Below are 54,508 nucleotides of genomic sequence, written 5' to 3'. Positions count from 1 at the left end.
CGCTCGGAGCCGACCACGCTGTGCATTTCATGGGCTTGCAGCAGGCGGGTTTCGTGGCGGTAGCCGAGCTCGCGCAGTTCTTCGGCGTCCTCGGCGAAGCCCTCCAGGTCCTTGGGCTTGTTGGCCAGGTCGCAGTAGCCCCAGGTCAGGTCGCAGGCGATCTGGAACTGTTCGACCCGCTGGCGCACGATGTCCACCGCTTCCAGGCCCATCAGCTTCATCTGCCGCACGCCATCGTCGCCCAACACTTTACTGAACTGCTCCAGGCCATGGCCGACGCCGCGAATCAGCTGGCCGCCATTGCGCCCGCTGGCGCCCCAGCCGATCTTGCGCGCCTCCAGCAGCACCACGCTGAAGCCGCGCTGGGCCAGCTCCAATGCGGTGTTCAGCCCGGAGAAACCGCCGCCGACCACGCAGACATCGGCCTGCACCTCACCGGCCAGCGCCGGATGATCGGGCTGGGGCAGGCTGCTGGCGGCGTAATAGGAAGCGGCGTGACGGTCGCTCGGGGCAGGTTGCTGAACACCGGGGTTCATGGGCGTGAATCCTGATTGGGGTGTTTGGAAAATTTGACGGAGCATAAGCCTGACCTTTCGTCGGCGGCAACACTGGTCGGGGTGCGCTGTCTGTTGTGGGGCTTTTAGGGCAAAATCCCCGGCTGTATTTGCCCGGTAACCCTGCCAATGAGCTGCAACAGCCAGAAAGTCCGCCTGCTGCGTCAGCAGATTCCCTCATTTGAGTGCGTCCCCGGCTGCCATGACTGCTGTGGCCCGGTGACCACCTCCACCGAGGAAATGTCGCGCCTGCCACGCAAGACCGCGGCCGAGCAGGACGCTGCCATGGACGAGCTGAACTGCGTGCACCTGGGGCCCAACGGCTGCACCGTGTACGACGAGCGGCCGCTGATCTGCCGCCTGTTCGGCACCACCCCGAGCCTGCCGTGCCCCAATGGCCGGCGCCCGGTGGAGATGATCCACCCACGGGTCGAAAAGCAGATTCACGAGTACATGGCGAGCACCCGCCAGGTGCTGGTCTAGCGCTGTACCTGGGTCGCCCCTGGCACCGTCGAGTCGGCCTGCGCCGGACTTCAGTCCGGAATCGGCAGGCTCAGGCTCTCCTTCACCTCTTCCATCACGATATAGCTCTTGGATTCGCGCACGTGGGGCAGCTTGAGCAGGATGTCGCCCAGCAGCTTGCGGTAGGACGCCATTTCGGAAATTCGGGCTTTCACCAGGTAGTCGAAGTCGCCCGAGACCAGGTGGCACTCCAATACGTGGGGCAGCTTGAGCACGGCGCGGCGGAACTCTTCGAAGGTGTCGCCGGATTTGTAGTCGAGGCTGATTTCGACGAACACCAGCAGGCTGCCCTTGAGGTGCTGCGGGTTGAGGCGCGCGTTGTAGCCCATGATGATCCCTTCGCGCTCCAGGCGCCGGACCCGTTCGGTGCAGGGGGTGGTCGACAGGCCGACCTTCTCCCCCAGCTCGGTAAATGAGATACGCCCGTCGGCCTGGAGGATGCGCAGGATGTTGCGATCTATCTTATCCAGCTCGCGTTTTGTCTGGTGATTGGTGCGCATAGGGGATGCACCTCCGTCAAAAGGGTTTTTGCCGAGAATTGTCGCCAAATATAGGCAGTTATATAGTGAAATGCACTGCCCATTGCTTTTTATACTGCGCGCATCTTCGCTCTGAATAACAAACGTCAGCGGTTTAGCCGCGATGAGGGATATGAAAATGCGCGTTATGGTCTTGGGTAGCGGCGTAATCGGTACCACCAGTGCCTACTATCTGGCCCGAGCAGGTTTTGAAGTGGTGGTGGTCGACCGTCAGCCGGCCGCTGCCATGGAAACCAGTTTCGCCAACGCCGGCCAGGTGTCGCCGGGCTATGCCTCGCCATGGGCCGCACCGGGCGTACCGCTCAAGGCCATCAAGTGGCTGCTGCAGCGCCACGCGCCGTTGGCGATCAAGGCCACCGCCGATATCGACCAGTACCTGTGGATGGCGCAGATGCTGCGCAACTGCACCGCCAGCCGCTACGCCGTGAACAAGGAGCGCATGGTCCGCCTGTCCGAGTACAGCCGCGACTGCCTCGACGAACTGCGCGCCGAGACCGGCATTGCCTATGAAGGCCGCAGCCTGGGCACTACCCAGCTGTTCCGCACCCAGGCCCAGCTCGATGGCGCGGCGAAAGACATCGCCGTGCTCAAGGAGTCCGGCGTGCCTTTCGAATTGCTCGACCGTGAGGGCATTGCCCGCGTCGAGCCCGCCCTGGCCAACGTCACCGATATCCTCGCCGGCGCCCTGCGCCTGCCTAACGACCAGACCGGCGACTGCCAGATGTTCACCTCGCGCCTGGTGGAAATGGCCACCCAGCTGGGTGTGGAGTTCCGTTTTGGCCAGGACATCCAGCGCCTCGACTTCGCCGGCGACCGGATCAATGGCGTATGGATCGACGGCAAGCTGGAAACTGCCGATCGCTACGTGCTGGCCCTGGGCAGCTACTCGCCGCAATTGCTCAAGCCGTTGGGGATCAAGGCCCCGGTGTACCCGCTCAAGGGTTACTCCCTGACCGTGCCGATCACCAACCCGGCGATGGCCCCGACCTCGACCATTCTCGACGAGACCTACAAGGTCGCGATCACCCGCTTCGACAACCGTATCCGGGTCGGCGGCATGGCCGAGATCGCGGGCTTCGACCTGTCGCTGAACCCGCGTCGGCGCGAAACCCTGGAGATGATCGTCAACGACCTCTATCCTCAGGGCGGCGATCTGGCGCAAGCCAGCTTCTGGACCGGCCTGCGGCCAACCACCCCGGACGGCACGCCGATTGTGGGTGCCACACCGTTTCGCAACCTGTTCTTGAACACCGGCCACGGCACCCTGGGTTGGACCATGGCGTGCGGTTCCGGTCGCTTGCTGGCTGACCTGATGGCGAAGAAAACGCCGCAGATCAGCGCCGAAGGCCTCGATATTTCTCGTTACGGTAATTCTCAGGAGACAGCCAAGCATGTCAATCCAGCGCCAGCTCACCAATGAACGCATGAGCCAGATTGTCGTTCACAGCGGCACCGTCTATCTGGCGGGGCAGGTCGGCGACGACATGACCGCCGGAATTGAACAGCAGACCAGCGAGACCCTCGCCAACATCGAGCGTTTACTGGACCTGGCAGGCACCGACAAGAGCAAGTTGCTGTCAGTGACCATTTACCTGAAAGACATCGACGCCCACTTCGAGGGCATGAACGCTGTCTGGGACAAATGGCTGCCAAAAGGCGTTGCGCCTGCCCGTGCCACCGTCGAAGCCAAGCTGTGCGAGCCCGAGATCCTGATCGAGCTGTCCGTCGTCGCCGCTTTGCCTTAAACACCGATCCCTCTGCCGGTGCTGTCGGCGGTTCGCGCCGTCGGCCAGCACCGGTTTTTTCTTCCCTCATGACCGCCTAGAAGTCTGCCGCCATGCGTCCTGCCCGTGCCCTGATCGACCTTCAAGCCCTGCGTCACAACTACCAACTGGCCCGCGAGTTGTCGGGCGTCCGTGCCCTCGCCGTGATCAAGGCCGATGCCTATGGCCATGGTGCGGTGCGCTGTGCCCAGGCACTGGAAGCCGAGGCCGACGGTTTTGCCGTGGCCTGCATCGAAGAAGCCCTGGAGCTGCGCGCGGCGGGGATTCGTGCGCCGGTGCTGCTGCTCGAAGGCTTTTTCGAGGCCAATGAGTTGGCGCTGATCATCGAGCATGACTTCTGGTGTGTGGTGCATTCGCTGTGGCAGCTCGAGGCGATCGAGAAGGCAACCCTGGCCAAGCCGCTGACGGTCTGGCTCAAGCTCGACTCGGGCATGCACCGGGTTGGCCTGCATCCCAAGGATTATCAGACGGCCCATCAGCGGCTGCTGGCCAGTGGCAAAGTGGCGAAAGTGGTGTTGATGAGCCACTTCGCCCGGGCCGATGAGCTCGATTGCGTGCGCAGCGACGAGCAGGTGGCTGTGTTTCAGGCTGCCCGCGAGGGGCTGGCGGCGGAGGTCAGCCTGCGCAACTCGCCGGCGGTCCTGGGTTGGCCGAGTATCCCCAGTGACTGGGTGCGCCCCGGCATCATGCTGTATGGCGCCACCCCGTTCGAAGAAAACAACCCGGTGGCCGCGCGCCTGCAACCGGTTATGACCCTGGAATCGAAAGTGATCTGCGTGCGTGAGTTGCCGGCCGGCGAGCCGGTGGGCTACGGCGCCAAGTTCGTCACCACCCGGCCGATGCGCATTGGGGTGGTTGCCATGGGGTATGCCGACGGTTACCCGCGCCAGGCGCCGACCGGCACGCCGGTCCTGGTGGCTGGCCAGCGCAGCCAATTGCTGGGTCGGGTGTCCATGGACATGCTGTGCATCGACCTCACCGATGTGCCCCAGGCCGGCCTGGGTTCGACCGTGGAGTTGTGGGGCAAAAACATCCTCGCCAGCGACGTGGCGATGGCCGCGGACACTATTCCTTACCAGATTTTCTGCAATCTGCGCCGGGTGCCAAGGCTCTACTCCGAGGGTTGAAGGCCAGTGGTCGGAACCTGACAGGCCGCTCCTGGGTGGATTGGAGGGCAAGTGTTGTAAATACTGAACGCTATCGCCATGATAATGCGCAATTACAACAACGCCTGATTCCCCTAGGAGACTGCCGCATTGGACGTCGGTGAACGACTGCAATCCATCCGTAAACTGAAAGGTCTTTCCCAGCGTGAACTTGCCAAGCGCGCGGGCGTCACCAACAGCACCATTTCGATGATCGAGAAGAACAGTGTCAGCCCCTCGATCAGCTCGCTGAGGAAGGTTCTTGGCGGCATCCCCATGTCCATGGTCGAGTTCTTTTCCGAGGAAATCCTCCAGGAAACCCCGAGCCAGATCGTCTACAAAGCCCATGAACTGATCGATATTTCCGATGGCGCCGTGACCATGAAACTCGTGGGGCGCGCCCATCCCAGCCGTGCCATTGCCTTTCTCAACGAGATCTACCCGCCGGGCGCCGACACCGGTGAGGAAATGCTCACCCACGAAGGCGAAGAAACCGGAATTCTCGTCGAAGGTCGCCTTGAGCTGGTGGTCGGGCTTGAAACTTTTGTGCTCGAAGCGGGCGACAGCTACTACTTTGAAAGTACCAAGCCGCACCGTTTCCGAAATCCTTTCGATGTACCGGCGCGACTAATCAGCGCAGCCACGCCAGCGAATTTCTAATAGAAGAGGCGTCCTGCAAGGCTTGCGGCGACGCCCGAAGTGCCATTTCGCCACCTTTAAGACCCCATCGACTTTAGGGTTGTTTCAGTGTGGCGGGCTAACCGTTATACTTGCGCCCGCCTGCGAAACCGTGGCCGCGGGCGTGACTAGCCACCATTGAGGGTGTACGCGTGAACCTAATTATGAAAATGCTGGCCGCACCAGCAACCGTATTGGCCCTATGGGCAGTCAGCGCTCAAGCTGCGACTAATGATGATATTGCCCAACGTCTTGCACCGGTCGGTCAGGTCTGTGTTCAGGGGCAGGAATGCAAGGGCATGGAAGTCGTCGCCTCTGTCGGTGGTGGAGGGGCGAAAACCCCTGATGAAGTGATTGCCAAGCATTGCAATGCTTGCCATGGCACCGGTCTGCTCGGCGCACCGAAAATCGGTGACACCGCAGCCTGGAAAGAGCGTGCCGACCACCAGGGCGGCCTCGACGGCATCCTGGCCAAGGCCATTACCGGGATCAACGCCATGCCGCCAAAAGGCACCTGTGCCGATTGCTCCGATGACGAGCTCAAAGGCGCCATCGAGAAGATGTCTGGCCTGAAATAAGGTCAATCTTCAGCGAAAAAGCCGCTTACGAGCGGCTTTTTTGTGCCCGCGATTCGGCCACCGCACTGGTCAATGCAGTAAAGACCCGGCAAGCTCGGTCCAACCCCAATTCATGGAACGTTCGGGAGAGTCGTATGGTGCAGTTGTGTTCAATCGAGCAGGCGGTCGATGACGTGCTGGCGCGCCTGCCGGCGCATATCCACATGGGCATGCCCCTGGGCCTGGGCAAGCCCAACCAGTTTGCCAATGCGCTGTACCGCCGCATCAAGCAACTGCCCGAACGGCAGCTGACTATCTACACCGCCTTGAGCCTGGGCCGTCCGACCTTGGGCGATGGCTTGCAGAAGCGCTTTCTCGAACCCTTTGTCGAACGCATATTCGGCGACTACCCCGAGCTGGATTTCCTCGCGGACCTGCAACACGACAGCCTGCCCCGCAACATCCATGTCGAGCAGTTCTTCATGCAGCCCGGGAGCCTGCTCAACAGTGCCCCGGCGCAGCAGTACTACGTCAGCAGCAACTACAGCCACGCCGCCCGCGACATCAACGCCAGTGGCCTGAACCTGGTGGCGCAGCTGGTGGCCAGCCACCCTGATCATCCGGATCGACTGAGCCTGAGCTGCAACCCGGACATCACCCTCGACCTGCTGCCGATGATTGCCAAGCGCCGCGCCGCCGGCGAGACCATCCTCATGGTCGGCCAGGTTCACGACGAGCTGCCGTACATGCCGGGTGACGCCGAGCTCGACATGGACGGCTTCGATCTGTTGATCGATGAAAAGGACCGCACCACGCTGTTTTCCACGCCGAACATGCCGGTGGGGTTCCAGGACCATTTCATCGGTTTGCACGCCAGTACCTTGGTGCGCGACGGCGGCACCTTGCAGATCGGCATCGGCTCCATGGGCGACGCCCTGACCGCCGCGTTGCTGGCCCGGCAGGCGGACAACGATGCCTATCGCTCACTGCTGACCGACATCGATGCCTATTACTGGGCGCCGCTGATTGGCCGCGAAGGCGGAGTCGAGCCTTTCGCCAAGGGCCTCTACGGTTGCAGCGAAATGTTCGTCAACGGCCTGCTGGTGCTGGCGGACGCCGGGATCGTGCGGCGCAAGGTCTACCCGGATATCAAGACCCAGCAGCAGGCCAATGACGGCACCCTGGATGAAGCGGCGCAAACCGACGGCATCTCGATACATGGCGGGTTCTTCCTCGGGCCGCGCAGTTTTTATCAGCGCCTGCGGGAGCTGCCGCAAAGCAAGCGCCTTGAATTCAACATGACGCGCATCAGCTACATCAACGAGCTGTATGGCCAGGAAGAGCTCAAGCGCCTGCAACGTCGGGATGCGCGGTTTATCAACAGTTCGATCATGGTCACCTTGCTCGGCGCCGGTATCGCCGATCAGTTGGAAGACGGCCGGGTGCTGAGTGGGGTCGGCGGCCAGTACAACTTCGTCGCCCAGGGCCATGCGCTGGAAGGCGCGCGTTCGGTGCTGATCCTGCGCAGCTGGCGTGAATCGGGCGGCGAGGTCAGTTCGAACGTGGTCTGGGAATACGGGCACTGCACCATCCCGCGCCATCTGCGCGATATCGTGGTCACCGAGTACGGCATTGCCGACCTGCGGGGCAAGACCGACGCCAAGGTGATCGAGGCCCTGCTCAATATCAGTGATTCACGCTTTCAGCCCGGGTTGATCGAGCAGGCGCAGAAAGTCGGCAAGCTGCCCAAGGACTTTCAGCTGGAGCCGCGGTTTACCGACAACAGCCCACAGCGTTTGCAGGCAATTCGCGCAAGGCACTCGCACTTGTTCCCGGAGTATCCGTTGGGCAGTGATTTCAGTGCGCAAGAGCGGGATCTGCTGCGGGCCCTCAACTGGCTCAAGAGCAAGTTCAAGCTCACCGAGATTCTGGAGCTGGGCAAGGCTGCGCTGGACGCGCCGGAGGCCGAGGCGTTTCCCCTGCATCTGGCGCGCATGCAGCTGGAGAAACCCGAAGGCTTGCGTGAGGATCTGTATCAGCGGCTGCTGCTGGCAGCCTTGCAGGAAACCCGCCTGTAACGGCGGGTCACCCGTGGCGCCGGCACGCCGCCGGCGCCGTCGCGCACTTTACTCGATGAAGCTGACCACGCCGCCGGCCAGGGATTGCACGCGGGCCAGGGATTCCACGCGGTAGCCCTGGGCATCCAGTTCGGCACGCCCGCCCTGGAACGACTTTTCGATGACGATACCCAGGCCGGCAACGGTGGCGCCGGCCTGCTTGATGATCGAAATCAGCGCCTGGGAGGCCTTACCGTTGGCCAGGAAGTCATCGATGATCAGCACCCGGTCGCTGCTGGTCAGGTGCCGTGGCGAGATGGCCACGGTGCTTTCCGTCTGCTTGGTGAAGGAGTAGACGGTGGCCGACAACAGGTTTTCGGTCAGGGTCAGGGACTGGTGCTTGCGGGCGAAGATCACCGGCACACCGAGGTTCAGGCCGGTCATGATCGCCGGGGCAATACCCGAGGCTTCGATGGTGACGATCTTGGTAATGCCCGAATCCTTGAACAGCGTGGCGAATTCGTCGCCGATCAGCTTCATCAATTGCGGGTCGATCTGATGGTTGAGAAAGGCGTCGACTTTCAGGACCTGATCGGAAAGCACGATGCCTTCTTCGCGAATTTTCTTGTGCAGTGCTTCCATGAAGCTTTCCTCTTTGGGCGCCTTGTGCGCCTAAGCGCTGATAAATAGTGTGCGGTAAAAAGTCGGCAATTCTAGCGCTTTAACATCGCGCGTATATCCGCCAGTGCGGTGTTTCCGCGAACGGCTTTGACTTCGGTCGGCGTGTCGTCATTGCCTTCCCAGGCCAGGTCGTCCGGTGGCAGCTCATCGAGGAAGCGGCTGGGCGCGCAATCGATGATCTCGCCGTACTGCTTGCGCTTGGCGGCGAAGGTAAAGGCCAGGGTCTGGCGTGCGCGGGTAATGCCCACGTAGGCCAGGCGCCGCTCTTCCTCGATGGTGTCGGCTTCGATACTGGAGCGGTGCGGGAGGATTTCCTCTTCCATGCCCATGATGAACACGTAGGGGAATTCCAGGCCCTTGGAGGCATGCAAGGTCATCATCTGCACGCCTTCGGCGCCGTCTTCCTCTTCCTGCTGACGTTCCAGCATGTCGCGCAGGACCAGCTTGCCGATGGCGTCTTCGACGGTCATGTCGCCGTCTTCGTCTTTTTCCAGGGTGTTTTTCAGGGCTTCGATCAGGAACCACACGTTGCCCATGCGGTAGTCGGCGGCCTTGTCGCTGGAGCTGTTGGTGCGCAGCCAGTTCTCGTAGTCGATGTCCATGACCATGCTGCGCAGGGCAGAGATCGGGTCCTCGCCGGCGCATTGCTCGCGCACCCGGTCCATAAAGCGCTTGAAGCGCGCCAGGCGGTCGGTGAAGCGGCTGTCCAGGTGCTCGCCAAGACCGATCTCATCGGTGGCGGCGTACATCGAAATCTTGCGCTCGGTGGCGTAGTTGCCGAGTTTTTCCAGGGTCGTCGAGCCGATTTCCCGGCGCGGCACGTTGATCACCCGCAGGAAGGCGTTGTCGTCATCCGGGTTCACGATCAGGCGGAAGTAAGCCATCAGGTCTTTCACTTCCTGGCGTCCGAAAAAGCTGTTGCCGCCGGAAAGTCGGTAAGGAATCTGATGATGCTGCAGCTTCAGCTCGATCAGCTTGGCCTGATAGTTACCGCGATACAGGATCGCGAAATCGCTGTACGGGCGATCCGTGCGCAGGTGCAGGGTGAGAATCTCCACCGCCACCCGCTCGGCCTCGGCGTCTTCGTTGCGGCAGCGGATCACGCGGATCTCGTCGCCGTGGCCCATCTCGCTCCACAGCTGTTTTTCAAACTCGTGGGGGTTGTTCGAGATCAGCACGTTGGCGCAGCGCAGGATACGGCTGGTGGAGCGGTAGTTCTGCTCCAGCATCACCACTTTCAGGGACGGATAGTCGTCCTTGAGCAGCATCAGGTTTTCCGGGCGGGCGCCGCGCCAGGCGTAGATCGACTGGTCGTCGTCGCCGACCACGGTGAACTGGTTGCGCGTGCCGATCAGCAGCTTCACCAGCAGGTACTGGCTGGCGTTGGTGTCCTGGTATTCGTCCACCAGCAGGTAGCGCACCTTGTTCTGCCACTTTTCCAGGATGTCGGTGTGTTCCTGGAACAGCTTCACCGGGAGCAGGATCAGGTCGTCGAAGTCCACCGCGTTGAACGCCTTGAGCGTGCGCTGGTAGTGGGTGTAGACGATGGCGGCGGTCTGTTCCTTGGGGTTGCGCGCGTTTTCCAGGGCTTCGGGCGGCAGGATCAGGTCGTTTTTCCAGGCGCCGATCATGTTCTTGATCTCGTCGACGCCGTCGTCGCCCGAGTATTCCTTCTGCATGATGTCGGTCATCAGGGCCTTGACGTCGGTCTCGTCAAAGATCGAGAAGCCCGGTTTGTAGCCCAGCCGCACATGTTCCTTGCGGATGATGTTCAGGCCCAGGTTGTGGAAGGTGCACACGGTCAGCCCACGGCCCTCGCCGCCCTTGAGCAGGGTGCCGACCCGCTCCTTCATCTCCCGCGCGGCCTTGTTGGTAAAGGTCATGGCCACGATGTACTGGGCGCGGATGCCGCAGTTCTGGATCAAGTGCGCGATTTTGCGGGTGATCACGCTGGTCTTGCCGGAGCCAGCACCGGCGAGCACCAAAAGAGGGCCGCCGACGTAGTTCACGGCTTCTTGCTGCCGGGGATTGAGTCGGGACATGACGGAAAAGGGAGTCTGTTGCGAAATGGGCGGGCATTTTAACAGGCTGGACAGATTCTGCTGCCTCTCTCCGACTTGTGACGCAACACGCGATCTAAATTTGCCGGTTTTGATACTTTCCCGCAGGATGCGCGCTGCATATGCGTCTAATGTTCGAGTTAGAGCGGTACAAGAAATTGCGTTTGATAATCAATATCATTTGTCATTGTTTATTCGCGCGTCATAATGCCCACCGCCAACTTCTTTTGCAGAGTCTAGGGAGCTAGCTTGTCTAAGCCTGTCGAACCCTTGCGTTTGCTGCTACTGGCCGAAGAGCCGGCATGGGCAGCGTTGTTGCGCGAGTGTCTCGCTCCGTTGGGAGACTCGGTTGTGCTGATCAGTGCCCCGACCTGGGATTCTGTCAGCCGTCTGTTCAATGACGATCGCAGCGCGGTCTTGTTGACCATTGCCTCCCTGCAACCGGCCCCCGGTCGCTGCAGTTTGCCCACCGTCCTGCTGCTGGACCACGAACCCTCGGTGACCCCGGTGGGTGTCAGTGACTGGCTGGTTCGCAGCGCCCTGAACCCCGATATCCTGCGGCGCTGCCTGCGCCATGTGCGTGAGCGCGGGGTGCTGGAAACCACCCTGCAACGCCTGGCCGAACAGGACCCGCTGACCGGTATCGCCAACCGCCAGGGGTTCCAGACCCTGCTTGCCGCGCGCCTGGTTGAAAACGAAGGACGCGGGCTGGCACTGGGGCACCTGGACCTCGACAACTTCCGCCATGCCAACGACGCCCTCGGCCACCAGGCCGGCGACCGTTTGATCCTGCAGGTGGTCTCGCGGCTCAAGAGCCAGCTTGAGGCGGGTGATCAACTGGCGCGCCTGGGCAGCGACGAGTTTGCCTTGCTGATCGATACACGCCGTGCGCCGCAGCGGGCCGAATGGATGGCCGAGCGCATTACCGAGGCCATGGCCGAACCCTACTGGATCGACGGCGAAAGCCTGCTGATCGGCTGCAGCCTGGGCGTGGCCCATGCCCGGGCCAATGCCGGGGCGGACCCGCTGATGTGGCACGCGCACATCGCCATGCAGCAGGCCAAGAGCACCCAGGGCTGCACCTTTCATATCTTCAACGAACGCATCAATCGCAATGCCCGCAGCCTCGCCGACCTGGAAAGCGAACTGCGCCGAGCCCTGCGCCGCGACGAGCTGGAGTTGCATTACCAGCCGCGCCTGAACCTGCATGACGGACAAATCGTCGGCCTCGAGGCCCTGGTGCGCTGGCGCCACGGTGAACGGGGCCTGCTGCCGCCCAGCGAGTTCGTGCCCCTGGCCGAGCAGAGCGGGCTGATCGTGCCCCTGGGCTACTGGGTGATTTCCCGTGCCCTGCGGGACATGCAGGCCCTGCGTGAGCGAGGCCTGCCGCCGCTGCACATGGCGGTCAACCTGTCGTTCCGGCAGTTCCAGGACAGCCAGCTGCTGTCGACCCTGAGCCGGCTGATTGCCGAGCGCGGCGTCGAAGCGCAGTGGCTGGAGTTCGAACTGACTGAAACCGCAGTGATGCGCCGCAGTGACCTGGTCAAGCAGACCATGGACGCCCTGGGGCGCCTGGGCGTGCGGTTTTCCCTGGACGACTTCGGCACCGGCTTCTCGTCCTTCGTGCACCTCAACAGCCTGCCGATCGCCCTGCTCAAGATCGACAAGAGTTTTGTCGGCGGCATGGAGCTGCGCGAGGAGAACCGCAAGCTGGTTCACGCCATGATCAACCTGGCGCACAACCTCAACCTGGAAGTGGTGGCCGAAGGGGTCGAAACCCCGGAGCAACTGGCTCTGCTGCGCGGCTTCGGCTGCGACCAGGCGCAGGGCTACCTGATCAGCAAACCGCTGCCCCTGGCGGAGTTGGTGGAGTACCTGACCTTTGGCAGCAGCCAGCGATCCATGGCGGATGTGCTGAGCTAACCAGCCTGGCGAGGGGGCAATCCCGCTCGCCGGTTCAACCGACCTTTACGAATCCACCTGGGCCGAGGCATAGGCCGATGGCTGCACCTGGGGCTCCAGGCGCAGCATGCGTTTCATCCGCCATTCGAAGGCCAGGGTCAGGCTGATGGCGGCGCAGGCCAGGCCCAGGGCCAGCCCCCACCACACGCCGGTCGGCCCCCAGCCCAGGGTGAAGGCCATCAACCAGGCCGCCGGGGCCCCGATCAACCAGTAGCAGCCAAGGCCGACGAGGAAGGTGGTCTTGGCGTCCTTGAGCCCGCGAATTGCGCCCATGGCGATGGTTTGCGTGCCGTCGAACAGTTCGAACCAGGCCGCCACCGCCAACAGGCTCACGGCCAGGTTGATCACTTCGCGGAAGGCCGGGTCATTGTGGTCCAGGAACAGCCCGATCAACTGATTCGGCAGCAGCCAGAACACCATGGCAAAACACAGCATCGCCACCGCACCGAAGGCGATCCCCACCCGTCCCGCCAGGCGCGCGTCGAGCAGTTGCCCGGCGCCGTAGTGCTGGCCGATGCGCATGGTGATCGCATAGGAAATCCCCGCCGGCACCATGAACGCCACCGAAACGATCTGCAGCGCGATCTGGTGCGCCGCCAATTGGGTGCTGCCCATGGTGCCCATGCACAGCGCGGCGAAGGCAAACAATCCGACCTCGACCGCATAGGTGCCGCCGATGGGCAGGCCCAGGCGCCACAGCTCCCGCAGGTAGTGCCGGTTGGGCCGCGACAAGCCCTGGCGCAACGGATAAGGGGCGTACGCCGGATGCCGCCGGATATGCCAGGCCAGGGCCAGGGCCATGCAGTTGGCGACGATGGCGGTCACCAGGCCGATGCCCATCAGGCCCAGTTTCGGCAGGCCGAACATGCCGGTAATCAGTGCGTAGTTGAGCAGGAAGTTGGCCACGGTGCCGCCCAGGCTGATGACCATCACCGGCGTGGCGCGGCCGATGGCGCTGGTAAAGCCGCGCAAGGCCATGAAGCTCAGGTAGCCGGGCAGGGCGAAGGGCAGAATCAGCAGGAACTGCGCGGCGGAGTCGACGTTGGTTTCGGTCTGGCCGAACAGCAGCAGTACCGGCTTCAGGTTCCACAGCAGCAGGCCTGCCACCAGCGCCATCAGCCAGGCCAGCCACAGCCCGGCCTGGGTCAGGCGCGTGGCGCCTTCGATGTCGCCGGCACCCTGACGAATCGCCACCAGGGTGCCGACCGCGGCAATCACCCCGATGCAGAAAATCGACACGAACGAATAGCTGGCCGCGCCCAGCCCGCCACCGGCCAGGGCCTCGGGGCTGAGCCGGGCCATCATCAGGGTGTCGGTGAGGACCATCAACATGTGCGCCAACTGCGAGGCGATCAGCGGCCCCGCCAGCCGCAGGATGGCCCGGAGTTCGGTACGTGCTGGATGCTGCATGGTCATCAGGCTCGGCAATGGTCAATGGGTCAAGAGCGCTGATTCTCGGCGCTTGTGGCGCATTGCACAAAAGGATAAAAACGATTGCTGGCATGATTAAAACTCATGCGAACCGGTTTCTGGTAGCGTGGCCGCACTGCCCACGGAGAGCGTTATATGTCGCGTCGTCTTCCAGCCCTGTATGCCTTGCGCGCCTTTGAGGCGGCGGCCCGGCACAGTTCGTTCACCCGCGCGGCCGAAGAGTTGTCGATTACCCAGAGCGCGGTCAGCCGGCATATCCGCACCCTGGAGGAGCACTTCGCCTGCCGGCTGTTCAAGCGCAGCGGGCGCAACCTGCAACTCACGGAAGCGGCGCGCCTGCTGCTGCCGGGCGTTCGCGAAGGCTTCAGCGCCCTGGAGCGGGCCTGCAATACCTTGCGCGCCGAGGATGACATTCTGCGGATGAAGGCGCCGTCGACCCTGACCATGCGTTGGCTGCTGGCGCGGCTCAGCCGTTTTCGCCACCTGCAGCCGGGCAACGAGGTGCAACTGACCAGCGCCTGGATGGACGTCGATTCGGTGGACTTCAACCAGGAACCCTTCGACTGCGCGGTGCTGCTGAGCAACGGCCACTTTCCGGCGGACTGGGAGGCCAGCTACCTGTTTCCCGAGCTGTTGATCCCGGTGGGGGCGCCGAACCTGCTCAATGACCAGCCCTGGGATGTGGCCCGCCTGGCCGTCACCGAATTGCTGCACCCGACCCCGGACCGTCGCGACTGGCGCAGCTGGCTGGAGCGCATGGGCTTGTCCGATCAGGTCTCGCTCAAGGGCGGGCAGGTCTTCGACACCCTGGAACTGGGGATGATTGCCGCGGCCCGGGGCTACGGCGTGTCCATGGGCGATTTGCTGATGGTCGCCGAGGATGTGGCCCAGGGCCGGCTGAGCCTGCCGTGGCCGACTGCGGTGGCCAGTGGCGAGAACTATTACCTGGTCTGGCCGAAAACCCGGCCCGGAGGTGAACGTTTGCGCCGCCTCAGCGATTTTCTCCAGGGCGAGGTCCAGGCCATGCAATTGCCTGAGGTAGAGCGCCTCGGCTGAATCGATGAAGCGCCCGCGGGAGCGGCCTTGAGCGATAACCGTGCGAATTGCTCAAGTATTCATCGTTGCCGCCGAATCCTAGAAAGTGGAACTTGCGTCCCGCAGCGTTCCCGCCGTCCCCCCTTACTGGAAAATTTTGCCGAGCACGCGACCTGATCAGGATGATCCGGGCCCTCGGTCAGGAGCCGTCATGCCTCAACCCCGTGCCCGGATTGCCTCACAGCTGGGCCTTGCCCTGGCTGTGATCTTGGCGATCGTGATCAGCGGCAGTGCCGTTTTTGCCCTGCGTTCGCTGGATTCCGCCAACCTCGACACGCGGGAAGAGCACCTGGCCAGCGAAGCGCGGCTGCTGGCCGATCAGCTCAATACGTTCCACAGCACCCTGCGCGAAAGCACCCAGCGCCTGAGCGGGCTGTTCGAAAAACGCTTCAGCGGCGGCCTCAGCCTGCACCCCGAGCAGCCGGTGACAGTGGCCGGCACCTCCACGCCGGGCCTGCACCTGGGCAGCCAGGTGTTGAACAACAACTTCGAGGAAGTCGACGAGTTCAAGCAGATGACGGCCGGCGTGGCGACCGTGTTTGTCCGCAGCGGCGATGATTTTGTCCGCGTCAGCACCTCGCTGAGCAAACAGGACGGCAGCCGCGCCATCGGCACCTTGCTCGACCATGCCCACCCGGCCTACCAGAAGCTGATGGCGGGGCAGGGCTACGTCGGCCGCGCGCTGCTGTTCGACCGGTCCTACATGACCCAATACACCCCGGTGCGCGACAGCAGCGGCAAGGTGATTGCGGTGTTGTTCGTCGGTTTCGACTACACCGATGCGCAGAACGCCCAGTTCGACAACCTCAGGCGCTTCCGCATCGGCCAGACCGGTTCCCTGGCCTTGCTGGATGAGCAAAACAAATGGCTGGTGCCGCCTGCCGGCGTGCAGGCGCTGGATCAGGCGCTGCCGACCATGGCCGAGCTGATTCGCCAGCCGGGCAAGGGCCGCTTCTGGAGCGACAAGGCCGAAGACTTCTACAGCCTGGCGGTGCCGTTCGAGGGTGGCCCCTGGGCGGTGGTGGCGAGCATGCCGAAAGCGGAAATCCGCGCGGTGACCTGGAGTGTCGGCCTGCGCCTGGTCATCGGCAGCCTGCTGGCGATGCTGCTGGCGGTAGGCGCGGCGGTCTGGCTGCTGCGCAGCAAGCTGGCGCCCCTTGCAGACCTGGTGCGCCAGGCCGAGGCCCTGGGTGCCGGCGACCTGAGTGTCCGGCTGAATGTGTCCAGCCAGGATGAGATCGGCCAGTTGGCGCGCAGTTTCAACCAGATGGGCGAAGCCCTGTCGACCATGGTCGAGCACATCCGCCGGGCGGCCCAGGAGGTCAACGGCAGGGCCCAGGCGCTGGCCGGATTGTCCGGTGGTGCCTACGAGGGCATGGAGCAGCAGTCCGGCGAGATCACCAGCATGGCTGGCGCTGTGGAAGAGTTCAGCGCCACCTCGCTGAACATCGCCGACAACATGGGCAACACCGAGCGGCTGGCCCAGGAAAACGCCCAGCAGACGCGCATCGGCCGTACCTCGATGGAAGAGGCGTCATCCTCCCTGGAGCAGATCGCCGGCGCCCTGAACAGCACTGCAACGGTGATCAACACCCTGGGCCAGCGTTCCCAGGAAATCGGCGGCATTGTCGGGGTGATCACCGCCATTGCCGACCAGACCAACCTGCTGGCGCTCAATGCGGCCATTGAAGCCGCCCGAGCCGGCGAGCAGGGGCGCGGGTTTGCGGTGGTGGCCGATGAGGTGCGCAACCTGGCCTCGCGTACCCGTGAGGCCACCGATGAAATCTCGGTGATGATCGGCAGCATCCAGCAGGAAACTGGCAACGCCATCAGCACCATGGAGCAGGGCAACCGGTTGATGCAGGAAGGCCTGTCGCGCAACGCCAATGTGGCTTCGGCCCTGGCGCGGATCGATGAACAGAGCCGCAGTGCCGGCCAGCAGTTCGCCGCCATCACCACCGCGACCCAGGAGCAGAGCAGCACCGCGACCCTGCTCAGCAGCAACCTGCAAAGCATCGCCCAGGCCAACAGCGAGCAGCGTGAAGTGGTGTCCAACCTGGCGATCACCGCCAAGGAACTGGAAGCCCTCGCCGCCGACCTGCGCCACGAAGTCGATCGCTTCCGCTAAGGCGCATCGGACACCTGTAGCCGCTGCCGAGCCTGCGAGGCTGCGCTGGCCTGATCGAACACCGGGCAGTGGCAGCACCATGAACGGCGCTCGGCAGCCGCTACAGGCCGGGGTCTACCCGCTTGCCGATATCCCGCAGGCGGGCCAGTTGGTCGACCATGGTCGGCGCCTTGTCCAGGCTGCTGACAAAGGTCCACAGGTAGGTCATCACCGCATACACGTGGCCGGCCTTGACCTCTGGCGACCGGGCCAGTTGGCTGATGGCGACCACAAACAGCGCCGCCGCCACCGTGCCGATAAACAGGTAGGCCACCACCTCGCGGTCCGAGAGCCAGATTCGCAGGCGCGACAGCACCCGGTAATGGCGCTGCAATGACGCCGCACCGACCCGGGCGACCATGCCGATCTCTTTTTCCAGCCGGTCATTGAGCCGCTCGTGCAGCGACTGGTTGCGCCGGGCAAAGCGTGGCAACAGGGTGCTGCACAGAACCAGTGCCAGCAGGCACGCCAGGCCGATCCAGGGCTCGATCAGCGCCAGCATCACCGCGGCGCCGACGATCGATACCAGGGCGGTGGCGATGGTCGGAATGTGTTTCTCGAAGAAGTCGACGAACTCCCGCGCCAGCACCACCCGTGCCGCAGCGGTGGATGTGTCTTGATTTTGCAGGCGCTGGTTGAGGATCACCGGCACCGCGAGGTCGGTGTAGATGCGGGTGAAAGTCCGGGTGTCCACGGCGCGTCGTGCGGCACCGACCACCCAGAACGCCAGCACCACCACCGCGTACACCAGGGCGCTGCCGGTGTCGCCGCGAATGATCGAGTCCACCGCAAAGCCGGCGAACAGCGGGTAGGCCAGGAGTAGGGCGTTTTCCAGGGCCACCAGGCTCAGGGTGAAAAACAGTTTGCCGGGGTACGCCCGGGCGATGGCCTTGAGGGTTTGGCCAGCGGATTGCTGACCGATCTTTTTGCTTTCATCCACAAGAATTTGCGACGTAACGCCTGACATGGGTGCACCGAAGGGAAGATAAACGCTAATATTGAGCGACTGCTCAATTATCTTTGAGCGAACGCTCAAAAGGCAAGCGCCGTCCATCCAGCGGCGTCCGGAGGCAAGCCCCATGTCGCGTATCGACCGTAAAGACCAGATCATCGCCGCCGCCCTGGAGCTGTTTCGCAGCAAGGGTTTCGCTGATGTGTCCACCCGGGATCTGGCAGAGCACGCCGGTTTGTCCCGCAGCCACGTCTACCACTACTTCAGCGACTGGAATGAACTGCGCCGTGAGGCCTTCGTGCGCTTTGCCGACGAGCAGCTTGAAACGGCGCGCCAATCCCTGGCAGGCGCCGCGCCGCTGGACGCGCTGCAAGGCTTCCTGCGCGACTGCCTGCCCGACTCGGCGGACGCTGGTTGGGCGCTCTGGCTGGACGCCTGGGACGAGGCCATGCACGACGCGCCCATGGCCGAGGCGTACCTGAAGATCAACGGCCAATGGCAGGCGATGCTGGCGCACATCATCGAGCAGGGAGTGGCCGATCAAGTGTTTCGCTGCCAGAACGCCGAACGCGCGGCGCGCCAACTGTTCGCCCAGACCATGGGCTATGCCGATGACCTGTTGTTGCAGCCCTCGCACGCGGCGGCGGCAGCGGCTTTGGACGAAGTCATGGAGGTGGCGCGTCTGCTGCTGGAGATTCGAGTAGCCAGCTAATACTGGGGCTTGCCTGATCTTGTCTGCCTGATGCGGTTTTTTATGCTTGCTGAAACGTTTCTTCAGCGCTATAAAAATTGCACAACTCCAAGAAAGGCAACCTCCATGACTCCGCTTAAACTGTTTGTCACCCTCGGCGCGCTGACAGCCGCCTCCCACGCCATGGCCTGGGACTATGTCCTGCTCGACACCGACAAGGCCGCACAAAACCTGCACATCACCAGCCAACAGCTGGGGCTCAAGATCGACAAACCCTTCTCTGTGACCCTGCGCACCCTGCACGGCGGGCGCCAGGAAGGGGTGAGCATTGTCGACATCGATAACGGTGCGATGAAACTCTCGGTGGTCCCCACCCGTGGCATGAACGTCCTCCAGGCTTCCGTAGGCTCGGTGCGCCTGGGGTGGGATTCACCGGTCAAGGAAGTGGTCAACCCGGCCTTTATCGAGCTCAACGGTCGCGGTGGCCTGGGTTGGCTGGAAGGCTTCAACGAGCTGGTCACCCGCTGCGGCTACGAATGGGTCGGCCACCCGGGGATGGACAACGGCGAGCTGCTGACCCTGCACGGCCGGGCGGCAAATATTCCGGCGAACAAAGTCACCCTGCACATCGACGAAAAGCCGCCCTATGCCATCAGCCTGCGCGGCGAGCTCAAGGAGCAGGCGTTCAAGAAGGTCGACTTCACGGTGGTCACCGAACTGCTGACCGAGCCCGGCAGCGTGAGTTTTGCCCTCAACGACACCCTGACCAACAACGGCGATTACCCGAAGGAATACCAGGCGCTGTACCACAGCAACTTCAGCACGCCGTTCCTTGAAGAGGGCGCGCGCTTTGCCGCACCGGTGAAGCAGGTCTCGCCGTTCAATGACAAGGCCAAGGCAGACCTGGGGCAGTGGCAGACTTATCGCGGCCCGACCCGCGACTACGACGAAACCGTCTACAACGTGGTGCCTTATGCCGATGCCAAGGGCGAGACTTTGGCCGTGCTGCACAACAAGGCCGGCAACCTTGGCGTCTCCCTGGGCTTCAACACGCAACAGTTGCCGGTGTTCTCGCTGTGGAAGAATACCGACACCCAGGGCCAGGGTTACGTCACCGGCCTGGAGCCTGGCACCAGCTTCTCCTACAACCGTCGCTACCAGCGGCCGCTGAACCTGGTGCCGACCATCGGTGCCAAGGAGCAGCGGCAGTTCCAGATTCGCTACAGCCTGCTGGCGGACAAATCGGCTGTGGATAAGTCCCTGGCCCGGGTCAGCCAGATTCAGGACGGACGCCAGACTGAAGTGCGGCCAACGCCCCTGGTCGACCTGTCCAAGGAGTGATCACACGCTGCTGGCGCTGGGGCGGTATTGCAGCGCTTCCGCCAGGTGCTCGCGGCTGATCTGTTCGCGTTGCTCGAGGTCGGCCAGGGTCCGGGCGACCTTGAGCAGGCGGTGCGCGGCGCGCAGCGACAGGGTCAAGCGTTCGCAGGCGTTCTCCAGCCAATGCTCGTCGGCTGTGGATAACGTGCAGTGCGCGCGCAGCCCCGGCAAATCGAGAAAGGCGTTGGCGCAACCCTGGCGTTGCTGCTGGCATGCCCGGGCCTGGGCCACGAGGGCGGCGGCGTGGGCCGTGTCTGACCCGGGCTGCGGGGTGGGGTTCAAGGCGGTGGTTTCCCGGGCGACGGTCAGGTGCAGGTCAATTCGGTCGAGCAGCGGGCCCGAGAGCTTGTTGCGATAACGCTGGATCTGCTCCGGGGTACAGCGACAGCGGCCGCTGGGTTCGCCCAGGTAGCCGCAGGGGCAGGGGTTCATCGCCGCCACCAGCTGAAAGCGCGCCGGAAAATGCACCCGATCCCGGGCGCGAGCGATCACGATCTCGCCCGATTCCAGCGGTTCTCGCAGCACCTCCAACACTTTGCGGTCGAATTCCGGCAGTTCATCGAGAAACAGCACGCCGTGATGGGCCAGGGTGATTTCTCCGGGTTGCGGTTTCGAGCCGCCACCCACCAGGGCCGGGCCGGAGGCGGAGTGGTGCGGTTGGCGAAACGGTCGTTGTGGCCAGTGGCACAAGGGGATGTGGCTGGCGACCGACTGAATCGCCGCCACTTCCAGGGCCTCCTGTTCCTGCAGCGGTGGCAGCAGGCCGGGCAGGCGGCTGGCAAGCAGGGTCTTGCCGGTGCCTGGCGGGCCGCTGAACAGCAGGTTATGGGCGCCTGCCGCCGCCACCAGCAGCGCCCGTTTGGCCGCCAGCTGGCCCTGGACTTCATTCAGGTCGGGGTAGGGGCGGTCCGCTTGCAGCAAACCATTGGACACAAAGGGCTCGATCGGCGCATGGCCATTGAAATGCGCCACCGCCTCAAGCAAATGGTCGACCGCGATCACTTTCAGGCCCGATGCCAGGCAGGCTTCTTCGGCATTCGCCCGCGGCACCACCAGCGTGCGTCCGGCACTGCGCGCGGCCAGGGCTGCCGGAAGCACGCCGCGCACCGCACGCACGGCGCCGGATAACGCCAGCTCACCCAGGCATTCGACTTCATCCAGCGCCAGGCTGGGCACCTGCACGCTGGCGGCGAGAATGCCCAGGGCGATGGCCAAGTCGAAGCGTCCGCCGTCCTTGGGCAGGTCGGCCGGTGCCAGGTTGAGGGTGATGCGCCGTGCCGGAAAGTTGAAACCCGAGTTGATGATCGCGCTGCGCACCCGGTCTTTGCTTTCCTTGACCGCGGCTTCCGGCAGCCCCACCAGGGTCAGCGCGGGCAGGCCGTTGGCCAGGTGCACTTCGACGCTGACCGCCGGTGCCTGCACGCCGACCTGAGCGCGGCTGTGGATGATCGCCAGAGACATGGGCCCTTCCTTGGTGAAGCCCATGCCGCGTCCTGCGGCGGGCGTTACAAGGATAGTTGGCGTGGCACCGACGGCAGCCGGGCAATGGGCACAGGATGTGTCATTCCGGTGGCTAGTCGCCCCTGACCTGCACCTGGTCGGGTTCCTGGGTTCCCACGCAGCCGGTCATTCGCTCGGCGGGTTGAGCCGGGCTTCGAGTTCGCTGACTTTGGCTTCAAGGCTTTCGAGGCGGGCGCGGGTGCGGGCCAGCACCACCATCTGGCTGTCGAATTCTTCGCGACTGACCAGGTCCAGTTTGCTGAAGCCGCTTTGCAGCAGAGCCTTGAACTGGCTTTCGATTTCATTGCGAGGCAGCGGGGTGTCGCCGCTGAACAGGCGGGAAGCGTGGCCGCTCAGGGCGTCGAGAAGGTCTTTGGGCGCGAGCATGGGAAGGTCCTGAAAACTGATGGCGCGCAGTGTATCACGCAGCATTCGCGGGCACGGACGAGGGCAGGCACGCACGTTTTTCGCGCATGGCGCCGCGCGGCGACGCACCGTTTTTGTGCGTATCTGCGGCGGTGATGGCGAGCTGATACTGGCGATCGCCGGCAAGGGGTTGAAATCAGGGGTTTTTCAGGAGCTGGCAAGGTTTCTGCTTAGGAGCTGATGACCCATGCACTGATGCAGTCGCTGTGACGAATGCAGTGCGGCAGACGCAGCGGGAAGTGTTTCGTCAGGAGCAGTTAGCTGGTGTCGGTCTGGCAGCGCAAGGCCGACGATGCGTTACAAAGCCAGGCACTGCGCTTAGACTTGAGTCGGGTTTGTTTTCCTGGGGCAAGTCCACCAATTCGGGAGAGAGTTTTCATGAAGCTAGTCACTGCCATCATCAAGCCGTTCAAGTTGGACGACGTGCGCGAGTCGCTGTCCGAGATCGGCGTGCAGGGCATTACCGTTACTGAGGTCAAAGGCTTCGGTCGGCAGAAGGGCCACACCGAGCTGTATCGCGGCGCGGAATACGTGGTCGATTTCCTGCCCAAGGTGAAGATTGATGTCGCCATTGACGACAAGGATCTTGACCGGGTTATCGAGGCGATAACCAAGGCGGCCAACACCGGCAAGATCGGTGACGGCAAGATCTTCGTGGTCAATCTGGAACAGGCTATTCGCATCCGTACCGGCGAAACCGATACCGACGCAATCTAAGCCGCCAAACCCCAACGCCCCAGGAGAAAACAATATGACTCTGCGTAAATTCGCAGGGCTAGGAGCCCTGTTGTCCCTCGTAATGCCCAGCCTGGCCATGGCGGCAGACGAAGTGGCGGCTCCAGTCCTCAACTCCGGCGACACCGCCTGGATGCTCACCTCGACGGCCCTGGTGCTGTTCATGACCATTCCCGGCCTCGCGCTGTTCTACGGCGGCATGGTGCGTTCGAAAAACATTCTGTCGGTGCTGATGCAGTGCTTCGCCATTACCGGCCTGATCAGCATCCTGTGGGTCATCTACGGCTACAGCATTGCCTTCGATACCACGGGCATGGAACAAGGCGTCGTCAACTTCAACTCGTTCTTCGGCGGCATGGGCAAGGCGTTCCTCGCCGGTGTCACCCCGTCCAGCATCACCGGGCCTGCGGCGCTGTTCCCTGAAGCGGTGTTCATCACCTTCCAGATGACCTTCGCGATCATCACCCCGGCGCTGATCGTCGGTGCTTTCGCCGAGCGCATGAAGTTCTCCGCGATGCTGATCTTCATGGGCATCTGGTTCACCCTGGTTTATGCACCGATTGCACACATGGTCTGGTCCGGTAATGGCGGCCTGATGTGGGACTGGGGCGTACTCGACTTCGCTGGCGGCACCGTGGTGCACATCAACGCCGGTGTGGCCGGCCTGATCGCCTGCCTGGTGCTGGGCAAGCGCAAAGGCTTCCCGACCACGCCGATGGCGCCGCACAACCTGGGTTACACCCTGATGGGCGCGGCCATGCTGTGGGTCGGCTGGTTCGGCTTCAACGCCGGCTCCGCTGCCGCCGCCAACGGCACCGCCGGCATGGCGATGCTCGTGACTCAGATCGCAACCGCTGCCGCCGCCCTGGGCTGGATGTTCGCCGAGTGGCTGACCCACGGTAAGCCAAGCGCCCTGGGTATCGCTTCGGGTGTGGTTGCAGGCCTGGTGGCCATCACTCCAGCCGCTGGCACCGTGGGCCCGATGGGCGCCCTGGTGATCGGCCTGGCCGCTGGCGTGGTGTGCTTCTTCTGCGCCACCAGCCTGAAACGCAAACTGGGCTACGACGACTCCCTGGACGCCTTCGGCGTGCACGGTATCGGCGGTATCCTCGGCGCGATCCTCACCGGTGTCTTCGCTGCTCCGTCGCTGGGTGGCTTCGGCACCGTGACCGACATCGCCGCACAGGTCTGGATCCAGTGCAAAGGCGTGGGCTTCACGGTGATCTACACCGCGATCGTCACCTTCATCATTCTCAAGGTGCTGGATGCCGTCATGGGCCTGCGCGTGACCGAGGAAGAAGAAGCGGTCGGCCTCGACCTGGCGCAACACAACGAGCGCGGCTACAACTTGTAGGTTCGCGAAAAAAAATGCCCGGCTTGCCGGGCATTTTTTTGCCCGGCGTTTGTCACTAACGCGAGGCTGAAAGGTTTTTTCCCCGGCGAGTCCAGGGGTTTGCCGGCGCTATTTTTCCCTGGCCAATTGCTTACAGCGCAGGGCGAGTATTAGGCGCTTTGTTTTTTCCCAGAGCGCGCTAGAATGCGCGCCGAATGTGCGGAGAACTGTATGTGGCAACAGACTCTGATTACCCTGCGGGCAAGGCCCCGAGGCTTTCACCTGGTAACGGACGAATTGCTCGCCGGCTTGCCTGAGTTGAAGGCCTGTCGGGTCGGTCTGTTGCATCTGTGGCTGCAGCATACCTCGGCCTCGTTGACCATCAACGAGAACGCCGATCCGGCGGTTCGACGTGACTTCGAGCGTTTTTTCAACGGGCTGGTGCCGCAAGGTATGGCCGGGTATGAACATAACGACGAAGGCGCGGACGACCTCCCGGCGCACTTCAAGGCCAGCCTGCTGGGCTGCCAACTGAGCTTGCCGGTATCGGCAGGGCGCTTGGCGCTAGGCAGCTGGCAAGGTGTTTATCTGGGCGAGCATCGAGATCATGGCGGTGCCCGTAAAGTCCTTGCCACCTTGCACGGTGATAAGGCATAAGCCGCTGGATACCAGCGGATGTTGATTTTTTTCCAGCGACCTTCGACAGTCGGCTCAGCTGGGCTATAACTAATCTGCTTTTCGCAAGTCATGAGGTAGAACATGAGCGACGATGATCTGGAAAACGACGACCTCGAAGTAGGCGACGAAGACGAAACCGAAGAAGGTCTTGAAGCGGCCGCCGATGACGTGGTCGAAGACGATGGTGGCGATGCTCCCGCGCCGACCGCCAAAGGCAAGGCCAAGGCTGCCGTATCGGTAGACGAGCTGCCGAGCGTCGAGGCCAAGAACAAAGAGCGTGATGCACTGGCGCGTGCCATGGAAGAGTTCCTGGCCCGTGGCGGTAAAGTGCAGGAAGTCGAGGCCAATGTGGTCGCTGACCCGCCCAAGAAGCCTGACAACAAGTACGGCAGCCGCCCTATCTAAGGCGCCTGCCCCGAAAAAAGCCCGCCGTCGCTGCGGGTTTTTTTTGGTGCTCAAAAAGTTGGGAGAAGCAGAGGCAGGCAGCGGCAAGCCGCAAGCTTGGAGCTTACCGCTTGCAGCTCAGATCTATTTCCAGCGGCCGAGGAGGGCGGGGAGTTCGGTCAGGCTGCGGATCTCGGCGTCGGGTGCGCGCTCGGCCTCCCAGGTTTTGCCGCCGGGATTGAACCAGATGGCCCGCAAGCCGGCCTGTTGGGCGCCGGCGATGTCGTCGCCGGGGTGGTCGCCGATGTGCACGGCGCTGTCCGCTGTCGCACCGCCACGCTGCAGGGCCTCGTGGAACAGGCGCGCATCGGGCTTGGCGATGCCGATGTCTTCGGCGCACAAGGCGAAGGTGAAGTAGTCCGCCAGGCCCAGGCGGCGCACGTCGGCATTGCCGTTGGTGACCACGCCCAGGGCGAAATGGTTGGCCAGGGCTTCCAGGGTCGGCACGACTTCGGGAAAGATCTGCAGCTGGTGCCGGGCGTGCAGGAACACCTCAAAACTCTGATCGGCCAGTTGATTGGCCTGGGCCTGGTCGTACCCGGCTTCTTCCAGGGCATGAAACAGCACGCGCCGGCGCAGGGCGCTGATGCGGTGCTTGAGGCTCGGATCCTGGCCCAGCACCCGTTCGCGAATGGCCCACAGATGCTCCACCGGCACACCGCCCAGGTTGGGCGCGTGTTCGGTCAGCCACTGGCGCAGGGTGGCTTCGGCGCTGACGATCACTGGCGCGGTATCCCACAGGGTGTCGTCGAGGTCGAAGGTGATCAGCTTGATGGTCATTGCTCACCGCCTTTGGTGCGTTTGGCCCGAGGATGGGCGCTGTCGTAGACCGACGCCAGGTGCTGGAAGTCCAGGTGGGTGTAGATCTGCGTGGTCTTGATGTCCGAGTGGCCCAGCAGCTCCTGCACCGCGCGCAGGTCCTGGGAAGACTCCAGCATATGGCTGGCGAACGAGTGCCGCAGCATGTGCGGGTGCAGGTTCTGCCCCAGTTCGCGCTCGCCCGCGGCCTTGACCCGGAGCTGGATCGCCCGCGGGCCAAGGCGCCGGCCCTTCTGGCTGACGAACACCGCATCGTCCGCCGGATTGCTCAGGGCCCGCAGGGGCAACCACAACTGCAGCGCCTCGCGGGCCTTTTTGCCCACCGGCAGGACCCGGGTCTTGCTGCCCTTGCCGTGCACCTGGACCAGGCCATCCGCCAGGTCCAACTGCTCCAGGTTGAGCCCGGTCAGCTCCGACAGGCGCAGGCCCGAGGAATAGAACAGCTCCAGGATCGCCTGGTCGCGGTGTGCCAGGAAGTCGTCCTCCACGGCGCCGTCCAGCAGTTGCAGGGCACGGTCGGTGTCCAGGGTCTTGGGCAGGCGACGTTCACCCTTGGGCGGCGCCAGGCCGTTGGCCGGGTCGTGGTTGCACAGGCCTTCACGGTTCAGATAGTGGTAGAGGCCGCGCACCGCCGACAGCAGGCGCGCCAGGCTGCGGGATGATTGTCCCTGCTGATGCAGGCGCGCGACCATGCTGCGCAGGGCCTGGATATCGAGTGTCGCCCAACTGGCGACCTGCTGCTTGGCGCACAGGGCCAGCACTTTGTTCAGGTCACGGCGGTAGGCTTCCAGGGTATGGGGCGACACCTGGCGCTCACTGCGCAGGTGCTCGCAGTAGGCGTCCAGCTGCCGTTCCATGCTCAGCGTACCGAGCGCAGCGAGTGGGTGAAGCGTGGCAGGAGTCGGCCCAGGACTTCGGCGATATAACTCAGAAACAGTGTGCCCACCGAGCTCTTGTAGTGCTGCGGGTCACGGCTGGCGATGGCCAGTACGCCGTGCACGCCCTGATGGGCAATGGCGACCACGGCGGTGGAGCCGATCTGCTTGCGCTGTTCTTCGCCGAACAGGAAGTCCAGCTCATGCTCGCGCAGGCTGCCGCTGACGCTCTTGCCCTCGGTGAGCAGGCCGCCAATGGCGGTCTGGGCCTCGCCGGCACTGACCCAGCGCCCCACCGGCATGGCGTTGTCGCCAAACAGGATCAGGCTGACAAAGGGCACCTGGAAGTCCTGGCGCAGGCTGTCTTCGACACTCATCACCAGGTCTTCGAGGCTGGTGGCATCCATCAGCGCCAGAATCAGGCGGCGGGTCTTTTCGAACAGTCGGTCGTTGTCGCGCGCCACGTCCATCAACTGCGAGAGGCGGTGGCGCATCTCGATGTTGCGTTCGCGCAGGATCTTCATCTGCCGCTCCACCAGCGAGATGGTGTCGCCACGCTGGTGGGGAATACGCAGGGCCGGGAGCAGTTCTTCGTGTTCGACGAAGAAATCCGGATGAGCCTCAAGGTAGGCGGCAATGGCCGCTGCCTCCAGGCTTTCGGAAGGGGATTCGTCGGGCTTTTCGGCTGGAACCTGAGGCTGGTCGGTCATGGGGTTCGCTCACTCATAGACGCACTTGTCCTTCGTATACGCGTACTGCCGGGCCGGTCATCATCACCGGTTGGCCTGGGCCTGCCCATTCGATGGACAGGCGCCCGCCTGGCAGGTCGATCAATAGCGGCGAATCCATCCACCCCTGGCTGATCGCGGCCACTGCGGCTGCGCAAGCTCCGGTGCCGCAAGCCTGGGTTTCCCCGGCCCCACGTTCCCAGACCCGCAGCTGCGCGCGCTGGCGGTCGATGACCTGGAGAAAACCGACATTGACCCGGGCCGGAAAGCGCGGGTGATGTTCGATTTTCGGGCCCAGCTCGTGCACCGGCGCGTTGTTGATATTGTCGACTCGCAGCACCGCGTGGGGGTTGCCCATGGACACGGCGGCCAGCTCGATCTGTTGGCCATCGACGTCGAGCGGGTAGCTCAAGGTCTGGGCCGGCGCGTCAAAGGGGATCTCGGCCGGAACCAGGCGCGGGGCGCCCATGTTGACGCTGATCTGCCCGTCGTTGCGGATATCCAGCTCGATGATGCCGCTCTTGGTCTCGACCCGGATCTGGCGCTTGGTGGTCAGGCGCTTGTCCAGGACAAAGCGCGCGAAGCAGCGGGCACCGTTGCCGCACTGCTCCACTTCGGAGCCGTCGGAGTTGAAGATCCGGTAACGGAAGTCCACATCCGGGTTGCTCGGTGCTTCGACAATCAGCAACTGGTCAAAACCGACACCGGTGTGGCGGTCGCCCCATTGCTTGGCGTGTTTGGGCAGAATGTGCGCGTGCTGGCTGACCAGGTCGAGAACCATGAAGTCATTGCCCAGGCCGTGCATCTTGGTAAAACGCAGCAGCATGGCTTACTCCGGCAGCAGGCTTTCGCCAGCAAACAACTCGGCTACCGTCTCGCGGCGACGCACTTCAACAGCCTGCTCACCATCGACCAACACTTCGGCGGCGCGGCCGCGGGTGTTGTAGTTGGAGCTCATGACGAAACCGTAGGCCCCGGCGGAATGCACGGCCAGCAGGTCGCCTTCCTCCAGCGCCAACTGGCGTTCCTTGGCCAGGAAGTCCCCGGTCTCGCAGATCGGGCCGACGATGTCGTAGGTCCGCGGCTCGGCATCCCGAGGGCGCACGGCCGTGACGTCCATCCAGGCCTGGTACAGCGCCGGGCGGATCAGGTCGTTCATGGCGGCATCGACGATGGCGAAGTCTTTGTGTTCGGTGTGCTTGAGGTATTCGACCTGGGTCAGCAGGACCCCGGCGTTGGCGACAATGAAGCGTCCGGGTTCGAACACCAGGGCCAGGTCGCGGCCGTCGAGGCGCTCGCGCACGGCCTTGACGTAGTCGGCAGCCAGCGGTGGTTCTTCATCGCGATAACGCACGCCCAGGCCGCCACCGAGATCGATGTGGCGCAGGTAGATCCCGCAGTCGCCGAGGCGATCCACCAGGTCCAGCAGGCGGTCGAGGGCGTCGATGAAGGGCGCCAGGGTAGTCAGTTGCGAACCGATATGGCAGTCGACACCCACCACTTCCAGGTTCGGCAGTTGTGCGGCGCGGACATACACGTCTTCGGCGTCGGCGATGGCGATGCCGAACTTGTTTTCCTTGAGACCGGTGGAGATGTACGGGTGGGTGCCGGCATCCACATCCGGGTTGACCCGCAACGATACCGGGGCCCGCACACCCAGCTCGGCGGCCACGACCTGCAGGCGCTCCAGCTCGTCGGTGGACTCGACGTTGAAGCAGTGCACCCCGACTTCCAGGGCGCGGCGCATGTCTTCGCGGCTTTTGCCGACACCGGAGAAGACGATTTTGTCGGCGCTGCCGCCGGCGGCCAGAACCCGCTCCAGCTCGCCACGGGACACAATGTCGAAACCGGCGCCCAGGCGCGCCAGGACGTTCAGAACACCAAGGTTGGAGTTGGCTTTTACCGCAAAGCACACCAGGTGCGGCGTGCCGGCGAGGGCATCGGCGTACGCGAGGTATTGTGCTTCGATATGCGCTCGGGAATAGACATAGGTTGGCGTGCCAAAGCGTTGGGCAATGGCGGACAACGCTACACCTTCCGCGAACAGCTCACCGTCGCGGTAGTTAAAAGCGTCCATGTTTTGCCCTTAGTAGGAGTCGTGCTTGTGCGACTGCGATTGCGACTTCGCTTGTTCTTCAGGGGACTTGCTGTCATCGGGGAGATACAGCGGACCTTTTTGACCACAGGCAGTAACGAGGCAGGCAACCGCGACGAGCGCAGCAAGGGAAGAGATCAGGCGCTTCATGGCGAAATCCTTGAGAATGCGTTAATTGCGCCCGAGTATACCGGCCACCTTGCAGCTTGCCTATGCGGCGCGGCTCCCGTCTGGCGGGCCTTTGCCCGCGGCGCCCGGGTGTCGGCGGGCGGGCGCGGTAATAATTTGCATGGCCTTTGTGCCCTTGATCGGTATCCTTTGCATTCGCCTGGATGCCTCCGTATCTTGCGGCGCTTGAGCGTGAGTAGACACTTTTTGAGGTTGCCACAATGAGTTTGACTGAAGCCCGTTTCCACGATCTGGTCGATACGACCCAGCAGATGCTGGAGGATATTTTCGACGAGAGTGACCTGGACATCGACCTGGAGAGCTCGGCCGGTGTTCTCACCGTCAAGTTCGAAAACGGCAGCCAGGTGATCTTCAGTCGCCAGGAGCCTTTGCGGCAGCTGTGGCTGGCGGCGCGCTCCGGTGGTTTCCACTTCGACTACGACGAAGAAAGCGAGCGCTGGATGTGCGACAAGAGCGAAGAGCAGCTGGGCGAAATGCTCGAGCGGATCGTCGAAGAACAGGCAGATATCAAGCTTGAGTTCGAAGGGCTCTGAGACCGTGACCCAAACTGCGCCGGTGCGTGCCCCCAAGCCGCTGTACAGCAATATCAGTCCGGCGGTGGCCTCGCCGTGCATCAGCCTGTGCCGCCTGGACGAAGAGAAAGTCTGCCGCGGCTGCTTTCGCCATGTCGAAGACATCCGCGAATGGCGCTCGGCCGATGACCAGCGGCGGCGCGACATCTGCGCCCAGGCGCTGACACGCCGAAATACGGCAGCCGACCTCGGCTAGGGTCTGTGGCCGGCGGCTTGTTTATTTACTGTGCTGTGGTAGTGTCCGGTTACGCCTCGCCACATCGAGGTCTGTGAGAACCCCGTCTTATTTGGCGGGGTTTTGCTTTTTTTGTGCAGAAAAAAGGAGTCTGCCTGGATCATGAGCACCGCACCTACCATCATCCTCACCCGCCTTGACGTGCAACGTCTGGAGCGCCTGATCGACAGCCTGGACGACTCGCTGCCTGGCGTTATCGCGCTGCAAACCGAGCTGGATCGCGCCGAAACACTGGTTGGTCACGATGAAGTCCCAGCGGGTGTCGTGACGATGAACTCGCGCGTGCATTGCCGTGAAGAAGGCAGTGGCAAGGATTACCACCTGACCCTGGTGTACCCGCAGGACGCCAATGCCGACGAGGGCAAGATTTCAATCCTGGCCCCGGTCGGCAGTGCGCTGCTGGGTTTACAGGTGGGTCAGCACATCGACTGGCCGGCGCCGGGCGGCAAGACCCTGAAGCTGGCACTGCTGGAAGTCGAATACCAGCCTGAAGCGGCCGGCGACTTCCATCTCTGAAGCCCCCTAGACCTGCTCGAGCGCGTCGTTCAGTGCGCGCTCCAGGTCAGACTTGTAGCGCAGGTACAGATTGCTCGGGCTTTGTGCATCGCCCAGCAGGCCCGACAGATCCAGGTCGGTGATGTAGCAGCGATAACGCTGCGTCTCGTGCCGCTGCTCGACGATTTCCCGGGCGACCACGCTGAACAGCTGGTCGCCATGCTCCAGTTCGGAGAACTCCCGCTGATTGCAATACAGGGTGACCTGCACCTGGCCCGGTGCAGCCTTGCCGATGATTGCCTGCACGTCATAAAACGGCTTGTCCACCGGGGTCAGCGGCGCCGGGCGTGGTTCCACGCGTCGCGCCCGGCCGCTGCCCGATGGCAGGATCTGGTAGTACAAGGCTTCCAGTGGCGCGACCGGCTGGCTGGCATCCATCGGCAACAGCGCGTCCCGGCGATACAGAATCGACTGCAGGAAGCGTTGCACCGGCACCAGCAGGCTTTGCTCGTCGTGGTAAGGCAGGCGCTGCTGCCAGAGGGCATTGAATTCATCGAGCACATAGAGTTCGGCTTCGCTGTCGATGATCCGGTAGAACACCTGGATGCACTCGGGCTGGCCCATGGGCAGGACCAGCGCCAGGTCCTGCTCCTCCAGGGCCATCGGGTCCAGGTGCAGCGGGCTGTAGCTCAGTTGTTCTTCGCCGAGGTAGGCCAGCAGCGCCGGCAGGCTTGCCAGGGCCACATGATTGACCTGCCCCGGCACCAGCTCCAGCACGTGGTAATGCTGCTGCACCTGGATCAGGTAGCGATGGTTGAGCTGACTGAGCAACAGGTTCTGCGCCATGTCGAAGATTTCCTCGACGCGCTGGGCGATGAACTGGGCGCGGTTGTGGCAGAAACAACGCACCCGCAGCCGTGGCTGGGTGCCGCGCGGCAGGTTGTTGAGGTAGTCACGCAGGCAGTCGAGCAGGGCATGGGCGCCGTCGTAGCGGCTGACCATCACCTCGTTCCAGCTATTGAGCGTGACCTGGTCGAGGGTCAGCACCAGGTTCTCCCGGACCCCGGCATAACTCAGGGAGTCGGTACGCTCGGTGGTCATCAGGATATTCAAGTCGCGGTGATGCTTGAGCGGGTCGACGCCGATATTCACCAGCACCAGCACCTCGCTGGGCACACTGGCATGCAGCAGCTGCTCTTCGCTGACCGTGGTCAGGGGCAGGGCGATGGTCTGTTGCAGGCTGCCCAGCAGGTTGAACAGCTCGAATTCGCTGAGGTCGCTGGTGCCGGGGTGCAGGGCCAGGCGCGTGGTGCTGTCGATCACGCCGTTGCGATGGCACCAGGTCAGCAGTTCCAGCAGCTCGCGGCTGCGCTTGATCGGCGCGAAGTTTTCCCATTCCAGGGCGCTCAGGCTGCCGTTGTACAAACCCCAATGGGATTGCCCGGATTCCCTGCGGTTCGGCGACTGGACCAGGGTCAGGGTGTCTTCGGCCAGGTCCGGGGCGATCCCCGGGTTGATGAATTCGATCTTCCCGGCCTTGCGTTCGAAGGCCGCGTACAGCCTGCGCCCGAGCACATTCAGGTCGCGTTTGTTGATCAGGCTGACGGTCTGCTCGGTGCGGGCGAACTGGGTCAGGAAGCGGTAGCTGTAGTTCAGCTCGTTGACCAGCGCCCGGCGCTCGGCGCTGACCTGGCGCACCTTCCACTGGCTGCGGCTGTCGAGCATGGCCAACTGGCGCTGGTCCCAGCCCCATTCATTGGCCAGGCGTTCGAGCAGCAAGCGTTGCCAACTCGGGTTGCGCGCGCCGCTGCCGCTGCTGAGCTTGCGATTGACCTTGAGGTACAGGCTGCGTCGCACCAGCTCCAGGCGTTCGGGTTCGGCGCGGGCCTTGAGGTATTCCTCGATGCGCCGGTAGACCACGATGTAGGGGTCCAGCTCGTCGAGGTCCAGGCGGTTGGCGAACACCGCCTGCTTGAAGCGCAGGCTCAGGCACTCGACCTTGGGGTGCTCGCTGGCATAGACCTCGGTCAGCAGCAGCTTGAGGACCGACTTGTACGGTGACTCGATGCCCTTGAACAACTGCCACAGCCCGGCGCCAATGAACTCCCCAGGGGGGATGCGTGCCAGGTGGCCGAGGTCGAGGTTTTCCTCGGCCGGCACAAAGCGCTTGGACAGCAAGGTCTGGGTGTACTGGGCGTAGCGGGCTTCCTCATACACCGGCACTAGCCACCACAACGGGGTGCGCCCGGCCAGCCAGATCGCGGTGCGATAGAACTCGTCGAGCAGCAGGTAGTGTTGGGTGGTGCCGCAGTCGTCGGAACTCAGCTGGGTATCGCGCTCGCCGCGCACGAAGCGGCTTGGATCGATCAGGAAGAAGTGCGCCTCGGCGCCCTGGCTGTCGGCCCAGGCTTCCAGCAGTTGGCATTTCTTGCGTAGTTCGGCGAGCTCGCTGTCGCTCAGATCCGGGGCGTGGCAGACCCAGACGTCCATGTCGCTCTGGTCGGCCTGGGCCAGGGTGCCCAGGCTGCCCATCAGGAACAGGCCATGGATCGGTCGCGGTGGATTGCCGTGGCGCGCCTTGTAGGAAAATGAGCGGGTCAGGCGCTGGGCTTCGGCCAGGGCCTGGGCGTCGGGTTCGTAATTGGACAGCCCGGCCGGGGTGCTGCCGGAAACATAACCTGGCAGCAGCGGGTGATTGACGTGGAAGAACAGCGGCAGCAGGTTGAGCACGCCCTGCTGGCGTGGCGACAACCCCTCCATGGCCCGGGCCATGCGGCCTTCATTGAGCTTGAGAAAACGCGCGCGCAATTGGCTGAGAACCTTGCGGTCGATTCCCTCGTCCAGATCGGGGCGGATTTCATGGGTGCGGGTCATTGCTAACGGCTCGCGCAGCTCGAACGTGGGAGGTATCGGTCGCTCGGCAGTTTACAGCCAGACGGGGCAGGCCTTAAGTCGAATTTTGATTCTTGACGTCAGATTTCCACCGCCTGGATGGGGTGCGCCCGCGGAATCCGACAGACGGGGATCCCGGGGGCCGGACGCGAGCGTTTAAGCGGTTTCGTTGACCGCCAGAATGGTCAGCAGGCCTTGGGCGTGCTCGGCAGCATCCCGACCCAGGCTGGTCAGGTAGCCGCCATCGGGCTGGGTAATCAGGTCTTTGTCGAATAGGCGTTGTGCGGCAGCGATAGCTTTCGGGGCAGCGGTCTGATGAATTTTCAGGCCTTCCTGGGAACTGTCCAGGTTGAAGAGTGCAAGGATTTCCAGTTCGGCAACCAGCTCAGGGGTATACGACATAAGGACTCCAGACTTTCTAGGAATTAGACGACAGCGTTCCTAAGGTGAACGCAGTTGTGCGGCCTGTCCAGTATTCGCGGTGGGCTTTTTCAGTACGGGGCAGCGGTGTATGGCCGCAGGCGGGTTGTCGGTGCAGTGGCGGCGGCGTCGGCCGCGCCGGGCAAATGCCGGCACGCCATCGGCGCCAGGGGGCGGGCAGGGGGGAGCGCCGGTTGCTTGAGTGCAGGCAGGTCCGGCTTTCTGGGGGCGGTCCGGTTTACTTCTTCTCTGGCGGCAGCTCGGGCAGGGCGCGCAGTGCTGTTTCATACCATTGGGTATCGAACGCCCGGTCTTCTTCGAGGATGGCGTCGATCTCCACGGCCAGCACGTGGGCCATCAGGCTGAGGATTTCCTCGCGTTCGTAGCCGACCAGGGTCAGCTTGTTGAACGTGGCCTTGGCCGCTGGCGGGTTGTCGCTTTCGATCTGGTTTTCGATCGCTTCGATCAAGGTGTTTTCGGTGAATTCTTCTTCGTCGTGGTCGATGTCGGTCGGCTCGCTCATGGCAGGCTCCTCAAGGAAAGGTCGCCAGTTTACCTGCATTCAGAGCGCTGATGCTGCTGGCGAGAGTGGGCCCCAGGATCTATAAAGAGGCGCTGCCAACCCCCTGCACGGCCCGGAGGCTACGTGATGCTCAAGCTCTATGGATTCAGTGTCAGCAACTACTACAACATGGTGAAACTGGCGTTGCTGGAGAAGGGGCTGCCCTTCGAGGAAGTGCCGTTCTACGCCGGCCAAAGCCCGGAGGCGCTGGCCATCAGCCCACGAGGCAAGGTGCCGGTGCTGCGCGTGGAGCAGGGTTTTATCAACGAAACCAGCGTGATCCTCGAATACATCGAGCAGACCCAGGCTGGCCCGAAACTGCTGCCCACCGAGCCTTACCTGCGAGCGCAGGTGCTGGCCCTGGCCAAGGAGATCGAGCTGTACATCGAGTTACCGGCCCGCGCCTGCTACCCCGAGGCGTTCTTCGGCATGCCGTTGCCGGCCGCGATCAAGGAAAAATCCCATGCCGACCTGCTGCAGGGGTTCGCCGCCCTGGGCCGACACGCCAAGTTCGCGCCCTATGTGGCGGGCGACACTCTGAGCGTGGCGGATCTGTATTTCATGTACAGCGTGAGCCTGGCCTGCGCGGTGGGCCACAAGCTGTTCGGCGTGGATTATCTGGCGCAGATGCCTGCAGCCAAGGCGCTGCTCGAACAACTCGAGCAACGGCCCCATGCCCGGCGCGTGGCGGTGGACAAGGATGCGGCGATGCCGCAGTTCCTGGCGATGGTCGCCAGCAAGAAATAGGTCACAAGGGGGGGCACCAGCCGGCCCGCTCCAGCGCCAATGGGCTGGAGCGAGCTGGCCGGCGAGCGGTTTAGCGGCTGGCCAGCAGTGCCTGGCCGCGAACCACGGCCGCCTTGACCTGGGCCGGCGCGGTGCCGCCGATGTGGTCACGGGCATTCACCGAGCCTTCCAGGGTCAGCACGGCGAACACGTCCTGCTCGATCTGGTCGCTGAATTTACGCAGCTCTTCCAGGCTCATTTCCGCCAGGTCCTTGCCGCTTTCCACCCCGTACTTCACGGCGTGGCCGACGATTTCGTGGCAATCACGGAATGGCAGGCCGCGACGCACCAGGTAGTCGGCGAGGTCGGTGGCGGTGGAGAAGCCGCGCAGCGCTGCTTCGCGCATGATGGCGTGCTTGGGCTTGATGGCCGGGATCATGTCGGCGAAGGCCCGCAGCGAATCGCGCAGGGTGTCGGCGGCGTCGAACAGCGGTTCCTTGTCTTCCTGGTTGTCCTTGTTGTAGGCCAGGGGCTGGCCTTTCATCAGGGTCAGCAGGCCCATCAGGGCGCCGAATACCCGGCCGCTCTTGCCGCGAACCAGCTCCGGCACGTCGGGGTTTTTCTTTTGCGGCATGATCGAACTGCCGGTGCAGAAGCGGTCCGGGAGGTCGATGAACTGGAACTGCGCGCTGGTCCACAGCACCAACTCTTCGGAGAAACGCGACAGGTGCATCATCGCGATGCTCGCGGCAGCGCAGAACTCGATGGCGAAGTCGCGATCGGAAACGTTGTCCAGGGAGTTGCCGCCGACGGCGTCGAAACCCAGCAGCTGTGCGGTGTACTCACGATCGATGGGGTAGGTGGTGCCAGCCAGCGCGGCGCTGCCCAGGGGCATGCGATTGGTGCGTTTGCGGCAGTCGACCAGGCGTTCGTAGTCACGGCTGAGCATTTCGAACCAGGCCAGCATGTGGTGCCCGAAGGTCACCGGCTGCGCGGTTTGCAGGTGAGTGAAGCCGGGCATGATGCTGCCGGCCTCGCGCTCGGCCTGTTCCAGCAGGCCTTTTTGCAAGCGGGTGATCTCAGCCAGGATCAGGTCGATTTCGTCGCGCAGCCACAGGCGGATATCGGTGGCGACCTGGTCGTTACGGCTACGCCCGGTGTGCAGCTTCTTGCCGGTGATGCCGATGCGGTCGGTCAGGCGCGCCTCGATGTTCATGTGCACGTCTTCCAGGTCGATGCGCCAGTCGAAACTGCCCGCCTCGATTTCGCCCTGGATGGTGTTCAAGCCTTCGATGATGGTGTCGCGCTCGGCATCGGTCAGCACCCCGACCTTGGCCAGCATCGTGGCGTGGGCGATCGAGCCCATGATGTCGTGGCGATACAGGCGCTGGTCGAAAGTGACAGAGGCGGTGAAGCGGGCGACGAAGGCGTCGACGGGTTCACTGAAGCGGCCGCCCCAGGACTGATTGGTCTTGTCAGTGCTCATGAAATCGCTCGTGATCTGCTGAATGGAAATGGCGTGAAAAGTTGTCGCGGATAATAACAGGGTTGCCCGGACTGTCGTTGGCGCCGGTCGGCAGGATTTTTATTTGTCCCGGGGCCAGGTTGACGGCTTGTCGCCGGCCTCGGGCGCGCAGAGACTAGGGTCGTGCCCTGTGTCGCGCAAGGTGCGGCAAGCGCCAATGGCTGGACGTGGTAGCGATTATGTTGAAACGATATTTTTCGATTGAGCAATATCGTCTTGGCAACCGTCTACAGTTGGACAGTAGTAGCAGCGCACTGGCGTAGACCCTTGTGGTCTCGCGCCGGGCCTGGCAATCGAATGTGGCGCTCGCTCCCGGCCATGGAGCCCCCAGTACAGCGAGGGTGCACGGGCATAACCTGGGGCGGCGGTAGAAGAGGGGGCAGGTATGTCGGGTATCAGCAGACCCTGCGACGGCGTCGTGCTTCCAAGGTTGTGGAGCGGTATCGGGCAGGCCCGGACAAATATTGGTAACCGGCTTGCGGCACTTTTTGGCCTTCGCACTAGTCTTAGCGTGGATCGCCGTGACGGACGTCACTTCACCTGTCTACGCTATCCTTGTGCGAGACTCACGCAGGAATCCAGCGCTATATGAATGTCCTGATCGTTGATGACGAACCCCAAGCCCGCGAGCGTCTGAGCCGTATGGTCAGTGAACTCGAGGGATACAGTGTCCTGGAGCCCAGCGCCACCAATGGCGATGAGGCATTGACCCTGATCGACAGCCTGAAGCCGGATATCGTCTTGCTTGATATCCGCATGCCCGGCCTGGACGGTTTGCAGGTCGCCGCCCGGTTATGCGAACGGGAAACGCCACCTGCCGTGGTGTTTTGCGCGGCCCAGGATGAATTCGCGCTCGAAGCATTCGACGCCAGCGCCGTGGGCCATCTGGTCAAGCCGGTGCGCTCCGAATCCTTGCTCGAAGCCCTCAAGCACGCCGAACGACCCAATCGCGTGCAGCTGGCAGCCTTGACCCGCCCTGCCGCCGAAAGCGGCAATGGGCCGCGCAGTCATATCAGTGCACGTACCCGCAAGGGCATTGAGCTGATTCCCCTGGCCCAGGTGATCTATTTTATCGCCGATCACAAGTACGTGACCTTGCGCCACGAGGGCGGCGAAGTGCTGCTGGACGAGCCGCTCAAGGCGCTTGAAGACGAATTCGGTGATCGCTTTGTGCGCATCCACCGCAATGCCCTGGTGGCCCGCGAGCGCATCGAGCGTTTGCAGCGAACACCCCTGGGGCATTTCCAGTTGTTTCTCAAAGGCCTCAATGGCGACGCCCTGATCGTCAGCCGGCGGCATGTCGCGGGCGTGCGCAAAATGATGCAACAGCTTTAGGGCGGGCGTGGCACGTCGTCGAGCCGCGGCCCGGGGCCGGGCAGGCGGCGCTGTTTCTGATACAAGTCAAAGCGGATTTGGCTGAGCTGTTATTATCTGCCGTATCTATTCAGTACGGATTGATCCATGTCCTCTCGCGAGATCCGCATCGCTACCCGCAAAAGTGCCCTGGCCTTGTGGCAGGCCGAATACGTCAAAGCCCGTCTCGAAGAGGCCCACCCGGGTCTCGTGGTGACGCTGGTGCCCATGGTCAGTCGCGGCGACAAGCTGCTTGATTCGCCACTGTCGAAAATCGGTGGCAAGGGCCTGTTCGTCAAGGAACTGGAAACCGCGCTGCTGGAGAACCAGGCCGACATCGCCGTGCACTCGATGAAAGACGTGCCCATGGACTTCCCCGAAGGCCTGGGCCTGTTCTGCATCTGCGAACGCGAAGACCCGCGCGACGCCTTTGTTTCCAACACCTACGCCAGCCTTGAGCAATTGCCCGAGGGCAGCGTCGTCGGCACCTCCAGCCTGCGTCGTCAGGCGCAGTTGCTGACCCGCCGCCCTGACCTACAGATCCGCTTTCTGCGTGGCAACGTCAACACCCGGTTGGCCAAGCTGGATGCCGGCGAGTACGACGCGATCATCCTGGCTGCCGCCGGCCTGATCCGCCTGGGTTTTGAAGATCGCATCAGCTCCTCGATCAGTGTCGATGACAGCCTGCCGGCCGGTGGCCAGGGCGCGGTTGGCATCGAATGCCGCACCGCCGACAGCGAGATCCACCAGCTGCTCGCACCGCTGCACCACGCCGATACAGCGACCCGCGTGACCGCCGAGCGTGCCCTCAACAAACACTTGAATGGCGGCTGCCAGGTGCCGATTGCATGCTACGCCGTGCTTGAAGGCGAACAGATCTGGCTGCGTGGCCTGGTCGGCGAACCCAGTGGTGGCCTGCTGCTTAGCGCGCAAGCCCGTGGCCCGCGTGCTGCGGCGTCCGAGCTGGGGGTGCAGGTAGCGGAAGAGCTGCTGGCCCAGGGCGCCGACGACATCCTGCGTGCAGTCTATGGCGAGGCTGGCGAAGAGTGACCGGCTGGCGTCTGCTGCTGACCCGGCCGACGGAAGAGTCGGCGGCGTTGGCCGCGACTCTGGCAGATGCGGGGTGTTTCAGCAGCAGCCTGCCACTGTTGGAGATAGAGCCCCTGGCGCTGGGCGAGGCGCAGCGCGCGACGCTGCTGCAACTGCAGCGCTACTGCGCCGTGATCGTGGTCAGCAAGCCGGCCGCACGCCTGGCAATTGAATTGCTCCAGCAGTTCTGGCCACATCCGCCTCGCCAGCGCTGGTTCAGCGTGGGAGCGGCCACCGCACAAATTCTCGCTGACCACGGCCTTGAGGTGTTCTACCCGGAACAGGGCGATGACAGCGAAGCCTTGCTTGAGCTTCCCCAGTTGCGCGAGGCTATTGCCCGCCCCGAGCCGCAGGTCCTGATCGTGCGTGGCGAAGGCGGGCGCGAGCTGCTGGCTGAGCGCTTGGGCAATCAAGGTGCTAGTGTCGATTACTTGGAACTGTATCGTCGTTGCCTGCCCGCTTATGCCGACGGCAGCCTGGTACAACGTATTCGAGCGGAACGCTTGAACGGGCTGGTGGTCAGCAGTGGACAGGGTTTTACGCACCTGCATCAAATGGCGGGCGCGGCCTGGGACGAATTGGCGCAGTTGCCGTTGTTTGTTCCAAGCCCACGGGTCGCCGAGATGGCGCGTGCTGCCGGGGCCCAAACAGTTGTGGATTGTCGTGGCGCCAGTGCCGCGGCCTTGCTAACGGCGTTACGGGAGCAACCCGTGCCCGTTCTCTAATGCAAAGGATGGATACGTGAGCGAAACGACCTTGCCTGAAGATCAAGTCCAGCCGGCGCTCAAAGCCCCGACTGAACCCGCAACCCCAGTCGCCCAGCGTCGCGGTAACGGGTTGGCGGTTCTGGCCCTGTTGCTGGGCGCGGTGGGTGTCGCCGCCGGTGGTTGGGGCGTGTGGCAGGTGCGCAACCTGCAAGCCCTCAACCAGCAGCAACTGGCGCAACTGCAAACCCTGGGTGACCAGGCGCAGGGCCTGAAGCTCAGCGAGCAGCGCATGGGCACGCGCCTGGACCAACTGCCGCCGGCCAATGAGCTGGAAGCCAGCCGCAACCTGGTGGCGCAATTGCAGCGCGATCAACAACACCTCAGTCAACGCCTGGAGACCGTGCTCAGTGCCAGCCGTAAAGACTGGCGCCTGGCCGAGGCCGAGCATCTGCTGCGCCTGGCCAGCCTGCGCCTTTCGGCATTGCAGGACGTCAACAGCGCGCGGGCCCTGGTCGAGGGCGCCGATAAGATCCTCGGCGAGCAGGACGACTCGGGTGCCTTCGCCGCCCGCGACGCATTGGCCAAGAGTGTGGTCGACTTGCGCAGCGTCAAGCAGCCGGATCGTACCGGATTGTTCCTGCAATTGGGCGCCTTGCGCGGCCAGGTCCTGCAGCTCACCGCCCTGGCGCCGGAATTTCACCCCAGTGCCGAATCGTCGAACCTGCCGGCTGATGGCGATGGCGCCAGCCGCTGGGCACGTTGGTGGGATCAGATCTCGCGCTACATTCGCATCGACTTCGATGCCGACAAGAACATCCAGCCGCTGCTGGCCGGGCAAAGCCTGACCCAGGTGCGCCTGGCGCTGAGCCTGGCGCTGGAGCAGGCGCAGTGGGCGGCGCTCAATGGCGAGGCAGAGGTTTACGCCCAGGCCCTGGCCGAGGCCCGTGACGTGCTCACCAGCAATTTCAGCCTGGACAATCCGCAAAGCAAACTGATGCTGGAGCAGATAGTCGAGGTCGGCAAACAACCGGTGAAGGTGGTGACGCCGGACCTGACCGAGACCCTGAACACCGTCCAGGCGTACCTGGAGCGACGTAACCTGCGGGTCAATGAGTCGCTGAAGCCAGCGGCCAAACCTGCCGCCAACACGGCGCAGGAGACCAGCCCATGAAGCGCGTGTATGTGATTGTACTGCTGGTGGTCGCGGCCATCGGCTTGCTGGGGTTGGCGATTGCCGAGCATCCGGGTTACGTACTGATCGCCTACAGCAGCTTCCGTTATCAATCGAGCTTTTGGGCAGCCCTGGCTGTAGTGGCGCTGATCTGGCTGGCCGTGTGGGGCATCAAGGTGCTGATCGAACTGGTGGCCGCCTCCAGTGGTGTGGTCAACCCCTGGTCGCGCCGCAATCGCAGCCGTCGGGTGCAGATCGCCATCGAGCAGGGCCAGATGGACCTGGCCGAAGGGCGTTGGGCCAGTGCCCAGCGGCACCTGCACCGAGCAGCCGAAGCCGAGCGTCAGCCGCTGCTGTACTACCTTGGCGCGGCGCGGGCGGCCAATGAGCTGGGTCACTATGAGGAATGCGACAGCCTGCTGGAGCGCGCCCTGGAGCGTCAGCCCCAGGCCGAACTGGCGGTGGCCCTGAGTCACGCGCAGTTGCAGACCGACCGTGGCGACACCGACGGTGCGCTGACCACCCTGCAAGCCATGCACGAGCGGCATCCCCACAGCGTGCAAGTGCTGCGTCAATTGCAGCGTTTGCATCAGCAGCGCGGGGACTGGTCGGCGCTGATCCGCCTGCTGCCCGAGCTGCGCAAGGACAAGGTCCTGCCGCCCGCCGAGCTGGTCGAGCTGGAGCGTCGGGCCTGGGGCGAGAACCTGACCCTGGCCGGGCGCCGCGAAGAAGACGGTGCGATAGGCCTGCAGTCCCTGGACCGAGCCTGGCAGCAACTCACCTCCGCCCAGCGCCAGGAGCCGCAACTGGTGCTGGCGTACGCCGACCAGCTGCGCCAACTGGGCGCCGAGGTTCAGGCCGAGGAAGTGCTGCGTAGCGCGCTCAAGCGCAAGTACGACAGCCATCTGGCACGTCTCTATGGTCTGTTGCGCGGGGCTGACCCTTCGCGTCAGCTGCAAGCGGCCGAACACTGGCTCAAGGATCATCCGGATGACCCGAGCCTGCTGCTGACCCTGGGGCGCTTGTGCCTGCAGAACAGCCTGTGGGGCAAGGCGCGGGATTATCTGGAAAGCAGCCTGCGGGTGCAGCGCAATCCCGAAGCCTGTGCCGAGTTGGCGCGGTTGCTGGCCCAACTGGGTGATACCGAGCGCAGCAATCAGCTGTTCCAGGAAGGCCTGGGCATGCTCGACGAGCGCTTGCTGGCCGCACCCTTGCCCGTTCCTGCTCGGGTTTGACGGCCTGCCGGCCGGCTCTGCGAGGAGCCGGTCAGGCTGTTTTCAATCAACGGTTCAATCACTTTGGGCCGATTCGCCTGGAACTGACGCATGGCGCTTCTTGAAAGGTGCGTGCGCTTTCTCTACCGTGACTGCCTGTTTCTTGCGTAACGGATACATCATGTCGCTGGCCGGCTCACGCTCGCTTTTTTCCCTGGTATTTGCGGTAGGCGCCCTGGCCTCCTGGGCCGGGTGGCACCTGCAATATGGGGTGGGCCTCGAGCCGTGCTCGCTGTGGAGCGTGCAACGCTTTTTCATCCTGCTGTTTACCGTCGTCAGTCTGGTTGCCACCGTGCACGGTCCCGGGCGCCAGGGCAGTCGTGCCTATTGGGTGTTGAATCTGCTGAGCAGCCTGGGTGGGGTGCTGACCGCCGGGCGGCATGTGTTGCTGCAGAATGTCGCCTCGGATCAGTTGCTGGCGTGCTTGCCGGACATTGCTTTCATGCTCAGGAACATGAGCGCGGCGCGCACGCTGCAATTGGTCTTCCAGGGCACCTCGGACTGCGCTGACGTGACCTGGACCCTGGTCGACATGAGCGCGCCGGAGTGGAGCCTGCTGGTGTTCGCTGCAATGCTGGTTTTGAGCGTCTACCGCTTGCTGCGCCTGGCTCGGCGGCGGCCGGTCTTGCCCTAAGTCAGGTTTTGGGTGACTGGAGCCGATTAAACACTTGTATGAACTTTATCTCCTGCGTACCTTGAAGCAGTTGTCGCGCGGGCATAATCTGGCCCGCACGTGTCAAAGCTATCTGTTGTTCGATGCCGTTCCGCCTGCTGGGGCTTGAGCTTTCAAGTCATGGGTCAGGAGCAGGGCCGGCATGACCCATAAGGGAAGAGAGATCACCATGCTCGAAAGTTGTCAGAATGCTCAGGAACGCTGGGGTGGAGTGCATCTGCTGATCGATCGCTGGTTGCAGGCACGTCACGAACTGGTTCGGGCCTATGATGCTCTCGGCGCAGAGCCCGAAGCGCTGGCTGAGAATCGCACGCTGCTGCAGGAGTTTTGCGCAATCCTGGTTGATTACGTCTCGGCCGGGCACTTCGAAATCTACGAGCAACTGACCAGCGAAGCCAAAGCCTTTGGCGACAAGCGCGGGTTGGAGTTGGCCGAGACCATTTACCCACGGATTGACGTGATCACTGAAAAGCTCCTGACGTTCAATGATCTGTGTGACGAGGGCAAGTGTGTTGCCGAGAAATTCAAGGAGCTCGGCGGTCTGTTGCATGAGCGCTTCGAATTGGAAGACTGCCTGATTGAAGTGCTGCACAACGCGCACAAGGAAGAGATCGTCGCCCAGGCTTGATTCCCGGCCAGGGTGTTAAAGAAACGGTGCGCATGGCGCGCCGTTTTTCGTTTCTGTGCCTCAGCCGCTGACGCCGAGCAATTCGATCTCGAACACCAGCGGTGTGTAAGGCTCGATCAGATCTCCCGCACCGTCGGCGCCGTAGGCCTGGGCCGAGGGGATGACCAAGCGCCATTTGGCGCCCGTCGGCATCTGTTGCAAGGCACTGCGCCAACCGGCAATCACGCTGTCGAGACGAAACCATTGAGGCTGGTTGCTCTGGTCGAACACCGTCCCATCGGGCAAGCGCCCGACATACTTAACCTGCACCGACCCATTGGGCCCGGCCTTGGCGCCGCTGCCGGGAACGAGTTCGGTGAGCAGGATGCCGTCTGCCAATGGGCGAACGCCTGGCTTGGCTTTTTCTTCGCTGATAAAACGCTGTTCTTTCTCCAGGGCAATTTCGCTCTGGGGCTTGGCCGATTGTGCGCTGACCTGGGCCTCGTGCTGCGCGAGCACCTGCTCGATACGCTCATCGGTAAGGGCCAGCGGCTTGCCTTGGTAGGCCTGTTTCAAACCGTCCACCAGGGCTTGCAGCTCAAGGTCGGGCACCTCCTGACGCAGTCTTTCGCCGAGGCTGGCGCCGAGGCTGTAGGCGAGATCGCGGGTGTCGTTTTGCGGTGCTTTTTCGCCAGCCTGGGCCAGCGGCAAGAGCAGACTCAACGATAAAAAAAGGTAACGCGACATGGGCGTTCTCCAGCCTGAGAGGGTGTGGATTATGCCAGTGTGAGGGAGGCGGCTGCAGGGCAACTTTGCAGAGGCGGGACAACATTTTCAATCGGCTGCAACGCCGGGCTTTCGATACTGTCAACATGACCTAGCGGCGGTAGCAGCAGAGGTCTAGTATGAGCCGCAACTCACGTCAGCCAGGAGGTAACCCATGTCGGCGAATAAGAAGCCTGTAAACACTCCGTTGCATTTGCTCCAACAGCTTTCGGGCAGCTTGCTCGAACATTTGGAAAACGCTTGTTCGCAAGCCTTGGCTGATGCTGAAAAACTGCTCGCCAAGCTGGAAAAACAACGGGGCAAGGCACAAGAAAAACTGCACAAATCGCGCACCAAATTGCAGGACGCCGCGGCGGCCGGCAAGGCCAAGGCACAAGCCAAGGCCAAGGACGCAGTGAAAGAACTTGAAGACCTGCTGGATGCGCTGAAGGCGCGTCAATCCGAAACCCGTTCCTACATTCTGCAACTCAAACGCGATGCCCAGGAAAGTCTGAAACTGGCCCAGGGTGTTGGTCGTGTGAAAGAGGCCGTGGCCAAGGCGCTCACCTCGCGTGCAGCCAAACCTGCTGCTCCTGCGCAGAAACCTGCTGCCAAAGCTGCAGCCAAGGCGCCGGCCAAGGCAGCCGCCAAGCCTGCGGCAAAACCCGCGGCCAAAGCTGCGAGCAAGCCAGCAGCCAAGCCCGCCGCAAAAAAACCAGTCGCCGCCAGCGCCGCCAAACCGGCTGTTAAAACCGCAGCTGCCAAACCGGCTGCCAAGCCGGCCGCCGCTAAACCGGTTGCTGCAAAACCTGCCGCCAAGCCGGCTGCCAAAACCGCAGCTGCAAAACCTGCCGCTAAACCCGCTGCCAAGCCTGCGGCTAAACCGGTCGCCAAGACCGCCGCAGCCAAACCCGCAGCGGCCAAGCCTGCCGCCAAACCAGTAGCAGCCAAGCCCGCGGCCAAGCCAGCGGCTAAACCTGCTGCGGCAAAGGCCCCAGCTAAACCAGCGGCCAAACCTGCTGCGGCAAAGGCACCGGCTAAACCAGCAGCCAAACCTGCTGCTGCCGCTGCTGCCAAACCCGCTGCAAAACCAGCCGCCAAGCCTGCTGCAAAACCTGCCGTGAAAAAGCCGGTTGCCGCCAAGCCCGCAGCCAAGCCAGCCACCGCTCCAGCGGCCGCCAAGCCTGCGACTCCGGCAACTCCAGCAGCCAAACCGGCGGCACCTGCTCCAGTAGCTGCGCCAACATCGGCAACGCCAGCCAGCGCCCCTGCCGGCAGCACCACGCCAACCAGCGCCTCTTAAGCGTCGGTCACCGCGACGCGCAGCGACTGCAGCGCATCGCGGTCAAGGTTGGCGGCTTCGGCCGCCAGACCTTGCACCCAAGGCCATAAATCTTCGGCCTCAGCCTGCGGCCAATCCCTCGTCAGTGCTTCCAGGCGCAGCAGCAGCTGCCGTTCTGCTTGCAGCTCCAGAGCCTTCACCTGTTCACGCAACGCTCCCAACTCGTGGTCGTCATTGGCCGCCTGGCGCCAGCCTGTGCGCAACTGGCGCAGCGGCTGCACCACCTCGTCATGCCAGGGCGCAGCCAGCGCGTGCAGCTGTGACAGGCGTGCACTGTTGCAGGCCACCCCGCGCTCACCCAGCCAGGCCGCACACAGCAGCAGGCACACGTTGGCCCCAGCCGCCTGCAAGCGCAGGCAGGCCGGTTCCACGCCGGGGCGGGCGTAGGTCTTGAGGGTGTAGCTCCACAGGTCAGAGGACATATTGCTACTCGCGCCAGTTGCGAGCGAAGCTGGTAGACTCCGCCGCCATTATGATTCGACTTCAGAACCTGACTTTACAGCGTGGTCCGCAACGTCTGCTAGAAGACGCCGAGCTGACCCTGCACGCCGGCCACAAAGCCGGCCTGATCGGTGCCAACGGCGCCGGCAAATCCAGCCTGTTCGCCTTGCTGCGCGGGGAGCTGCACCCGGATTCCGGTGACTGCTTCCTGCCTGCCGACTGGCGCATCGCCCATATGCGGCAGGAGGTCGACACGCTGGAGCGCCTGGCGGTCGACTACGTGCTCGATGGCGACCTGCGCCTGCGCCAGGTACAGCGTGAGCTGGCCGACGCCGAGGCGGCCCATGACGGTGCCGCTCAGGCCCGCCTGCACTCCGAGCTGGACAGCGCCGACGGCTACACCGCCGATGCCCGGGCGCGCAAGTTGCTCGCCGGCCTGGGGTTCACCAACGAGCAGATGGACCGCCCGGTCGGCGACTTCTCCGGCGGCTGGCGGATGCGCCTGAACCTGGCGCAGGCGCTGATGTGTCCATCGGACCTGTTGTTGCTCGATGAGCCGACCAACCACTTGGACCTCGACGCCATCATCTGGCTCGAGGAGTGGCTCAAGAGCTACCCGGGCACCTTGCTGCTGATTTCCCACGACCGTGACTTCCTGGATGCCGTGGTCGACCACGTGGCCCACGTCGATCAGCGCAAGATCACCCTGTACCGGGGTGGTTACACCGCGTTCGAACGCGCCCGTGCCGAGCGTCTGGCCCAGCAACAGCAGGCCTACGAGAAGCAGCAGGCGCAGCGCGCGCACATGGAAAGCTACATCGCCCGGTTCAAGGCCCAAGCCACCAAGGCGCGCCAGGCCCAGAGCCGGATCAAGGCCCTGGAGCGGATGGAAGAGTTGTCTGCCGCCCACGTCGATTCGCCGTTCGACTTCGTGTTCCGCGAATCGACCAAGATCTCCAGCCCCTTGATCGACCTGTCCGATGCTCGCCTGGGTTATGGCGACAAGACCGTGCTGGAGAAGGTCAAGCTGCAACTGACCCCGGGTGCGCGTATCGGCCTGCTGGGCCCCAACGGTGCCGGCAAGTCGACCCTGATCAAAAACCTCGCCGGTGAACTCGAGCCGCTGGCCGGGCGCCTGACCCGGGGTGAAAACACCGTGGTTGGCTATTTCGCCCAGCATCAGCTGGATTCCCTCGACGCCAAGGCCAGCCCGCTGCTGCACCTGCAACGCCTGGCGCCCACCGAGCGCGAGCAGACCCTGCGCGACTTCCTCGGCGGTTTCGACTTCCGTGGCGCGCGGATCGATGAGCCGGTGCTGAACTTCTCCGGCGGCGAAAAAGCCCGCCTGGCCCTGGCCTTGATCGCCTGGGAGCGGCCGAACCTGCTGCTGCTCGACGAACCGACCAACCACCTGGACCTGGAAATGCGTCTGGCGCTGACCATGGCGTTGCAGGAGTTCAGCGGCGCGGTACTGGTGGTCTCCCACGATCGCCACCTGCTCAAGAGCACCACCGACAACTTCTACCTGGTGGCCGACGGCAAGGTCGAAGAGTTCGATGGCGACCTCGACGACTACACCCGCTGGCTGGTGGATTACCGTCAGCGCAACGCCCCGGTCAGCACGACGCCGGTCAACCCGGACAAGACCGACAAGAAAGCCCAGCGCCAGGCCGCGGCTGCATTGCGCCAGCAACTGGCGCCGCACAAGCGCGAGGCCGACAAGCTCGAAGCCGAGCTGGGCAAGCTGCACGAGAAACTGGCGAAGATCGATGCCAGCCTCGGCGACAGCGATATCTACGAACCTGCGCGCAAGAACGACCTGCGGGACCTGCTGGCCGAACAGGCCAGGCTCAAGGTGCGTGAAGCCGAGCTTGAAGAAGCCTGGATGGAAGCCCTGGAGCTGCTGGAAAGCATGCAGGCGGAGCTGGAGGCGCTGTCCTGATGGAGGCCCTTCAATTGTCGCTGCCGGCGCAGTGGGTCGGCCCCTTGTGGATCGCCCTGCAAATCGTCCTGATCCTGCTCGCCGGGTACCTGGCGCAGCGCTTCGTGGCGCGCTGCCTGACCCGCCTGGGAGAGCGCTATCCGTTCCCGCCGCAGTTGCTGATGCCGCTGCGTGGGGGCTTGCGCTGGTTGATTATGGGCAGCGCGCTGATCTTTGTCCTGGAGCGCCTGGGGGTTTCGGCGACGGTGCTGTGGACGGCCCTGTCGGGGTTTGTCGCGGTGGCGGCGGTGGCGTTCTTCGCCATGTGGAGCGTGCTCTCCAACCTGCTCTGCGCGATTCTGATTTTCACCGTCGGGCCGTTTCGCCTGGGGGATATCGTCGAATTGGTCGATACCGTCGACAAGCCCGGGGTCAAGGGCCGCGTAGTGGCGATCAACCTGCTGTACACCACCCTGGTCGAGGCGGAAGAAGCCGGCACCGGCAGCGCCATGGTGCAGGTGCCCAACAGCCTGTTCTTCCAGCGTTCGGTGCGCCGTTGGCGCGGAAATGATGTGCTGCCTATCGGGACGGGTGGGAAGTAGGGGCTCTGCAATCTGCCGAAGGTTCTTCGGTGTCCAGCGCCCGAACGCGGCCCCAGCCTGCGGTAGCGGCGACAGGAGCTACCCCTCACCCAACCCCCCGCGCCCTAGAAAAAAACATGGTCAGCCGCCAGTCGGAGGATTAGCTTAGGCAGCCACGATTGATTTGATTCGAGGTGCGCGATGGTTCTTGAGACGTGGCTGGCGTTTTTTGCCGCCTGCTGGGTGATCAGCCTTTCCCCGGGGGCCGGCGCCATTGCGTCGATGTCCTGCGGTCTGCAATACGGTTTTTGGCGTGGCTACTGGAATGCCCTGGGCCTGCAATTGGGCCTGGCGTTGCAGATTGCGATCGTCGCGGCCGGCGTGGGGGCGATCCTCGCGGCGTCCGCCACCGCCTTCTACGCCATCAAGTGGTTCGGCGTGGCGTACCTAGTGTACCTCGCGGTCAAGCAATGGCGCGCACTGCCCGGCGACCTGAACGATGACGCGGCGATCCGCCCCATTGGCAAGCCCCTGGCCCTGGTGTTTCGCGGCTTCCTGGTGAATGTCAGCAACCCCAAGGCCCTGGTGTTCATGCTGGCGGTGCTGCCGCAGTTCATCGATCCTCATGCGCCGCTGATCAAGCAATACCTGATCCTGGGCGGCACCATGATTGTGGTCGACCTGATCGTCATGGCCGGCTACACCGGCCTGGCCTCCAAAGTGCTGCGCCTGTTGCGCACGCCGACCCAGCAGCGGCGGATGAACCGCACCTTTGCCGGGCTGTTCATCGGGGCCGCGGGGCTGCTGGCGACCATTCGCAAAGCCGCGATCTAAACCTGCCGGGCATAAAAAAGGCGACCTCGAAGGTCGCCTTTTTCATTGCCCGAGCGTTTAGCGCAGGATCACCGGCTGGGTATCAGGCGGCAGGTTGTTGCGCGTCGGCGCTTGTCCTGGCTGCTGATAACCGCCGCGGCCCAGTTGCTCGGCCATCTGCCGGGCAACGTCTTCGCCCAGGGACTTGGACACTTCGCGCACCACCCGTGGGCGGTTCAGCGAGATCCGCACGTCACGGTTGTTCACCAGCTTGGTGTCCTGACCTTCACCCATGGCGGTAAAGGCCGAGGTGATTTCGAAGGTCTTGGTGTTGATCAGGCTGAAGTCGGCCACCAGGGTCAGTGCCAGCACCGCCGAGTAGCTGTCGGTGTTGGCCAGCTCGTTGATATCGCGGTTGAAGTCGATATCCGACAGGGTGCCGAACAGCACGTAGTCGGCGCCCTTGAAGTTGCCGGCCTTGATGCGCTTGATCACGTCGTACACGTTGGCGGTGGACGCGCTGGTGTGGGGTGTGCCCTGCATCAGCTGGAACATCCCGGACTTGAGGATCTCGCCCTTGATGTCACCGGTGAACTTGCGCAGCTCACCTTCCTCGATGTAGCTGGTGCTCGACTCCATCTCGTTGTAGCTCGACGAACCGCTGGCGCTGGCATAGCCCTCGCGGTAGCTGTTCTGCGACGACACGATGTGGATGTATTCCTGCACACGTTCCTGGTACGCCAGGTCCATGACTGCAACTTTGGGGGCCGCCTGCGCGCCAAACGCGCAAGCCAGGGCCATGATGCCAATCCATGCACGCATTGCTTAGCGCTCCGTGGTTTTGCGGATCTCTTTCTCGTCCATCCACTCGGCCAGACCGCTCTCGACGTCGATCAATTGCAGGCTGAATTTGTAGAAGACGTCCTTGTAGTCGCTGCTGCGCTTGACGATCGAGCTGATCGACCCTTCAAGACGGTATTTGGCGGCGATCATGTTGCCGGTCTTGGCCACGGTGCCTTTCTTGTACAGGCCGCTCTGGTTCTGCAGCTTGAGCTGGTCGACCTGGCTCTGCATCGCGGTGTTGTCGCTGGCGAAGCGGGCGGTGCCGGACTTCATCAGCTGGGTCTTGATCGAGGTGGTGATCTCGCGGGTATCGATGTACTCGCTGGTCTTGTTCTTCACATCGTAGACCTGGACCACAGGGCGACCCTGCAGGATCCCGGACTGGGCCAGGGAGCGGGTCATGGACTCGGCGATCATCTGCAGGTCGGTGGAACCGAACTCGTTGGTCACCAGTTCCACGGCCTTGGTGTCGCCGTAGCCGATGTTCTTGCCGCCCAGGACGGGGGAGTTATTGGCGCAGCCACTGGCCAGCAGGGCGGCAATGGCGAGGAAAGAAAAGCGTGCAAACATGGTTGTGCTCTCTAAATCTGATGGGGTGGCGATTTATTGGGTTTTGACTTCCATGCGAAAGTCAGTGGCCTGGGGCACCGGAGCAATGGCCGGCAGGAAGGTGGCTTGCGCCGCATACAGGTTGAACACCTTCCAGCTTTCTTCATCCGCCACCGGGAAACCGTCGTTGCCCAGCCAGACGAAGCGGTAGTACATGGTCATGTTGGTGTGGCTGGTGTTGTTCAGCGCCACCTTGACCGTCAGGAAGCCGTTTTCACGGGCGACCCGCATTGCGCCAATGGCGATGTTGTTGAATTTGTTCATCACCACCACCTTGCTCGCGGCGCTGCCGGGAGCCGGTGGTGGAGGGGTGGCGCAGCCGGCCAGAAGGGCCAGCGCGGCGACAGCGATGATTTTGAAGCGCATGAGAGTCTCCGCTTAAGGTTGTTTGAGGCTGATCACAGCCTGGCTATTGGCGCTGGGCATGACCTGGGCGGCCAGGCCGCTGCTGAATACCTGGTTGCCGACCACGCGCAGGGTCACGACCTGATAGCGCCGGTCGATCTTGACCTGCACCTGGGAGCCGCCCTGGGCGCTAGGCAGGGTGATCTGGTGCTCGCCCTGCTTGACGCGCATGCGTGTCACCAGGGTGTTGTCCGGCAGGGTGCGCCAGGTGCGGGTGTCGGCACCTTCGGTCACGGCCGACGCGATGCCCACGGCCAGGCCGGCCAGCGGGTTGACGTCGTTCAGTTGCTTTTGCGCCACGCCACGGGTCACAGCGCGCACGGTGGTGCGCAGGATAATCCCCGGCATGTCGTCGCGCAGGGCGCGGCGGGACATGGCGGTGGTGCTGTTGAGCTGGGTCAGGGTCTGTTGCTGGCCATCCACGGCGATCTGGGTGAAGGCGGGGGTGGTGGTGTCCGGCTTGATCACCGGGAACGACAGCGGGGTGATCACCAGGTTGCCGCTGATGGGCAGTGGCAGCGGAATGCGGATCGAGTCGCGGGCCGGCGCCAGGCCGCTTTGCACCACGATCAGAATGTCGCTTTCGTCAGCGGCGAGCTCGGGCTTGGCAACGGGCTTGGCCGCCGCCTTGGCCGAAGACTTCTTGGATTTGCCCGACACCTTGACGGTCGGTACGGCGGCCGGCTCGTCCAGGTTCAGCAGCGCCTGTTCGAGCAGCGGGGTGTTGGGGCGCAGTTCGGCAGCCTTGCGGTAGCCCGGCGCCGCCATGTCTTTTTCACCCAGGGCTTCGTAGACGAAGCCGGCCAGGTAATGGCTGAACGCGCTCTGGTAGCTGTTTTTCAGGCTGACCACGTCGGGCGCGTCCAGGGACTCGATCGGGTAACCCTTGAGGTCCTTGTACTCGGTCTTGACGCCCTGCTTTTCGGCTTCGTCCTCGCGCTTGAGGTATTCCTTGTCGCGCAGTTCGGCGATCACCGCTTCACGTTCGTGGGTTTTCTTGATTTCGGTACGGGCGCCGTCGAAGTCGTTCTGAGCCAGCAGGTTCAGGGCCATCTGGGTGGTCAGCATGACTTTTTCGTAGTCGTAGCCTTCGTAGCGCCGCACCTTGTCGTTGATCAGGAAGCTGCCGAACTGGGCCAGGTACTTGTCGGTGTCGAGCTTGACCGAGTCTTCCCAGTTGCCCACCACCTGGTCGGCATGGCGCCAGGCCGTCTGGCTGCCGTTGAGGTCGCCCTTGGCCCGCAGCAACTCGCCTTTTTCGAAGTAGTAGAGCAGGTCTTTGTCTTCGCTCTGGTTGTTCTTTTCCAGCAGGGCCAGGGCGGCATCGACGTGGCCGGCGCCCAGTTGCTGGTTGGTTTGCTGAAGCTCGTTATCGTAGCTGCGAAACGCCGAACAGCCAGCCAGCAGGGTGGCCGCACTGAGGGCGAACAAGGTGAGGGCGCGGGAGGCCATGGGTACTTCTTCCCTGAATTGGGCAGCCTGGCGCGCGGGTAGGGCTGGACGGACCCACTGACAGGAAAGCTGGCTATCCTGCCAATTCCTCATAAAAAGAGGAGCTTCAATACCCTGTCGCGATAACGAGGGCGCGGCATTATAGCGACGGATGATGGCCTTGTACTGGCTTTTTAATTTCATTTATTCGGTGGGTGCCAGTACGCGGAATCAGGGAGCGGGGTGCGGGTGTCTGGCTCGGGCATTTGCGCTGGCGTTCGACTGCGGCGACGCTCAGCGGGCGTGGCTTTTGGCGCCGAGGGCAGATTTGCGCAAGTCTGGCCGACGGCCCGCAACACCCTGCCGGCAAGGCCTGCGCCCGGTTTTTCGGGGTTGATGGCGCAGGCGCGGCGTCATGGCGCTTGAGTGAAGCTCATTGGAAGTGAACAATATGTAACTTCGTATTACCAATTGAGAACGATTGATGATTGCCCCTTCCCGTTTCCTGGCGTGGCTTGTGCTGCCGCTATTGGCGCTGTGCAGCGCCAATCTGCTGGCCGATACCGTTGAAGGCGCGCCCAAGGCCCTGCATTTGCTCGATTACATCGGCGCGGATTACCCGTCCACGGTCGAGGCGGGCAAGGTCATCGACGACGCCGAGTACAGCGAACAGCTGGAATTCCTGGGGGTGTTGCAGGGGTTGATCGCCGATCTGCCGGCCAAGCCGGAGAAGGCCGAGCTGGAAACCGGCGTCAGCAGCCTGCGCAGTGCCATCGACGGCCGTGAAGACGGGGCGGCGGTTGCCCGCCAGGCCCGGCAATTGGGGGCGAAGCTGGCGGTGGCCTATGAGGTCAGCCAGGCGCCGATCATCACCCCGGACCCAACGCGCGGCGCGCCCCTGTATGCCCAGCATTGCTCGGTGTGCCATGGCGACACCGGGGCGGGCGATGGCCCGGCGGGTGTCGGCCTGACGCCGCCA

Annotated in this window: 56 protein-coding genes and 1 pseudogene (1 of these 57 cut by a window edge); 33 read left to right on the top strand and 24 right to left on the bottom strand. The window is 63.2% G+C overall.

What is annotated here, in order from left to right; genetic code table 11:
• Positions 1-536 carry the start of an FAD-binding oxidoreductase gene (locus CF161_RS07730; protein ID WP_020296006.1) on the bottom strand. 778 nt of this gene lie to the left of the window's left edge, so the window shows 536 of its 1,314 coding nt (coding positions 1-536); the start codon lies at positions 534-536; the stop codon falls past the left edge of the window.
• A 147-nt stretch (positions 537-683) separates the two neighbouring features.
• Here CF161_RS07730 and CF161_RS07725 point away from each other — a divergent pair, with 147 nt between their 5' ends.
• Positions 684-1,037 carry a YkgJ family cysteine cluster protein gene (locus CF161_RS07725; protein ID WP_020296005.1) on the top strand — a complete coding sequence of 118 codons (354 nt, stop codon included), beginning with the start codon at positions 684-686 and terminating at the stop codon, positions 1,035-1,037.
• 50 nt (positions 1,038-1,087) lie between these two features.
• Here CF161_RS07725 and CF161_RS07720 read toward each other — a convergent pair whose 3' ends face one another.
• Positions 1,088-1,576: an Lrp/AsnC ligand binding domain-containing protein gene (locus tag CF161_RS07720; protein ID WP_007932443.1), complete on the bottom strand. Its 489-nt coding sequence runs from the start codon at positions 1,574-1,576 to the stop codon at positions 1,088-1,090.
• A 157-nt stretch (positions 1,577-1,733) separates the two neighbouring features.
• Here CF161_RS07720 and dadA point away from each other — a divergent pair, with 157 nt between their 5' ends.
• The 6 genes from dadA to CF161_RS07690 all read left to right on the top strand — a co-directional run bounded on the left by dadA (position 1,734) and on the right by CF161_RS07690 (position 7,857).
• Positions 1,734-3,035 (top strand): D-amino acid dehydrogenase, encoded by a 1,302-nt coding sequence (gene dadA, locus CF161_RS07715; protein WP_020296004.1) that lies wholly within the window; start codon positions 1,734-1,736, stop codon positions 3,033-3,035.
• The gene (locus tag CF161_RS07710) at positions 3,007-3,360 is read left to right on the top strand and encodes a RidA family protein (protein ID WP_020296003.1); all 354 of its coding nucleotides are present in this window, start codon (positions 3,007-3,009) and stop codon (positions 3,358-3,360) included. Before dadA ends, CF161_RS07710 begins: the two co-directional genes overlap by 29 nt.
• Positions 3,361-3,452: 92 nt before the next feature.
• Positions 3,453-4,526 carry an alanine racemase gene (gene alr, locus CF161_RS07705; RefSeq protein ID WP_020296002.1) on the top strand — a complete coding sequence of 358 codons (1,074 nt, stop codon included), beginning with the start codon at positions 3,453-3,455 and terminating at the stop codon, positions 4,524-4,526.
• Positions 4,527-4,655: 129 nt separating this feature from the next.
• The gene (locus CF161_RS07700; RefSeq protein WP_020296001.1) at positions 4,656-5,204 is read left to right on the top strand and encodes a cupin domain-containing protein; all 549 of its coding nucleotides are present in this window, start codon (positions 4,656-4,658) and stop codon (positions 5,202-5,204) included.
• Positions 5,205-5,386: 182 nt separating this feature from the next.
• The gene (locus tag CF161_RS07695; protein ID WP_084471670.1) at positions 5,387-5,800 is read left to right on the top strand and encodes a cytochrome c5 family protein; all 414 of its coding nucleotides are present in this window, start codon (positions 5,387-5,389) and stop codon (positions 5,798-5,800) included.
• Between the two features lie 134 nt (positions 5,801-5,934).
• Positions 5,935-7,857 (top strand): acetyl-CoA hydrolase/transferase C-terminal domain-containing protein, encoded by a 1,923-nt coding sequence (locus CF161_RS07690; RefSeq protein WP_020295999.1) that lies wholly within the window; start codon positions 5,935-5,937, stop codon positions 7,855-7,857.
• A 48-nt stretch (positions 7,858-7,905) separates the two neighbouring features.
• Here the strand turns inward: CF161_RS07690 and CF161_RS07685 are convergent, their stop codons facing one another.
• Positions 7,906-8,478, bottom strand: a complete 573-nt coding sequence (locus CF161_RS07685) for a xanthine phosphoribosyltransferase (protein WP_020295998.1) — start codon at positions 8,476-8,478, stop codon at positions 7,906-7,908.
• A gap of 71 nt (positions 8,479-8,549) precedes the next feature.
• A complete protein-coding gene (gene rep / locus CF161_RS07680) occupies positions 8,550-10,559 on the bottom strand; it encodes a DNA helicase Rep (protein ID WP_020295997.1) in 2,010 nt (669 codons plus the stop codon).
• 267 nt (positions 10,560-10,826) lie between these two features.
• On the opposite strand from rep, the gene CF161_RS07675 reads away from it, so the two are divergent.
• Complete coding sequence (locus tag CF161_RS07675; RefSeq protein ID WP_043228855.1) at positions 10,827-12,500, top strand: bifunctional diguanylate cyclase/phosphodiesterase; 1,674 nt, start codon at positions 10,827-10,829, stop codon at positions 12,498-12,500.
• Positions 12,501-12,545: 45 nt separating this feature from the next.
• Here CF161_RS07675 and CF161_RS07670 read toward each other — a convergent pair whose 3' ends face one another.
• Complete coding sequence (locus tag CF161_RS07670) at positions 12,546-13,955, bottom strand: NorM family multidrug efflux MATE transporter (protein ID WP_020295995.1); 1,410 nt, start codon at positions 13,953-13,955, stop codon at positions 12,546-12,548.
• A 150-nt stretch (positions 13,956-14,105) separates the two neighbouring features.
• Here CF161_RS07670 and CF161_RS07665 point away from each other — a divergent pair, with 150 nt between their 5' ends.
• Positions 14,106-15,026, top strand: coding sequence for a LysR substrate-binding domain-containing protein (locus CF161_RS07665; protein ID WP_020295994.1), 921 nt, complete (start codon positions 14,106-14,108; stop codon positions 15,024-15,026).
• Positions 15,027-15,216: 190 nt separating this feature from the next.
• A complete protein-coding gene (locus CF161_RS07660; protein WP_020295993.1) occupies positions 15,217-17,193 on the top strand; it encodes a methyl-accepting chemotaxis protein in 1,977 nt (658 codons plus the stop codon).
• 100 nt (positions 17,194-17,293) lie between these two features.
• Here the strand turns inward: CF161_RS07660 and CF161_RS07655 are convergent, their stop codons facing one another.
• Positions 17,294-18,199, bottom strand: a complete 906-nt coding sequence (locus CF161_RS07655) for an ABC transporter six-transmembrane domain-containing protein (protein ID WP_256206348.1) — start codon at positions 18,197-18,199, stop codon at positions 17,294-17,296.
• Between the two features lie 112 nt (positions 18,200-18,311).
• Between CF161_RS07655 and CF161_RS07650 the strand changes: the two genes are divergently transcribed.
• Entirely contained in the window at positions 18,312-18,896 is a 585-nt protein-coding gene (locus tag CF161_RS07650) for a TetR/AcrR family transcriptional regulator (protein ID WP_020295991.1), read from the top strand.
• Between the two features lie 105 nt (positions 18,897-19,001).
• A complete protein-coding gene (locus CF161_RS07645; protein WP_020295990.1) occupies positions 19,002-20,216 on the top strand; it encodes an aldose 1-epimerase family protein in 1,215 nt (404 codons plus the stop codon).
• On the opposite strand, the gene CF161_RS07640 is transcribed toward CF161_RS07645, so the two are convergent.
• Together CF161_RS07640 and CF161_RS07635 are read right to left on the bottom strand one after the other, a co-directional pair.
• A complete protein-coding gene (locus CF161_RS07640; protein WP_020295989.1) occupies positions 20,217-21,716 on the bottom strand; it encodes a YifB family Mg chelatase-like AAA ATPase in 1,500 nt (499 codons plus the stop codon).
• Positions 21,717-21,881: 165 nt separating this feature from the next.
• On the bottom strand, positions 21,882-22,142 hold the full coding sequence (locus CF161_RS07635) for an accessory factor UbiK family protein (RefSeq protein WP_020295988.1): 261 nt from the start codon (positions 22,140-22,142) through the stop codon (positions 21,882-21,884).
• A 417-nt stretch (positions 22,143-22,559) separates the two neighbouring features.
• On the opposite strand from CF161_RS07635, the gene glnK reads away from it, so the two are divergent.
• From glnK to sutA, 4 genes are all read left to right on the top strand, one after another.
• Positions 22,560-22,898: a P-II family nitrogen regulator gene (gene glnK, locus CF161_RS07630; RefSeq protein ID WP_002555808.1), complete on the top strand. Its 339-nt coding sequence runs from the start codon at positions 22,560-22,562 to the stop codon at positions 22,896-22,898.
• Positions 22,899-22,932: 34 nt separating this feature from the next.
• Positions 22,933-24,270: an ammonium transporter gene (locus CF161_RS07625; RefSeq protein ID WP_020295987.1), complete on the top strand. Its 1,338-nt coding sequence runs from the start codon at positions 22,933-22,935 to the stop codon at positions 24,268-24,270.
• Between the two features lie 210 nt (positions 24,271-24,480).
• Positions 24,481-24,906, top strand: coding sequence for a secondary thiamine-phosphate synthase enzyme YjbQ (locus tag CF161_RS07620; RefSeq protein ID WP_020295986.1), 426 nt, complete (start codon positions 24,481-24,483; stop codon positions 24,904-24,906).
• A 102-nt stretch (positions 24,907-25,008) separates the two neighbouring features.
• Positions 25,009-25,332 (top strand): transcriptional regulator SutA, encoded by a 324-nt coding sequence (gene sutA / locus CF161_RS07615; protein ID WP_020295985.1) that lies wholly within the window; start codon positions 25,009-25,011, stop codon positions 25,330-25,332.
• A 123-nt stretch (positions 25,333-25,455) separates the two neighbouring features.
• Here sutA and CF161_RS07610 read toward each other — a convergent pair whose 3' ends face one another.
• The 6 genes from CF161_RS07610 to CF161_RS32115 are packed head-to-tail and all read right to left on the bottom strand — an operon-like array spanning position 25,456 to position 30,038.
• A complete protein-coding gene (locus tag CF161_RS07610; RefSeq protein ID WP_020295984.1) occupies positions 25,456-26,151 on the bottom strand; it encodes an HAD family hydrolase in 696 nt (231 codons plus the stop codon).
• Entirely contained in the window at positions 26,148-27,047 is a 900-nt protein-coding gene (gene xerC, locus CF161_RS07605) for a tyrosine recombinase XerC (protein WP_020295983.1), read from the bottom strand. Before xerC ends, CF161_RS07610 begins: the two co-directional genes overlap by 4 nt.
• Before the next feature lie 2 nt (positions 27,048-27,049).
• Complete coding sequence (locus CF161_RS07600) at positions 27,050-27,775, bottom strand: DUF484 family protein (protein ID WP_020295982.1); 726 nt, start codon at positions 27,773-27,775, stop codon at positions 27,050-27,052.
• A gap of 13 nt (positions 27,776-27,788) precedes the next feature.
• Positions 27,789-28,619: a diaminopimelate epimerase gene (dapF, locus tag CF161_RS07595; protein ID WP_020295981.1), complete on the bottom strand. Its 831-nt coding sequence runs from the start codon at positions 28,617-28,619 to the stop codon at positions 27,789-27,791.
• 3 nt (positions 28,620-28,622) lie between these two features.
• The gene (gene lysA / locus CF161_RS07590; protein WP_020295980.1) at positions 28,623-29,870 is read right to left on the bottom strand and encodes a diaminopimelate decarboxylase; all 1,248 of its coding nucleotides are present in this window, start codon (positions 29,868-29,870) and stop codon (positions 28,623-28,625) included.
• A 9-nt stretch (positions 29,871-29,879) separates the two neighbouring features.
• A complete protein-coding gene (locus CF161_RS32115) occupies positions 29,880-30,038 on the bottom strand; it encodes a lipoprotein (protein ID WP_020295979.1) in 159 nt (52 codons plus the stop codon).
• Positions 30,039-30,277: 239 nt separating this feature from the next.
• Between CF161_RS32115 and cyaY the strand changes: the two genes are divergently transcribed.
• The 3 genes from cyaY to rnk all read left to right on the top strand — a co-directional run bounded on the left by cyaY (position 30,278) and on the right by rnk (position 31,400).
• Complete coding sequence (gene cyaY, locus CF161_RS07580; RefSeq protein ID WP_020295978.1) at positions 30,278-30,610, top strand: iron donor protein CyaY; 333 nt, start codon at positions 30,278-30,280, stop codon at positions 30,608-30,610.
• 4 nt (positions 30,611-30,614) lie between these two features.
• A complete protein-coding gene (locus tag CF161_RS07575; protein WP_020295977.1) occupies positions 30,615-30,845 on the top strand; it encodes a DUF1289 domain-containing protein in 231 nt (76 codons plus the stop codon).
• Positions 30,846-30,986: 141 nt separating this feature from the next.
• Positions 30,987-31,400 (top strand): nucleoside diphosphate kinase regulator, encoded by a 414-nt coding sequence (rnk, locus tag CF161_RS07570; protein ID WP_020295976.1) that lies wholly within the window; start codon positions 30,987-30,989, stop codon positions 31,398-31,400.
• A 6-nt stretch (positions 31,401-31,406) separates the two neighbouring features.
• Here rnk and CF161_RS07565 read toward each other — a convergent pair whose 3' ends face one another.
• The 3 genes from CF161_RS07565 to CF161_RS07555 all read right to left on the bottom strand — a co-directional run bounded on the left by CF161_RS07565 (position 31,407) and on the right by CF161_RS07555 (position 35,214).
• Positions 31,407-34,253: a class I adenylate cyclase gene (locus CF161_RS07565; protein WP_020295975.1), complete on the bottom strand. Its 2,847-nt coding sequence runs from the start codon at positions 34,251-34,253 to the stop codon at positions 31,407-31,409.
• Positions 34,254-34,427: 174 nt separating this feature from the next.
• Positions 34,428-34,673, bottom strand: coding sequence for a TIGR02647 family protein (locus tag CF161_RS07560; protein WP_020295974.1), 246 nt, complete (start codon positions 34,671-34,673; stop codon positions 34,428-34,430).
• A gap of 256 nt (positions 34,674-34,929) precedes the next feature.
• Complete coding sequence (locus tag CF161_RS07555; RefSeq protein WP_020295973.1) at positions 34,930-35,214, bottom strand: hypothetical protein; 285 nt, start codon at positions 35,212-35,214, stop codon at positions 34,930-34,932.
• Positions 35,215-35,340: 126 nt separating this feature from the next.
• Between CF161_RS07555 and CF161_RS07550 the strand changes: the two genes are divergently transcribed.
• Positions 35,341-36,000 (top strand): glutathione S-transferase family protein, encoded by a 660-nt coding sequence (locus tag CF161_RS07550; RefSeq protein ID WP_020295972.1) that lies wholly within the window; start codon positions 35,341-35,343, stop codon positions 35,998-36,000.
• 70 nt (positions 36,001-36,070) lie between these two features.
• On the opposite strand, the gene argH is transcribed toward CF161_RS07550, so the two are convergent.
• On the bottom strand, positions 36,071-37,465 hold the full coding sequence (gene argH / locus CF161_RS07545; protein ID WP_020295971.1) for an argininosuccinate lyase: 1,395 nt from the start codon (positions 37,463-37,465) through the stop codon (positions 36,071-36,073).
• 478 nt (positions 37,466-37,943) lie between these two features.
• Here argH and CF161_RS33085 point away from each other — a divergent pair.
• From CF161_RS33085 to CF161_RS07510, 8 genes and pseudogenes are all read left to right on the top strand, one after another.
• Positions 37,944-38,096, top strand: a pseudogene (locus CF161_RS33085) (sensor histidine kinase); the annotation flags it as partial.
• Positions 38,093-38,839 carry a LytTR family DNA-binding domain-containing protein gene (locus tag CF161_RS07540; protein WP_020295970.1) on the top strand — a complete coding sequence of 249 codons (747 nt, stop codon included), beginning with the start codon at positions 38,093-38,095 and terminating at the stop codon, positions 38,837-38,839. The pseudogene CF161_RS33085 and the gene CF161_RS07540, both read left to right, overlap by 4 nt.
• A 126-nt stretch (positions 38,840-38,965) precedes the next feature.
• Positions 38,966-39,907, top strand: a complete 942-nt coding sequence (gene hemC, locus CF161_RS07535) for a hydroxymethylbilane synthase (protein WP_020295969.1) — start codon at positions 38,966-38,968, stop codon at positions 39,905-39,907.
• Positions 39,904-40,671, top strand: a complete 768-nt coding sequence (locus tag CF161_RS07530) for a uroporphyrinogen-III synthase (RefSeq protein ID WP_020295968.1) — start codon at positions 39,904-39,906, stop codon at positions 40,669-40,671. Before hemC ends, CF161_RS07530 begins: the two co-directional genes overlap by 4 nt.
• A gap of 16 nt (positions 40,672-40,687) precedes the next feature.
• The gene (locus CF161_RS07525; RefSeq protein ID WP_020295967.1) at positions 40,688-41,824 is read left to right on the top strand and encodes a uroporphyrinogen-III C-methyltransferase; all 1,137 of its coding nucleotides are present in this window, start codon (positions 40,688-40,690) and stop codon (positions 41,822-41,824) included.
• A complete protein-coding gene (locus CF161_RS07520) occupies positions 41,821-43,059 on the top strand; it encodes a heme biosynthesis protein HemY (RefSeq protein WP_020295966.1) in 1,239 nt (412 codons plus the stop codon). The genes CF161_RS07525 and CF161_RS07520 overlap by 4 nt, the downstream gene beginning before the upstream one ends.
• A gap of 160 nt (positions 43,060-43,219) precedes the next feature.
• Positions 43,220-43,732: a disulfide bond formation protein B gene (locus CF161_RS07515; protein ID WP_020295965.1), complete on the top strand. Its 513-nt coding sequence runs from the start codon at positions 43,220-43,222 to the stop codon at positions 43,730-43,732.
• 208 nt (positions 43,733-43,940) lie between these two features.
• Positions 43,941-44,399 carry an Rsd/AlgQ family anti-sigma factor gene (locus tag CF161_RS07510; RefSeq protein WP_020295964.1) on the top strand — a complete coding sequence of 153 codons (459 nt, stop codon included), beginning with the start codon at positions 43,941-43,943 and terminating at the stop codon, positions 44,397-44,399.
• Between the two features lie 60 nt (positions 44,400-44,459).
• Here CF161_RS07510 and CF161_RS07505 read toward each other — a convergent pair whose 3' ends face one another.
• Complete coding sequence (locus CF161_RS07505; protein WP_020295963.1) at positions 44,460-45,125, bottom strand: FKBP-type peptidyl-prolyl cis-trans isomerase; 666 nt, start codon at positions 45,123-45,125, stop codon at positions 44,460-44,462.
• Positions 45,126-45,318: 193 nt separating this feature from the next.
• Here CF161_RS07505 and CF161_RS32105 point away from each other — a divergent pair, with 193 nt between their 5' ends.
• The gene (locus tag CF161_RS32105) at positions 45,319-46,446 is read left to right on the top strand and encodes an AlgP family protein (RefSeq protein WP_020295962.1); all 1,128 of its coding nucleotides are present in this window, start codon (positions 45,319-45,321) and stop codon (positions 46,444-46,446) included.
• Here the strand turns inward: CF161_RS32105 and CF161_RS07495 are convergent.
• Positions 46,443-46,907 (bottom strand): TIGR02444 family protein, encoded by a 465-nt coding sequence (locus CF161_RS07495; protein ID WP_020295961.1) that lies wholly within the window; start codon positions 46,905-46,907, stop codon positions 46,443-46,445. The two genes, CF161_RS32105 and CF161_RS07495, sit on opposite strands and share 4 nt — an antisense overlap.
• Positions 46,908-46,957: 50 nt before the next feature.
• On the opposite strand from CF161_RS07495, the gene abc-f reads away from it, so the two are divergent.
• The 3 genes from abc-f to CF161_RS07480 all read left to right on the top strand — a co-directional run bounded on the left by abc-f (position 46,958) and on the right by CF161_RS07480 (position 50,262).
• Positions 46,958-48,868, top strand: a complete 1,911-nt coding sequence (gene abc-f, locus CF161_RS07490) for a ribosomal protection-like ABC-F family protein (protein ID WP_020295960.1) — start codon at positions 46,958-46,960, stop codon at positions 48,866-48,868.
• A complete protein-coding gene (locus tag CF161_RS07485) occupies positions 48,868-49,449 on the top strand; it encodes a mechanosensitive ion channel family protein (protein WP_020295959.1) in 582 nt (193 codons plus the stop codon). Before abc-f ends, CF161_RS07485 begins: the two co-directional genes overlap by 1 nt.
• 180 nt (positions 49,450-49,629) lie before the next feature.
• Positions 49,630-50,262: a LysE family transporter gene (locus CF161_RS07480; protein WP_020295958.1), complete on the top strand. Its 633-nt coding sequence runs from the start codon at positions 49,630-49,632 to the stop codon at positions 50,260-50,262.
• A gap of 57 nt (positions 50,263-50,319) precedes the next feature.
• On the opposite strand, the gene CF161_RS07475 is transcribed toward CF161_RS07480, so the two are convergent.
• Genes CF161_RS07475 through CF161_RS07460 form a run of 4 tightly spaced genes read right to left on the bottom strand, consistent with a single transcriptional unit; the run spans position 50,320 to position 53,550 of the window.
• Positions 50,320-51,063, bottom strand: coding sequence for a hypothetical protein (locus tag CF161_RS07475; RefSeq protein ID WP_020295957.1), 744 nt, complete (start codon positions 51,061-51,063; stop codon positions 50,320-50,322).
• Positions 51,064-51,066: 3 nt separating this feature from the next.
• Positions 51,067-51,654, bottom strand: coding sequence for a penicillin-binding protein activator LpoB (gene lpoB, locus CF161_RS07470; RefSeq protein WP_020295956.1), 588 nt, complete (start codon positions 51,652-51,654; stop codon positions 51,067-51,069).
• Between the two features lie 33 nt (positions 51,655-51,687).
• Positions 51,688-52,059 carry a YcfL family protein gene (locus CF161_RS07465; protein ID WP_020295955.1) on the bottom strand — a complete coding sequence of 124 codons (372 nt, stop codon included), beginning with the start codon at positions 52,057-52,059 and terminating at the stop codon, positions 51,688-51,690.
• 12 nt (positions 52,060-52,071) lie between these two features.
• Entirely contained in the window at positions 52,072-53,550 is a 1,479-nt protein-coding gene (locus CF161_RS07460) for a COG3014 family protein (RefSeq protein ID WP_020295954.1), read from the bottom strand.
• 463 nt (positions 53,551-54,013) lie between these two features.
• Between CF161_RS07460 and CF161_RS07455 the strand changes: the two genes are divergently transcribed.
• Positions 54,014-54,508: c-type cytochrome (locus CF161_RS07455; protein WP_020295953.1), on the top strand; the 495-nt coding region annotated here is incomplete at its 3' end.

The organism is Pseudomonas sp. CF161 (assembly GCF_000416215.1).
Classification (GTDB): Bacteria; Pseudomonadota; Gammaproteobacteria; order Pseudomonadales; family Pseudomonadaceae; genus Aquipseudomonas.
The sequence above is the reverse complement of the archived record's forward strand: the minus strand, read 5'-3'. Positions and strand labels throughout refer to the sequence as shown.

What these genes read in the sequence shown, in the direction of transcription:
- abc-f (WP_020295960.1), top strand. Translation starts at nt 46,958, where the DNA reads ATGATTCGACTTCAGAACCTGACTTTACAGCGTGGTCCGCAACGTCTG.
- rnk (WP_020295976.1), top strand. Translation starts at nt 30,987, where the DNA reads ATGAGCACCGCACCTACCATCATCCTCACCCGCCTTGACGTGCAACGT.
- lpoB (WP_020295956.1), bottom strand. Translation starts at nt 51,654, where the DNA reads ATGTTTGCACGCTTTTCTTTCCTCGCCATTGCCGCCCTGCTGGCCAGT.
- CF161_RS07620 (WP_020295986.1), top strand. Translation starts at nt 24,481, where the DNA reads ATGTGGCAACAGACTCTGATTACCCTGCGGGCAAGGCCCCGAGGCTTT.
- CF161_RS07600 (WP_020295982.1), bottom strand. Translation starts at nt 27,775, where the DNA reads ATGACCGACCAGCCTCAGGTTCCAGCCGAAAAGCCCGACGAATCCCCT.
- CF161_RS07465 (WP_020295955.1), bottom strand. Translation starts at nt 52,059, where the DNA reads ATGCGCTTCAAAATCATCGCTGTCGCCGCGCTGGCCCTTCTGGCCGGC.
- CF161_RS07685 (WP_020295998.1), bottom strand. Translation starts at nt 8,478, where the DNA reads ATGGAAGCACTGCACAAGAAAATTCGCGAAGAAGGCATCGTGCTTTCC.
- CF161_RS07565 (WP_020295975.1), bottom strand. Translation starts at nt 34,253, where the DNA reads ATGACCCGCACCCATGAAATCCGCCCCGATCTGGACGAGGGAATCGAC.
- hemC (WP_020295969.1), top strand. Translation starts at nt 38,966, where the DNA reads ATGTCCTCTCGCGAGATCCGCATCGCTACCCGCAAAAGTGCCCTGGCC.
- CF161_RS32105 (WP_020295962.1), top strand. Translation starts at nt 45,319, where the DNA reads ATGTCGGCGAATAAGAAGCCTGTAAACACTCCGTTGCATTTGCTCCAA.
- xerC (WP_020295983.1), bottom strand. Translation starts at nt 27,047, where the DNA reads ATGGAACGGCAGCTGGACGCCTACTGCGAGCACCTGCGCAGTGAGCGC.
- CF161_RS07640 (WP_020295989.1), bottom strand. Translation starts at nt 21,716, where the DNA reads ATGTCTCTGGCGATCATCCACAGCCGCGCTCAGGTCGGCGTGCAGGCA.
- CF161_RS07610 (WP_020295984.1), bottom strand. Translation starts at nt 26,151, where the DNA reads ATGACCATCAAGCTGATCACCTTCGACCTCGACGACACCCTGTGGGAT.
- CF161_RS07725 (WP_020296005.1), top strand. Translation starts at nt 684, where the DNA reads ATGAGCTGCAACAGCCAGAAAGTCCGCCTGCTGCGTCAGCAGATTCCC.
- CF161_RS07695 (WP_084471670.1), top strand. Translation starts at nt 5,387, where the DNA reads ATGAAAATGCTGGCCGCACCAGCAACCGTATTGGCCCTATGGGCAGTC.
- cyaY (WP_020295978.1), top strand. Translation starts at nt 30,278, where the DNA reads ATGAGTTTGACTGAAGCCCGTTTCCACGATCTGGTCGATACGACCCAG.
- CF161_RS07660 (WP_020295993.1), top strand. Translation starts at nt 15,217, where the DNA reads ATGCCTCAACCCCGTGCCCGGATTGCCTCACAGCTGGGCCTTGCCCTG.
- CF161_RS07710 (WP_020296003.1), top strand. Translation starts at nt 3,007, where the DNA reads ATGTCAATCCAGCGCCAGCTCACCAATGAACGCATGAGCCAGATTGTC.
- argH (WP_020295971.1), bottom strand. Translation starts at nt 37,465, where the DNA reads ATGAGCACTGACAAGACCAATCAGTCCTGGGGCGGCCGCTTCAGTGAA.
- CF161_RS07670 (WP_020295995.1), bottom strand. Translation starts at nt 13,955, where the DNA reads ATGACCATGCAGCATCCAGCACGTACCGAACTCCGGGCCATCCTGCGG.
- CF161_RS07665 (WP_020295994.1), top strand. Translation starts at nt 14,106, where the DNA reads ATGTCGCGTCGTCTTCCAGCCCTGTATGCCTTGCGCGCCTTTGAGGCG.
- CF161_RS07520 (WP_020295966.1), top strand. Translation starts at nt 41,821, where the DNA reads ATGAAGCGCGTGTATGTGATTGTACTGCTGGTGGTCGCGGCCATCGGC.
- CF161_RS07655 (WP_256206348.1), bottom strand. Translation starts at nt 18,199, where the DNA reads ATGTCAGGCGTTACGTCGCAAATTCTTGTGGATGAAAGCAAAAAGATC.
- CF161_RS07560 (WP_020295974.1), bottom strand. Translation starts at nt 34,673, where the DNA reads ATGTCGTATACCCCTGAGCTGGTTGCCGAACTGGAAATCCTTGCACTC.
- CF161_RS07635 (WP_020295988.1), bottom strand. Translation starts at nt 22,142, where the DNA reads ATGCTCGCGCCCAAAGACCTTCTCGACGCCCTGAGCGGCCACGCTTCC.
- glnK (WP_002555808.1), top strand. Translation starts at nt 22,560, where the DNA reads ATGAAGCTAGTCACTGCCATCATCAAGCCGTTCAAGTTGGACGACGTG.
- dapF (WP_020295981.1), bottom strand. Translation starts at nt 28,619, where the DNA reads ATGCTGCTGCGTTTTACCAAGATGCACGGCCTGGGCAATGACTTCATG.
- rep (WP_020295997.1), bottom strand. Translation starts at nt 10,559, where the DNA reads ATGTCCCGACTCAATCCCCGGCAGCAAGAAGCCGTGAACTACGTCGGC.
- CF161_RS07510 (WP_020295964.1), top strand. Translation starts at nt 43,941, where the DNA reads ATGCTCGAAAGTTGTCAGAATGCTCAGGAACGCTGGGGTGGAGTGCAT.
- CF161_RS07550 (WP_020295972.1), top strand. Translation starts at nt 35,341, where the DNA reads ATGCTCAAGCTCTATGGATTCAGTGTCAGCAACTACTACAACATGGTG.
- CF161_RS07495 (WP_020295961.1), bottom strand. Translation starts at nt 46,907, where the DNA reads ATGTCCTCTGACCTGTGGAGCTACACCCTCAAGACCTACGCCCGCCCC.
- CF161_RS07625 (WP_020295987.1), top strand. Translation starts at nt 22,933, where the DNA reads ATGACTCTGCGTAAATTCGCAGGGCTAGGAGCCCTGTTGTCCCTCGTA.
- lysA (WP_020295980.1), bottom strand. Translation starts at nt 29,870, where the DNA reads ATGGACGCTTTTAACTACCGCGACGGTGAGCTGTTCGCGGAAGGTGTA.
- CF161_RS07720 (WP_007932443.1), bottom strand. Translation starts at nt 1,576, where the DNA reads ATGCGCACCAATCACCAGACAAAACGCGAGCTGGATAAGATAGATCGC.
- dadA (WP_020296004.1), top strand. Translation starts at nt 1,734, where the DNA reads ATGCGCGTTATGGTCTTGGGTAGCGGCGTAATCGGTACCACCAGTGCC.
- CF161_RS07475 (WP_020295957.1), bottom strand. Translation starts at nt 51,063, where the DNA reads ATGCGTGCATGGATTGGCATCATGGCCCTGGCTTGCGCGTTTGGCGCG.
- CF161_RS07505 (WP_020295963.1), bottom strand. Translation starts at nt 45,125, where the DNA reads ATGTCGCGTTACCTTTTTTTATCGTTGAGTCTGCTCTTGCCGCTGGCC.
- CF161_RS07555 (WP_020295973.1), bottom strand. Translation starts at nt 35,214, where the DNA reads ATGAGCGAGCCGACCGACATCGACCACGACGAAGAAGAATTCACCGAA.
- CF161_RS07690 (WP_020295999.1), top strand. Translation starts at nt 5,935, where the DNA reads ATGGTGCAGTTGTGTTCAATCGAGCAGGCGGTCGATGACGTGCTGGCG.
- CF161_RS07540 (WP_020295970.1), top strand. Translation starts at nt 38,093, where the DNA reads ATGAATGTCCTGATCGTTGATGACGAACCCCAAGCCCGCGAGCGTCTG.
- CF161_RS07645 (WP_020295990.1), top strand. Translation starts at nt 19,002, where the DNA reads ATGACTCCGCTTAAACTGTTTGTCACCCTCGGCGCGCTGACAGCCGCC.
- CF161_RS32115 (WP_020295979.1), bottom strand. Translation starts at nt 30,038, where the DNA reads ATGAAGCGCCTGATCTCTTCCCTTGCTGCGCTCGTCGCGGTTGCCTGC.
- sutA (WP_020295985.1), top strand. Translation starts at nt 25,009, where the DNA reads ATGAGCGACGATGATCTGGAAAACGACGACCTCGAAGTAGGCGACGAA.
- CF161_RS07480 (WP_020295958.1), top strand. Translation starts at nt 49,630, where the DNA reads ATGGTTCTTGAGACGTGGCTGGCGTTTTTTGCCGCCTGCTGGGTGATC.
- CF161_RS07460 (WP_020295954.1), bottom strand. Translation starts at nt 53,550, where the DNA reads ATGGCCTCCCGCGCCCTCACCTTGTTCGCCCTCAGTGCGGCCACCCTG.
- CF161_RS07515 (WP_020295965.1), top strand. Translation starts at nt 43,220, where the DNA reads ATGTCGCTGGCCGGCTCACGCTCGCTTTTTTCCCTGGTATTTGCGGTA.
- CF161_RS07650 (WP_020295991.1), top strand. Translation starts at nt 18,312, where the DNA reads ATGTCGCGTATCGACCGTAAAGACCAGATCATCGCCGCCGCCCTGGAG.
- alr (WP_020296002.1), top strand. Translation starts at nt 3,453, where the DNA reads ATGCGTCCTGCCCGTGCCCTGATCGACCTTCAAGCCCTGCGTCACAAC.
- CF161_RS07485 (WP_020295959.1), top strand. Translation starts at nt 48,868, where the DNA reads ATGGAGGCCCTTCAATTGTCGCTGCCGGCGCAGTGGGTCGGCCCCTTG.